Origin of the sequence: Granulicoccus phenolivorans DSM 17626 = NBRC 107789 = JCM 15570 (assembly GCF_000423085.1) — a bacterium.
Lineage (GTDB): Bacteria > Actinomycetota > Actinomycetes > Propionibacteriales > Propionibacteriaceae > Granulicoccus > Granulicoccus phenolivorans.
The window spans coordinates 1-49,735 of the sequence record NZ_AUHH01000031.1; the positions used below are offsets into that span (position 1 = coordinate 1).

The following is a 49,735-nucleotide window of genomic DNA, read 5'->3' on the forward strand; positions in this document are numbered from 1 at the left end:
TCGGCGCGGCTCCCATGAGTCCGGGCGACCCGTCGACGGGGGTCGCGCGATGGATCCCATCAGTCGGCGATAGCAACCGGCTCGCGCACTTGCTGCACCACCCGCGGGTTTCCGGAGGCGTCGCCGAGTCGCCTCTTCTGTCGCGGGAGCGGCTCGGGGGGAATATTCTGTCGCGGGAGCGGCTCGGGGGGAATATTCTGTCGCGGGAGCGGCTCGGGGGGAATATTCCGTCGCGGGAGCGGCTCGGGGGGAATATTCCGTCGCGGGAGCGGCTCGGGGGGAATATTCCGTCGCGGGAGCGGCCCGGTGGAGATATTCCGTCGCGGGAAGCTCGGTGCCGGTTTTGCTGTCGCGCGAAGGCTGCCGGGGCACGATGTTGTCGCTGGTTGTCGCTGGTTGTCGCCGGCCGGAGCAGCCCACCCGCGTGTCATCCCTGGCCGGCGCGGCCCGCCCGTGTGTCATCCACCCGCCCGCGTGTCATCCCGGCCGGCGCGGCCCGACCAACGCCCCACCGCCCGTGTGCCATCCACCCGCCCGTGGTCATCCACCCGACCGGCGCAGCACCCTGAACTTGCCCGCCCGCGGGTCGGCGTACGCCCGGGCGCGGAAGAGTTCGGCGCGGTCGCCGGGATCGCGTAGGCTCGAAGGAGTACACCGGGATGAGTTCTGAGGGCAGATTGATGAGCAACCAAGAGTTGAGCGGCGACAAGGTGAAGACGCGGAGCCTCGACCTGTTCTCCGCGATCCTGACGGTGATTTCGCTGCTGTGCCTGCTGTTCTGGGTGGCGGTGCTGGCCCAGCAGGTGGGCAGTCCGATCACTTCGGGCTTCGCCTACTTCCTGACCGGCGCGATGCTGCTGCTGTTCGGGTTCCTCACGGTGAGCTGCGCCACGATGGCGTACGCCCGGCTGACCCTGGACGAGAACGGCGTGACCCGCAAGGGCATCCGCGGGTGGAGCGTGCCGTGGGAGGACGTGCTGGCGATGCGGGTCATCGGGGCCGACGGCAAGCGGCCGGCGCTGCACCTGAACCGGCTGCTGCAGCGCAAGCTCAGCGGTCCCGACCAGACGATGCCGACCCGGATCGGGCGCGACGACGTCGCCAGGGTCCAGGCCTTCCTGACCCAGCACCGGATCCCGGCCGAGGTGGGCGAACCGCTGCACGAGTCCACCCCGCACTGAGGTCCGCCCCGGTAACCCCCGGGATCCGGCTCAGGCCTCGGTCGAGATCTGCCGGAAGCGCTGCTGCCAGTTCGCCTCTTCGCGGACCCACAGCGCCGAATGCAGCGCCGAGGTCTCGGAGTCACTCACCCGGCACAGCAACAGGACCTGATCGGGGCTCAGCCGCTCCACCCGGAGCACGTCCAAGTCCGCCGGGCGCGGCAGCGCCCCCACCTCGGCCAGGGCCTTGGACCGGGGCAGTACGCCGGTCCCGCTGAACTGCAGCCAGCGCGGATGCAGCAGCGCGGCGGTCGCCGCCGGGTCATTGCGCACCACATCGGCGATCAACGAGCGCTCCAGCGAGATCACCAGTTCCTCATCGGCCAGTTCGCCCTCGATCGGCAGCATCTCGATCTCCGGCTCCGGCTGCGGGTCCCGCGGCTCATCGGCGGCCAGGGCGATGTCGTCGGGTTCGAACAGGTCGGCGTACGGATCCGCGGCACCCTGCGCCCCCGCATCCTCCGCACCGGCGCCCTCCGCCCCGACACCCGCCGCACCGACACCCTGCGCCCCGGCGAAACCGGGCCCGGTCTCGGGTCGCTTCCCCTGCTGGTACGCCGTCGCAGCGGCCCGGGCCCGCACATCGGCGGCCTCGTTCAGGTCATGACCGGCGTGGCCCTTCACCCACTCGAAGCGAACCGTACGCCCGGCCAGCGCCGCATCGAGTTCCTTGAGCAGCTCCACGTTGAGCACCGGCTTGCCGTCGGACTTCTTCCAGCCCTTGCGCTTCCAGCCGGGCAGCCACTTGGTCAGCGAGTTGATCACATACTGCGAATCGCACAGCACCCGCAGCTCCTCGGGACTGCCCGCGGTCTGCTGCAGCAGGTCGAGCACGGCCTTGAGCTCGCCCATGTTGTTCGTCCCGTGGGGCCAACCGCCGGCGGCCCAGTGGTCGTCGTCGATGTACCAGGCCCACCCCGCCGGGCCGGGATTGCCCAGGGCGGAACCGTCTGCTGCTGCGATGATCGTCACCGCGCGATTCTCACACATCCCGGGTGAGGGAGGCCGGGGCAACCACGTCGCCGTCGGCCCGGAGCGAGTCGTCGCTCAGGATTCACACTCGTCGCAGATACCGGTCGCGGGCAGGGCCACGAAGCAGGTCGGGCAGAACTTGAGCGGGCGCGCGTTCTCCTCCGGCTTGGGCGGCCGGGCGGCGCGTTGGGCCGCGCGGGCGGCCTTCTCGGTGTAGATGGTCGAGTAGCCGGGCGTACCGCCATCGGCCGGCATCGAGTGGCAGAACTTGCGGTAGCACTCCAACCGGGCCCGGGCGGCGTGCTCCTCGCGCTCCTGCGGATCGGTGAGGGCCGGGAGAGCGGCGACCTTGAGGACCAGGTCGTAGCCCGCGCCCACCATCCCGTCGGTTTTGTGCACCACCAGGGCCGACAGGGCCGGGTCACTGTTGTGGTGGCAGACCCGGACGACCAGGCCCAGGACCTTGCCGATCCATTGCCGCGAGGGGCCCTTGGCGACGATTCCCGAGTGCTTCTGGACGCGTTCGGCGAGGTCACTGTAGGTGATGGTCGCGTGATACCGGGTGGCGACGTCATCGCGCAGAATCAGGTATGCCGACTTGGCCCAGCGTTCCAGATTGGCCTCGAAAGTTGTCGCCATCTCGCCTCCGCGTCGTCCGACACACCGACTCTACTGCGTCGGAGAACGGCTGGGGAAACACGAGCTGAACGGTGGATAGCCACTGGGCCTATTCATAGGCATGATTCGCATGTACGCTCGGGCGAACGCGAAAGGAGCGACATGGGTCGCCTGGGAATCGATGACATCGAGAATCTGCGCAGCGTCCGGCTCGGCCTGGCCGAACGCGACGAACTGCTGGCGGCGCAGACCGAATGCACCTTCTGCTTCCGCGGGCCCGACGGCTGGCCCAGTGGAGTCATCATGAGCTTCCTGCTCGCCGAGGGGCACTTCTGGTTCACCTCGGTGGCCGGGCGTCCGCAGGTCGATCGACTGGCCGAGGACGCGCGGGTCTCGTTGGTGGTGACCAACGCCGGCACCGACCTGCCCGGGCGGCAGATGCTCACCCTGCGCGGGACCGCCGTGGTACATCGCGACGCCGCCCGGAAGGACTGGTTCTTCGGGGAGTTCACCCGGCGGCATCAACCGGCCGATCCGGCCGCGTTCCGCCGGCTGCTGGACAGCCCCAACCGGGTCGTCATCGAGGTCACCCCGACCGGGATCGCGGCCAGTCATGATTCCCGCCGGATGCCCGGCAATGGTCGCGGTGGCGTGACCGGCAGTTGAGCCGGAGCTCAGCCCTGCTCGCGTACCGGCTCCGGAACCTGATCGGCGGCCGGCAGCGTCCGCGCGAAGCCGTGTCGGAAGAAGTCCGGCCCGACCCGGCGCTGCCACAGCATCAGCGGAATCCCGACCAGCATCCCGACCGCGCCGAGGACGAACACCGCACCGATCTCCCAGGGCCCGATCCGCACTACGGTCTCACCGAAGTCCGGGGCCAGTGAGGTGATCGTCAGCCACAGCGCGGCGGCCAGCATCATCAGCCCGCCGAGGCCGGGCAGGATCCGCCGGGACAGCACCTGCCCCGGCCCCACCGCCCGATCGCGGTACAGCTTCGCGCAGGCCAGCCCGGTCATCCCGTAATAGAATCCGATCGCAATCCCGCAGGCGGTGACCGCATCGGCGATCATTCCGCCGCCGGCGGTGAAGTTCAGCACGATGTACAGCGCCACCGACACCAGGCCCATCGCCCAGGTGGACACACTCGGGGTCAGCCGGCGCGGGTGGACCCGGCCGAAGACCGCCGGCAGCGCCCGGTGGAAGGCCATCGAGAAGGTGGTCCGCGCCGTCGGCAGCAGGGTGGTCTGGGTCGAGGCCGCCGCGGAGGTGAGCACCATCAGCACCAGCAGGTGCACCAGCACCTGGCCCAGCGCTGAATCGCCGAAGACCGCGGTCCCCAGGGCGGCGATCACGTCGTCGAAGTGGTCCGGGTTGGCCAGCCCGAGTCCGGTCGTCCCGACCCCGGCGTACGCCAGGGCGGCGACGGTGGTCAGCAGATAGATCCCCAGCAGCACCACCGTGGCGGTCAGCGCGGCCCGGCCCGGGGCCCGATGCCGATCGCGGGTCTCCTCGTTGACCGACAGCACCGAGTCCCAGCCCCAATAGATGAACACCATCAGCAGCACGGTGTTGGCGAAGGTCGACAGGTCCATGTTGATCGGGACGAACCACTCCCAGCTCGGCAGGCTGGAGCCCGGGATCGGCGTCCCCGCGGCGAATCCGGCCCCGACCCGGACCAGTGCCACCACCGCGAACAGCAGCAGCATCACCGCCTCGATCCCGACCAGGGCGGTCTGCAGCTTCGCCGACACCCGGATCCCACGGACGCACAGCCAGGTCATCCCGAGGATGAAGGCCACCCCGACCGCGAGTACGGCCGGGTGGGTCGGATCGGCGCCGATCTCCGCGGCCCCGACCAGCAGGAAGGTGTACTGCCCGGTGACCTGGGCCAGCGACGCCATCACCAGCACATCGCAGACCACGATCGCCCACCCCGACAGCCAGCCCCAGACCGGCCCGAAGGCCCGGGAGACCCAGACGAAGGAGGTGCCGCAGTCGGGCTCGGCCCGGTTCAGGTGGTAGTAGCCCAGCGCACAGCAGAACGTCGGGAGGAACGCCAGCAGCACGATCGCCGGCGCCTGCAGCCCGACCCCGGCGGCGACCAGCCCGAGGGTGGCCGCGATCGAGTACGCCGGGCCGGTCGAGGCGACCCCGATCACCAGGGAGTCGACGGTGCTCAGCGCCGAGGAGCGCAAACCTTTGGCCACCGCAGCAGTGTAGAGGCGCCCGACTAGGCCCGATACCGCCAGAAGGCCGGGACGATCAGGGCCGCCAGGATCACCCCGACGATCACCAGCACGCCACCCCCCGTGGTGGTGATCGCCGTGCCCACCACTGCGGCAGCGGCCCCGTGCAGGGTGTCGGCCAGCCGCGGCCCGCCCGCCACCACCACGATGAACACGCCCTGCAGCCGGCCGCGGACCGACTCGTCGGCCGCCGATTGCAGCATGGTCTGCCGGAATGCCGCCGAGGCCATGTCGGCGGCCCCCGCGATGGCCAGCAGGAGCGTCGCGACGCCCAGCCACGGCCACGGTTCCCCGACCGCCAGCCACAGCGTGATGCCGAAGCCGACGATCCCCAGGCCCCACACGATGATGCACAGGATCACCGCCCGACCGTGCCGCCGCACCTGGGAGACCCAGCCGGAGAAGACCCCACCCAGCGCCGCCCCGGCGGGAATCGCAACCATCAGCACGGCGTACTGCCAGCCGCCCTCCAGCGGGCCGCCGAAGGACTCGTGCGCGATCTGCGGGAACAGCGCCCGCGGCATGCCGAACACCATCGCGATCAGGTCGACCACGAAGCTCATCATCAGGATCGGCTGGGTCCGCAGGTACGCCAGCCCGTCCAGCACCGAGGCGACGTTGGGTTTGCTCAGCCCACCCGGCGGGGGCAGCGACGGCAGGTGCAGCACCGCCCAGAGGGTGGCGACCAGGCACAGGGTGTCGATCAGGTACAGCACGGTGTACCCGAGCACCGGGATCAGCGCGCCGCCCAGCAGCGGCCCCGCGATGGCGCCGAACTGCATCACGGTCATGTTGAGCGAGTTCGCCGCCGGCAGCAGATGTTTGGGCAGCAACTGCGGCAGCACCGCGGTCCGGGTGGGCTGGTTGATCGCGAAGAAGGCCTGCTGGATCGCGAACAGGCCGAGAATGAGCCAGGGATTGTTCAGTCCCAGCGCCGCCTGCACGGTGAACAGGGCCGCGGTGCCGATCAGCCCGAGCGTACTGATCAGCATCAGCGTACGCCGGTTGAACGCGTCGGCCATCGCTCCGCCCCACAGCCCGAACACCACCAGGGGAACCAGACCGAACAGGCCGGTCAGGCCGACCATGCCGGAGGACTGGGTGATCTGGTACAGCTGTGCCGGTACCGCCGCCACGGTCACCTGGGCGCCGATCACGGTGATGATGTTCGCGGTCCACAGGCGCTTGAAATCGGGGTTGCGCAGAGGTCGGGTATCGGCGAGGAGGCGGGGCACCGGCCGATCCTACGTCCGGCGGAGCGTCCGGCCGAAAATGCGAGGCTGTCCCCACCCTCGCCTAGGCTGGACACCATGAGTGAGGTCCGGTTCAATTCGCCCCCCGGGTGGCCCGCCCAGCCGCCCGCGTCCGGTTGGGTACCGCCGGCGAATTATCCGACCCCGCCGCCGCAGTGGCCGTTCTGGACCCACCCCGACGGTTCGCCGGCCGAGGCGCCCGAGGGGCAGTGGGTGCCCACCGTCTCCGCCCCCGATCCCGGCTGGGCCCCGCCGACCGGCCCCGCGGTCGGGAAGGGCGCCGCCCCGAAGCAACCCACCGAGCCGACGGCGACCGGGGCCGGGCCGGCCAAGTCCCGGATCAGGCCGTCGCGGCCGCTGATCGTCGCCCTGGTGGCCCTGGTCGTGGTGCTGATCGGGGTCGGTGCCGTGGTGGCCGCGACCCAGTATGCCCAGCGCGGCCCGGCCCTGGAGCCGGGCCGGCTGGGGGAATTGCGTGTGGGTGACCCGGTCGAGAAAGGGGTCCAGCTCGGGATGCTGCGCCCGAGTACCCAGGACTTCTGCTCCCCGTACGTCGCGACCGAGGGCTATCACCAGGTGTATTTCAGCGTCGGGCAGCAGACCGCCCACGGCGAGCAGGTCGTCCTGGAGATCCTGGTCAACACCGGCGCGCTGGTGCGTACCGGCAAGGACATCCGGATCGGCAGCACCGGCGACGAGGTCGCCCGGGCGTACGGCCGGCAGTTGCAGCACGACACCTTCGAGACCAACACCGGGGCCGTCGACCTGCCCTACGTGGAGAACGGCGACGGCGCCCTGGTGTTCCTCACCGACTCGGTCAGCGGGGTCGTCAACGGGATGATGGCGGTCACCACCGAGCGGCTGCAGAGCCGCGAACTGTACGCCGGCTGTTGACCCCGCTCAGCGGGCCAGATCCCGGCTGATCACCAGCCGCTGGATCTGGTTGGTGCCCTCGAAGATCTGCATCACCTTGGTCTCGCGCATGTAGCGCTCGACCGGGAAGTCCTTGGTGTAGCCCGCCCCACCGAAGACCTGCACGGCGTCGGTGGTGACCTTCATCGCATTGTCGGTGGCGATCAGCTTCGCGATCGAGGCCTGCCGGGAGTACGGCCGGCCGGCATCGGCCAGCCGCGCCGCGTGCAGGTAGGTGGCCCGGGCCGACTCCACCGCCGCGGCCATGTCGGCGAGCAGGAAGCCGAGTCCCTGGTGGTCGATGATTTTCTTGCCGAAGGCCTCACGCTCCTTGGCGTACGCGATCGCCGCGTCCAGGGCTCCCTGGGCGACCCCGACGGCGGCCGCGGCGATGCCGAGGCGACCGGCGTCCAGGGCGCTGAACGCGATCGGCAGCCCCTGTCCTTCCGCACCGATCCGACGCTCGGCAGGGACCCGGGCGTTGTCGAACAGCATCGTGGCGGTCGGGGAACTCATCAGGCCCATCTTGTCCTCGGGGCGATCGGCGGTCATCCCCTCGGTCTTCCCGTCGACGTGGAAGGCGGAAATGCCCTTGGCGCCGTCGTCGCTGGTACGAGCCATCACCAGGTAGAAGTCGGCGACCCCACCGTGGGTGGTCCAGGCCTTGGCCCCCTTGATCAGGTAGTCCTCGCCGTCGCGGACCGCCCGGGTCTTCATCGCGCCGGCGTCGGAACCGGCGTGCGCCTCGGACAGGCAGTAGCCGCCGAGCTGCTCGCCGCTGAGCATGCCCGCCAGCCACCGGTCCTTCTGCTCCGGGCTGCCGAACCGGGTCATCGCGTAGCACGACAGCGTGTGCAGGCTCACCCCGACACCGACCGCGGCCCACGCCGAGGCGATCTCCTCCACGACCTGGAGGTAGACCTCGTTGGGCTGGCCGAGGCCGCCGTACTCCTCGGGGAAGGGCAGGGTCAACAGTCCGGCGCGGCCGAGGGTGCGAAACACTTCCCGGGGGAAGGTGTGCTCGCGTTCGTACTGATCGACGATGGGTCGCATCTCCTTGTCGACGATCTCCCGCGTCAGCTGGATCAGATCATCGGATTCCTCGGTGGGCATCATGCGCTCGGCGGGCATCGTGGCTCCTTGGGTCGACGTTGGCCTGCCACCAGTATCAGATCAAAAGGCTGAAAAGTCGACCCTTGAGAGGAAAAATCGACCGAAGGGTTGAAAAATGAGTCGAACCCGCATAGCGTCGGCATCATCCAGAACCGGACAAACACAAGGAAGTGGCATGCCCCTCACGAACAAGATCGCCCTCGTCACCGGTGCTGCGTCCGGAATCGGCCGCGCCATCGCCCGCAATCTCGCCGACGCCGGCGCCACCGTTGCCGTGGTCGACCGCAACGCCGAGGGGGCCGCCGACGCCGTGCAGGCCATCGAGGCCGCCGGCGGCAAGGCCGTCGCCTTCGCCGCCGACCTCGGTGATGCCGCCGCGATCCTGCAGCTGCGCGATGACGTGGTCGAGCAGTTGGCGCTGCCCGATGTGATCGTCAACGCCGCCGGGTTCGACCGGGTCGAGCCCTTCCTGAACAACGACGACGCCCTGTGGACCGCCCTGGTCACGGTGAACTACCTCGGCCCGGTCCGGCTGTGCCACGCCTTCCTCACCCCGATCGTCGCGGCCGAGAAGACCGTCAAGATCATCAACATCGCCTCCGATGCCGGCCGCGTCGGCAGCATGGGCGAGACCGTGTACGCCGGCACCAAGGGCGCGCTGATCGCGTTCACCAAGTCGCTGGCCCGGGAGATGGCCCGCTACAAGATCAACGTCAACTGCGTGTGCCCCGGCCCGACCGACACCCCGCTGTTCGACACCCTGCCGGAGAAGATCCGCGCCGGCCTGGAGAAGGCGATCCCGTTCCGCCGGCTGGGTACCCCGGAGGAGGTTGCCTCCGGCGTGCGCTTCTTCGCCACCGCCGATTCCGACTTCGTCACCGGCCAGGTGCTCAGCGTCTCCGGCGGCCTCACGATGGCCGGCTGAACAAGCGGGGCCGGCTGATCGGCTGACCGCACGGCTGCACACCCGGGTGCGCCTCCCTGTCGCCACGGACGGGAGGCGCATTCGCCATGTCCGGGGGCGGCCGGAGGGTCAGCCGAACATCCGCAGCGCGCTCTCCACGATTCGCGCCCGGGCCTCGGCCTGGTCGCCGTGATAGGCGCCCGGGCGCAACCAGACCGAGGACTGGTTCAGAATCCCGTGCAGGCACTGCAGGGTCACATTGATGTCGCTCAGGTGGAACTCGCCCTCGGCGACGCCGCGCTCGACCACGCGGCGGAAGACCGCGTCGTGGCGCCGGCGCATGTCCTTCATCGGTGCCTCGAAGCTTTCCGGCCAGGACCGGGGCCAGGAGAAGGCGGCCGCCACCTCCGGCGCGGTCTCGGTCAGGATCAGCACCTGCTCATCGATCAGTGCGGCCAGCAGGTCACGGGCCGAGCTCTGCCCGACCGCCTCCTCGCGCTCCTGCAGTCGACGCAGCACCTCCTGGGTGAGCGACTCCAGGGCAGCGGCCACCAGGTCGTCCTTGGAGGAGAAGTAGTGATACAGGGTGGCCTTGGCGATGTCGGTCTTCTCGGCGACGTCCTCCAGGCTCATGCCCAGGTAGCCGGCCTCGGCGAGCACCAGCGTCGCGGTGCGCACGATCTCCGCCTTGCGCCGGTCGCGGCGCCGGGACACCCGGGTCGAGCCCTGTTCCTTGGCTGTCGTGCTCACGTCTCCTCCTGGCGCTACGGATCTCCCTCGAACCTTAATCAGCAGACCCTAAACCACGGCAACCCCGGGTCCCAGGGTCGTCCCATAGAGCAGAAAAGCAACTCTGTAGATCAATATTCGACTCAACGGTTGAACTTTCGGCCGTTGCGTCATAGCGTACTCGTAACACAACGAGGTGCCCCCGGGCCGAGTGTCTTCGAGGAGTCGAGATGAGCCCCAACGAATACGAATCCACCAGCCGGACCGTCAGCGTCCAGGTCGATCCCGATCTGGTGCGCCGCAACGTGGAGCGCGGCTGGTGGCGCGACCGCACGCTGATCGACGATCTGCTCGACCATGCCGCCACCCATCCCGACAAGCCCGCGGTCATCGCGCACCGCGCCGGGGTGGGCGTGGAGTCCCTCAGCTGGGCCGAGTTCCGCGCCAAGGTCGACCAGTACGCCGCGGCGCTGCTGGATCTCGGCGTCGGGCCGGGGGACGTGGTCTCCTTCCAGCTGCCCAACTGGTGGCAGATCAACGCACTGCACCTGGCCGCCGGCCGGATCGGGGCGGTCACCAACGCGATCCTGCCGATCCTGCGGCGCCGCGAGGTGTCCTTCATCGTGGAGCGGCTGGCCTCGAAGGTCTTCATCACCGCGCAGAGCTACCGGGGCTTCGATCACGCCGAACTGGCCGCCCAGGTGGTCGCCGAGGTGGCCACCCTGGAGCGCGTCTTCGCCGTCAACGCCGATCCGGCCACCCTGCCGGCCGGGGTCGAGGACTTCGCGGCGTACTTCGACGACCCGGCCCATGCCGCGGCGCATCCGGCCGAGACCCTGGACGCGCTGCGCCCGGACGCCAACCAGGTGGCGCAGATCCAGTTCACCTCCGGGACCACCGGGGAGCCCAAGGGCGTGGTGCACACCTGGAACACCGTGTACGCCGGGTTCATGCCGTCGGTGGTCGCGCTCGGGCTGACCGGGGAGGATGTGCCGATCGGGTTCTCGCCGATGTCGCACACCACCGGCTTCTACGGCGCGGTCTCGATGCCGGCCTGCCTGGGACAGACGGTGGTGATCCAGGACGTGTGGGACCCCAAGGTCGCCCTGGAGCTGTCCGACGAGTACGGCGCGACCTGGACCATGGCCGCCGCCCCGTTCGTGTTCGACCTGTGCGCGACCGCGCAGCACAGCGGCCTGCGCCCGCGGACGCTGCGCCGAATCAGTTCGGCCGGGGCACCGATCCCGCCGTCGCTGATCGCCCGGTCCCGCGACGAACTCGGGGCCCAACTGTTCTCGGTGTGGGGGATGACCGAGGTGGGGGCGATCTCCTCGACCCTGGCCTCCGATCCGCCCGAGCGGGCCGCCGAGAGCGACGGCAAGGTGATGGAGTGGAACGAACTGCGGGTCTTCGACGAGTACGACAACGAGGCGCCGCGGGGGCAGGTGGGTCGCCTCGGCGTACGCGGGGCGTCGCTGCTGGTGACCTATTTCAAGCGGCCCGACCTGTTCGAGAACTCCTTCATCGTCGACGACTGGTTCGACACCGGGGACCTGGCCCGGATGGACGACGAGGACTACATCCGGCTGGCCGGCCGCTCGAAGGATCTGGTGATCCGTGGTGGGGAGAACATCCCGGTGGTCGAGGTCGAGGGCGTCCTGCTGGAGCACCCGAAGGTCGGCGAGATCGCGATCATCGGCATCCCGGACGAACGGCTCGGGGAACGGGCGGCCGCGTTCGTGGTCCCGGTCGACCCGGACAACCCGCCGACGCTGCCGGAGCTGACCGAGTTCCTCGCCGGCCGGGAGATGGCCAAACAGTTCTGGCCGGAATTCCTTACCGTGGTCCCGCAACTGCCCCGGACCGCCACCGGCAAGATCCAGAAGTTCCGGGTCAAGGACCTCATCAAGGAGCAACAGTGACCTACGAGCACCTGCGCGCCCCGCTGCAACTGGGCAGTCTGCGCCTGCGCAACCGGATGGTGATGGGCGCCATGCACACCCGGCTGGAGACCCTGGACCGGCCGATCGAGCGGCTGACCGCGTTCTACCGGGTCCGCGCCGCCGGTGGGGTCGGGCTGATTCTGACCGGTGGCATGGCCCCGCACCCGGACGGCCGGATGGACCCCGAAAGTGCCGTTCTGGACACCCCCGAGGCGATCGCCGAGCACGGTCACCGCGAGATCTGTGCGGCCGTGCACGAGGAGGGGGCGGCCATCGTGCTGCAGATCCTGCACGCCGGCCGGTACGCCGAGGTGCCCGAATGTGTCGGGCCGTCGGCGGCGAAGGCGCCGATCAAGCGGTACGCCCCGCGGGTGCTGGCGACCGCGGAGATCTGGGAGATCATCGAGCAGTACGTCACCACCGCCCGGTTGGCCCAGCAGGCCGGCTACGACGGGGTGGAGATCATGGGCTCGGAGGGGTACCTGATCAACGAGTTCCTCTCGGTGCGCACCAATGACCGCACCGACGAGTTCGGCGGCGACCTCGACGGGCGATTCCGGTTGCCGGTGGAGATCGTGCGCCGGGTCCGCGACGCGGTCGGCCCCGACTTCGCGATCATCTACCGGATCTCGGCGATCGAACTGGTCGAGGGCGGGCTGACCGGCGAGGAGACCCTCGAGCTGGCCCGCCGGGTCGAAGCCGCCGGTGCGGATGCGCTGAACACCGGCATCGGCTGGCACGAGTCCCGCGTCCCCACGATCGCGGCCAGTGTGCCCCGGGCGGCCTGGGCGTTCGCGGCGCGGCGGATCAAGCAGGCGGTCGGCGTCCCGGTGATCGCGTCCAACCGGATCAACACCCCGCAGACCGGCGAGGACCTGCTCGCCGCCGGGGACGCCGATCTGGTGTCGATGGCCCGGCCGCTGCTGGCCGACCCGAACTTCCCGGAGAAGGTGCTGCAGGACCGGACCCAGGACATCATCCCCTGCATCGGCTGCAACCAGGCCTGCCTGGACCGCATCTTCACCGAGCGGACCGCCAGCTGCCTGATGAACCCGACCGCCGGCCGCGAACTCGACTTCCTGCTGCCCGAGCCCCGGGTCCGCCGCCGGGTCGCGGTGGTCGGGGCCGGCCCGGCCGGGCTGGCGTACGCGATCACCGCCGCCGAACGGGGCCATGAGGTGACGCTGTACGACGGCGCGGACCGGATCGGCGGACAGCTCAACCTGGCCCGGGTGGTCCCGGGCAAGTCGGAGTTCAATGAGGCGCTGCGCTACTTCGGCGTACGCCTGGGCGAACTCGGGGTGAAGACCGAACTCGGCCGGCCGGTGGATGCCGCCGAGCTGACCGACTTCGACCATGTGGTCGCGGCCACCGGGGTGCATGCCCGGATCCCGGCGATCGAGGGGATCGATCATCCGAGCGTGGCCAGCTACCTCGAGGTCCTCACCGGCCGGGTCACCCCGGGGCACCGGGTCGCGATCATCGGGGCCGGCGGAATCGGCTTCGATGTCGCGGAGTACCTGCTCGGGGATCCGAGCGAGACCACCGATCCGCAGGTCTTCCTGGCCGAGTGGAGCGTGGATCCCGCGATCGCCGAGCCCGGCGGGCTGCTCAGCCCCAAGCGGCGGCCCCGGACGCAGCCCCCGGCCCATGAGGTGACCATCCTGCAGCGCACCCCGGGCCGGTTCGGCCGCAGCCTGGGCAAGTCGACCGGCTGGACGCTGCGGGCGCGGCTGGCCCATGCCGGGCTGCAGGAGATCGCCGGAGTCAGCTACGACCGGATCGACGATCGGGGGCTGCACTACACCCTGGACGGGGCCCAGCACCTGCTCGAGGTCGACACCGTCATCGTGTGCGCCGGCCAGGAGAGCGACCGGACCCTGTACGACGAGTTGGTCGCCGCCGGGGGCGAAACCGAGCTGATCGGGGGCGCGCACACCGCTGCCGAACTGGATGCGGTGGCCGCCATCGACATGGCCACCCGGGCGGCGTACGCCCTGTAGCCACGCCTAGACTTGGTACTCACCCAGGTGGGTACCAAGTCGAGGGGGACTCATGTTCGATTTCAGCGGCCGGGTGGCTCTAGTGACCGGGGCGGCGTCGGGGATCGGGCGTGCGATCGCCCTGAACCTCGCCCGCCAGGGCGCGCAGGTGCTGGTGACCGACATTCATTCCGACGCGATCGATGTGGTCGTCAAGGAGATCACCGACGCCGGCGGCGCGGCGGCCGGGTTCGTCCAGGACACCTCGGTACGCGAGGACAACGAGCGGGCCGTGGCGTACGCGCTGGAGAAGTTCGGGGCCCTGCACCACGCGGTGAACAATGCCGGGATCGGGGGCCAGCCCACCCCCACCGGGGAGACCGATCTGGACGGCTGGGACCGCACGGTCAGCATCAACCTGGCCGGGGTGATGTACGGGATGCGCTATGAGATTCCGGCGATCGAGCAGTCCGGGGGCGGGTCGATCGTGAACATGGCCTCGATCCACGGGCTGGTGGCCACCGGGATCGGGAACAGTGCGTACACCACGGCCAAGCACGGCGTGATCGGGATGACCAAACAGGCCGGGGTCGATTACGGCCCGCGCGGGGTCCGGGTGAATGCGGTCATGCCGGGCTACATCAACACGCCGCTGCTGGCCCAGGTCGACAAGACCTTCTACGACTCGCTGGTGTCCAAACACCCGGCCGGGCGGCTCGGTGAGCCCGAGGAGGTCGCGACGCTGACCGCGTTTCTGCTCTCCGACGAGGCGTCTTTCATCACCGCCTCCGCGCACTTGGTCGACGGTGGGTACTGTGCCCTCTGACCCCTACCCCCAGGAGCACTCATGGCCGAGCAACTTGATTTCCTCAATGGCGTACGCAAACTGCACGCGATGTACACCGAGCAGGTCCGGATGCTCGCCCATGCGTACGGGATGACCAATGAGCAGGCGGCGATGATGCTGGATCAGTTCGGCTACTACAACGTGGCGCGACAGATCCTGGTGGAGCCGCAGCATGATGTGACCAAGGACGGGTTGGCCGAGATCGTTCGCGAGGACGTCGACCCGGATGAGGACGAACAGTAGGTCCAATGACGCACTTCGGCCCGGGCCTGAGGGCCCGGGCCGACGCATGTCCGTCCGGACGCGAGCGTCAGTTGGCGGGGGGAGCTTGCGTGCTCGTCGAAGCTGAACCCGAACTGCTTCCGGTCCAATTGGAGCCGGTGCCGGTGCCGGTGTTCGACCCGGTCCCGGTGTTCGAGCCGGTCCCGGTGTTCGAGCCGGTGCCGGAGTTCGAGCCGGTGCCGGAGTTGGTACCGGTCCCGGAGGTCGATCCACTGCTGTAGTTCGACCCCGAACCGGTGCCGGTCCCGGAGTTCGACCCGGTCCCGGAGTTGGTCCCCGAGCCAGTGGTGCTGCCCGTGGTGGCCTTGCTCCCGGTACCCGTACCGGTGGTCGAACTCTGGGTCGGGTTCGCACCGGTCGCGCCGGTGGTGGGCCGGCTCTGCGTGGTGGCCGCGCCGGTGGGCTGCGCGGTCGGGTTGTTGGTCGCCTGGCCCTGGGTCGGGCGAGCGGTCGGGTCGGTCGCCGGCTGCTGGTTCTGGGAGTCGGTACCGGTGGTGCCGGCCTGCTTCTCGGCCTGCTTCTGCTGGGAGTACGCGCTGTTCGGGTTCAGCGCGGCTCCGTTGCTGGACACGATCTGACTGACCGTGCTGCCCGATCCGCCGGACAGGGCATGGCCGGTGACCAGCTCGTAACCGGTCACCCCGGCGATGGCAATCACGAAGGTGGCCGCCGCGCCGACGAGCACCGTCTTCAGCCGGGGGCGACGCTTGGTCGCAGGCTGCGTCGTGTCCGGGACATCCTCGGCGATCGGCAGGACATGGGTCTCATCGGTCGAATCGGCGGTCCCGGTGGCCGGAGCCACGTTGGTCACCGTGTCGGCCGGCGCCGAGTCGACCTGCACCGTGGGCAGCGACTTGGTCTCCGCGGCTGCGTCGTGGTGCTCACGATGCGCCTGTACATTCCGCTTGAACGCCTTGGACATCTTCTGGTGCCCCTGATTCAGCGTCTTGGTGTAGACCGCGCTCGCCACGGCAAGCACAGCGCTGGACAGCGCAGCACCACCGATCGTGCCGGCGACACCCAACTGGGAGCCGATCGCGGCCGAGGTCATCGAGGCGAGGGCACCCCCCACGACCGCAGGCCCCGACAGGCCAAGGCCCTTCTTTTCTTCAGGTTCCTTGTCCTCGCGCTCTTCTTCGGTGTGATCGACCCAGGTCAGTTCGGCCTGGTCGACGGTCGGTTCGGCTGTGTGCTCGGCAGTGGTGGTTGCCTTGCGCATGGTCCTCCTCCGGCTGGTTGTCGCCTACACCTCAATGAACGAGATGTGCCCTAAAAACAATCCCATAGAACCTGTGAAGTTCACAGTTTGGCAACGATTCAGACCAGGGTCTGACAAACCGTCATTGGCCCCAGACTGAGGCGGCACCGGTGTCCCCGGTCATGAAGACCAGGAACAGCAGGACCGCGCTGACGGCCACGCTGAGCCCGCCGATCACCCATTTCACCACCGGGTGGCGCAGCCGCTCCGGTCCGATCTTTGTCGAGGCGACAAGCCAGAATGCCACCACCAGGACCAGGAACACCAGGACCCAGGCGGTCAGGGTCTCACCCCAGCCGGCATGCGTGAGGGCCGCCTGGTGATCCTGGTCGGCGTGGCCGAGGTGGGTGCTCAGGAGTTCATCTCCGGCGCGGGCGGTCAGCAGCACCGTGAGCGATGTCACGGCTGAGAATGCGGGTTGCACCCAGCCGAGCCAGTGGCGTACGCGGGGGACCAGGACGGCGCCGATCTGGCCGAGGGCCGCCAGGATCACGAAGACGACGGCGAAGTGAACGAGCAGCGGGTGCAGGGGCATGGGCGCTCCGGGAAGGTCGGGAACAGAACGAGTTGAACCGTCAACATGAATGAGTGTGACAGGAGGTCCGCTCCCGAGCAACTGATCCGGTCACCCCGGCGCTCAGGCGAACAGGGCGAGCGCCATCGCCCCCGACATGCTCAGGAACGCGGTCGCGCAGAACACCAGTGCGCTCAGCGTGGACGGCTTTCCGCCCGAGCGGCCGGCCAGCGTCAGCATCATCACCAAAGCCCCGCCACAGGCCACCCACAGCACGGTTCGCAGCAGCCACTGCGGCCCCGGCGCGTTGTAGAGCAACAAGAAGATGACCGCACTGGCCACCGACACCGCCATGGTGATTCCCACGCGGCGATTGAGGGTCCCGCTCGCCGATAGCATGCCCCCAGTTTAGTCCGCCTGCCCCGGCCCGGACGGTGCCGAAGGGCCCTCAGCCGATCCCGTAGCGGTCGTAGAAATGCCCGATGGTGAGCGCCGTTGAGTCGCCCAGGTCGACGAGTTCGGCGACGAAAAACTCCTTGCCCTGGGTGATCCCGGAAACACCCTGAACGAGGTTGCCGCGAGCACCCTCGAACACCTGGTGGAGCACCTGTACGCCATGGCGCCAGGCCTCGTCCACGCCTTCGCGCAACCGGTCGGCGGGGACATCGAAAGAGATGCTCCCCATGATGCTGCTGCCGAGCCCGCCACCGGGGCCGACGCTGATCTCGGAGCCGGTGACCCCGGGAGCCGCCGCGATCGCCTCGTTCACCTCAGCCACGCCGGGCCGCGAATTGCAGCCCAGGAGCGGTGCGAACAGTCCCAGTGGGGCCGCCAGGAGCAGGTGCCGGCGGGTCGGTTTCAATCGTGGCTGGGCTCGGGGATCCATGGCCCGGCAGCGTAGTGCGGCGGGGGTGCACCCGGCCCCGGGCCGAGCGTCGCCCCCGGACCGCACGCCGTCGGTGCCTCAGAACAGCTGGCGCAGGTTCGTCCGGGCCAGGTCGATCAGCTCGTCACCACGCCCCGACATCACCGTCCGCAGGGTGTACAACGCGAAGCCCTTGGCCTGTTCGAGCTGGATCGTCGGCGGGATGGTCAGCTCCTGCGGATCGGTGACCACGTCCACCAGGGCCGGTCCGTCGTACGCGAAGGCCTCGCTCAGGGCGGCATCCACGTCCTCGGAGCTCTCCACCCGAATGCCCTTGATCCCCATCGCGCGGGCGACGGCGGCGAAGTCGGGGTTGTCCAGATCGGTGGCAAAGGGGACGATCCCGGCGGCCTTCATCTCCAGTTCCACGAAGTTCAACGAGGAGTTGTTGAACACCACCACCTTCGCCGGCAGACGCATCTGCACCAGCGTCAGCAACTCACCCAGCAGCATGGTCAGGCCGCCGTCCCCGGAGAGGGTGACGGTTTGCCGGTCCCGCTCCCGGGCCAGTACGCCGATCGCCTGCGGGACGGCATTGGCCATCGACCCGTGCGAGAAGGAGCCGAGCAGCCGGCGCCGCCCGTTCATTTTCAGGTAGCGCGCGGCGTACACCACGGGGGAACCGACATCGGGAATGAAGACCGCATCGTCGGCGGCGAGCGCACTGATCCGCTGGGCGAGGTACTGGGGATGGACCGCGGCTCCGCGACGAGCGGGGGTGGCCAGGTCGTCCAGCTTCTCCCGGGTCTTGGCGTAGTGCTTCAGCGCGGTCTGCAGGTGGTGGTCTTTCTTCGGTTCCAGCAGCGGCAGCAGGGCCGTCGCGGTCTCGGCTACCCCGCCGACCAGGGCGACCTCGACCGGGTGCCGCTTGCCGATCTGCTCACCGCGCAGATCCACCTGGATCACTTGCGCGCTGTCGGGGAAGAACTGGGGATAGGGGAAGTCGGTTCCCAGCATCAGGATGGCCTCGGCCTCCCACATGGCCTTGTAGCCGCTGGAGAAGCCGAGCAGTCCCGTCATGCCGACGTCGTAGGGGTTGTCGTACTCCAGGTGGTCCTTGCCGCGCATCGCGTGCACGATCGGCGCCTGCAACCGCTCCGCCAGGGCGAGCACCTCGCGGTGGGCGCCGGCGGTCCCGGCGCCGCCGAGGATGGTCACCGACCCGGCCGCGTTCAGCACCGCCGCGGCCCGGCCGAGGTCCGCGGCCACCGGGACAACGGTGGAGCGGGCCCGGGTCACCCGGACCTCGCGGGTGTCCTGGGCCTCCGCGGAGGCCACGTCCCCGGGGATGACCAGGACGGCCACGCCGCGGCGTTCGATCGCGGCGCGCATGGCCACTTCGAGCAGCCGTGGCAGCTGCTTTGGGTCGGCGACGTACTCGACGTACACCGAACATTCCCGGAACAGTTCCTGGGGATGGGTCTCCTGGAAGTAGCCGGTGCCGATCTCGGAGGTCGGGATGTGCGCGGCCAGGGCCAGTACCGGCACCCGGCTGCGTTGGGCGTCGTAGAGCCCGTTGATCAGATGCAGGTTGCCCGGGCCGCAACTGCCGGCACACACCGCCAACTCGCCCGACATCTCCGCCTCCGCCCCGGCGGCGAAGGCGGCAGTCTCCTCGTGGCGGACGTGGACCCATTCGATTTCGTGGTGCGTACGCAGCGACTCGGTGATGGCGTTCAACGAGTCGCCGGGTACGCCGTAGACCCGCCGAACGCCATTGAGCGAAAGCATCCGGATGAGATTTTCGGCAACGCTGACCATGACCCCCACCGTAGAGCAGGGGTCCCGGGCCCCGGTCGGCGAACCCGCCGAAGCTCAGTCGCCGACGGCTTCCCGGCCCCGGCGGACCAGCTTCGGATCCGGCTCGGCGACGATCGCGTGATCCTTGTCGTCGTAGTCGAACTGGCTCAGGAAGGCCCGCATCGCGTTGATCCGGGCCCGCTTCTTGTCGTTGGACTTGATCGTGATCCACGGCGCGTAGTCGGTATCGGTGCGCAGGAACATCGCTTCCTTCGCCGTGGTGTACGCCTCCCACTTGTCCAGCGACTCCAGGTCCATCGGCGACAGCTTCCAGCGCCGGACCGGGTCGATCTGGCGGATCGCGAACCGGGTGCGTTGCTCGTGCTGGGTCACCGAGAACCAGAACTTGGTCAGGTGGATGCCGGAATCGACCAGCATCTTCTCGAACAGCGGCGCCTGCTCCATGAAAGTCTCGTACTGCTCATCGGTGCAGAACCCCATCACCCGTTCCACGCCGGAGCGGTTGTACCAGGAGCGGTCGAACATGACGATCTCGCCGTGGGTGGGCAGGTGCTGGATGTAGCGCTGGAAGTACCACTGGCCGCCCTCGCGGTCCGACGGCTTGGCCAGCGCGACCACCCGCGCGTACCGCGGATTGAGGTGCTCGGTGAAGCGCTTGATCGTGCCACCCTTGCCGGCCGCGTCGCGGCCCTCGAACACGATCACGAAGCGCCGGTCGTTGTCCTGGGCCCAGTACTGCAGCTTGAGCAACTCGATCTGGAGCTGGTACTTGATCTCGTCGTACTCGTCCTGCTTCATCCGGGTGGGATACGGGTAGTCCTCTTCCCAGGTCTCCACCGCCGAACCGCCCGGATCGATCAGGTCGGGGTCTTCGCCCTTGCCGCCGCGTACTGAGTAGCCCATTTGTCGGAGATGATCGATGTATTCGCGCAGGTTCTGCTGAGCCATGGGGCAGAGCCTAGCGCCCCTTCGCACGGCTGCAACGCGTGGTTAAGTAGGGCCCGTGAATGAGCTGCGCATCATCGCCGAAACCGTCGCCGCGGCCGCTGCTGAGCAGGCGGCCCGGCTGCGAGTGGCCGGGGTCGAGGTGGCCGGAGTGAAGTCCAGCCAGACCGATGTGGTCACCCTCGCCGACCAGCAGACCGAAACCTGGATCCGGGACGAACTCGCCCGACTGCGGCCCCGGGACGGGATCCTCGGGGAGGAGGGCAACAGCGTCACCGGCACCTCCGGAATCACCTGGATCGTCGACCCGATCGACGGCACCGTGAACTACCTGTACGCCATCCCGCAGTGGGCGGTCTCCATCGCCGCGGTCGAGGGCGACCCCGACCCCGCCACCTGGACCGCGCTGGCCGGGGCGGTCGCCAACCCCGGCCCCGGCGAGGTGTACGCCGCGGTGCGCGGGGAGGGGGCGTACCTGGGGGAGCACCGGCTGGAACTGGAACCCAAGCACGACCTCGGCCGGGCCCTGGTCGCCACCGGTTTCGGGTACGCCGCCAAGCGGCGCGCCGCCCAGGCCCGGATGCTCACCGCGGTCCTGCCGCGGGTCCGCGACATCCGCCGGATGGGAGCGGCCAGCCTGGATCTGTGCGCGGTCGCGACCGGACGGGTCGATGCGTACTACGAAGTGGGTCTGAAGCCCTGGGACCACGCCGCCGGGGTATTGGTCGCCCGTGAGGCGGGCGCGATCCTGGGCGGGCCCGGGGGAGCGGGTACGCCCCCGCTGGAGGCCTTCGCCTGGGCCTGCAATCCCGGCCTGGCCGAACCGTTCGCCGACCTGCTGACCGCGGCCCGGGCCGACATTCCGGAGGCGGACTGGTGACCCGCCTCGACCCGGCGTACGCCTCCACCCCGCTGGCGCCGCGGACCTGGCGGCGCTACGTCGCGATCGGCGACTCCACCTCCGAGGGCCTGGTCGACCCCGATGGGAACGGGTCCTGGATCGGCTGGGCCGACCGGTTCGCCGCCCGGCTGGCGATGGCCCAGACCGAGCCGCTGGAGTACGCCAACCTCGCCGTGGCCGGCTACCGCGCCGAACAGGTCCGCGCCACCCAACTCGACCGGGCGCTGGCGATGCACCCGGACCTGATGACCGTCGTCGCCGGGGTCAACGACGTGATCGCGCCGCGCCCGGACTTCGACACGGTGGCGACGGCATTGGCGGAGATGTTCGCCGGGGCCCGCGGAATCGGAGCGACGGTGCTCACCTTCACCACCCCCGACACCTCGGCGTGGAGCCCCGCCAGTCGGGTGGTCCGGGATCGGGTGTTGACCCTGAACCGGATCACCCGCGAGCTGGCCGCCGAGCACGGCGTCCTGTTGCTCGATTTCGCGCACATCCCGATGGCCGCGGACCCCCGGATCTGGGCGGACCGGCTGCACATCAACGCCGTCGGGCACCTGCGGACCGGGGCGGCGCTGGCCTGGCTGGTGGGCGTGCCCGGCGTGGGACCGGAGTGGGCCGATCCGCTCGGTGACGGCGCCGGCGATGCGCACGAGCCCACCGACAACCCCGCCCGCGGGCCGGGCAGTCACCTCAGTTGGGCGATCCGGCACCTGGCGCCCTGGGTGGTCACCCGGGTGCGCGGTCACCACGGGCATCACCCGCCGGAGGGCAAGCGGCCCACGCCGGTCGCGGTGGAGGTGACCCCGGCCAGTTGACGGGGTACGCCGCACCGGCGGCGACGTGCCTGTCGGACGAAAAGGTGACGCGGCCGGCCCGGGGACCCGACCCATCGCCTTCCTAGGCTCGCGGCATGCGAAAGATCCTCACGGTGATCGGTCTGGTGCTGGGGAGCCTGGCCTGGGCGTTCCTGGTGTGTGTGCTCGGGTTGTTCACCGACCTGTCGTTCTCCGCAGCCGGGTGGGCGTTCTTGGGGATCGGCTGCTGGATCGTGCCGGCCGCGATCGTCGCCGGGATGCTGCGGGGACGGTTGCGGATCGCCCTGTTGGTCGGGGTGCTCGCGGTGAGTCTGTCCCTGTCGGTTGCCTGGTGGTGGGATGCGCCCCCCTCGCACGGCCGGATCCGGGCGGTTGCCGATCGGACCCAGCTGCCGGCGGACTGGCTGCTGGAGGAATCCAAGGAGGCGGGCAACACCTGGGGTCTGTGGGGCTACTATCCCGAGATCAACCGCACGTACGCCGCCGATCCCGCGGAGATCCCGGCGGCGGCCGCGGAGTTGGAGCGGGCGGGCTGGCACGCCGAGCCGTGGGGCGAGCCGCCGGGTACCCAGCTCAGCCGGGGTCGTTGGCGGATCTTTCTGAGCGAGCAGAGGCCGGCCGGCGATCACCCGCAGGTTCGGGTCAGCTGGCACCGGTATTGAGGCCCGGCGTCATCCGGCGTCGAAGTCGCGGATCCGGCCGACCTGCATCGCCTCGATCGCGGCCCGGTCGGCGATCAGGTCGATCCCGGTGATCCGGTCGGCCTCGATGGTGAAGGAGAACACCACCATGATCCGGCCCAGGTGGGACCAGACCACGGCCGCCTCCCGGTCCACGGTGACCAGCCGGGCCGCCTGCGCCCCGCCGGCAAAGAACTGGGCGATCGGATCGGCACCGGTCGCCTCGAAGGCGCCCATCTCGCGGCCGGCCGCATCGGCCCGGACGACCGCGTCCGGATGCAGCAGGGCGAGCAGGGTGGCGAAATCGTCGCCCTTGGCCGCGGCCAGGAACGCCTCGACAATTTCCCGGCGCCGCCGCCGATCGGGCCCGGTCCCGACGGCTTCGGGTTCGCCCCCGCGTACGCGTCGCCGCGCCCGACTGGCCAGCTGACGGGCCGAGGGAACCGACCGGTCGAGCACCTCCGCGATCCGGTCGAAGGGCAGCCCGAACAGGTCGTGCAGGACGAACGCGACCCGCTCGTCGGGGGTCAGCGTCTCCAGCACGACCACCAGGGCCGCCCCGACCGAATCGGCCAACTCGGTGCTCTCCTCCGGCCCCGGCGTGGGCACCGGCGGCACCTCGGCGACCCGGTCGGCCAACTCCTCCCGGCCGGCCCGGCTGCGCAGGTGATCCAGACACAGCCGGGAGGTGACCGTGGTCAGCCAGCCGGGAAGATTCTCGATCTCCGCGGCCCCGGTCTCCCCGCGATGGCGCTGATACCGCAGCCACGCCTCCTGGACCACGTCCTCGGCCTCGGCGTCCGACCCGAGCATCCGGGTCGCCAGTGCGGTCAGGCGAGGCCGTTCGGCCTCGAAGTCCTCGGTGCTCATCGTTTCCTCCGCTGATCCGGTGGTGGTGCTGTCACACTCGGTGCAGCCGATCCGTCACTTGATTGACGGGCCGCACCACCGGCTTGTGACACCACCCAAGGAATTCCGCCGAATCGGGATTCCCCGAAGGAGAACACATCATGTCCACTCTCGGCAGCATCATCTACCCGGTCTCCGACCTCGACGCCGCGAAGAAGCTGTTCGGCACCCTGCTCGGGGCCGAGCCGCACACCGACACCCCGTACTACGTCGGCTACAACATCAACGGTCTGGAGATCGCCCTCAACCCGAACGGCCACGCGCAGGGGCTGAAGGGGTCGGTGCCGTTCTGGACCGTTCCCGACGTCGCCGCCGCGGTCGCCGAACTGGTCGCGGCCGGTGCCACCCTCACCCAGGACACCAAGGATGTCGGCGGGGGCGCCATCACCGCCGCCCTGGTCGACGGCGACGGGAATGCGATCGGCCTGATCCAGGGCTGAGTCCGCCGGCGTCGAGCGAGCCGGCCTCAGCCCTGGCCGACCGCGTCGAGCAGGCCCTGGTCGTTGAACCGGACGGTCATGTCCCCGTCGGGGCAGCCGACCCGCATGGTGTGGAAGCCCTGGTCCCAGCCGTACTTGAGCTGACGGGCCTGGACGTAGCCCTGCACCGCGCGGCGATGGTCATGCACCAGGTCCTGCTCGATCGGCGCCCGCACCGCCTCGGCGAAGGTGTGAACACTTGCCCGGGGCGGGGTGAAACCGGCCGGATCGACCAGCAGGACCAGGTCGGTGCCACCCGAGGACACCACCTGGCCGACCGCGAAGGCGGTGATTCGGCAACACACCGCGGCCATCCGCAGCACCGTCCGGGTGACCTGGGACTCCTCCAGATCGATCACCGGGGTGGTCAGCTCGGACAGTTCCCGGGCCTGCCCGAACGCGCGGACCCGTTCGACGAGCTTGGTGATCGGCTGATCGGCGAAGTTGGGATCGGACCAGGCCCAGGTCAGCCGCGCCGGATCGTGGGTGACCCAGCCGGCCACATGGGCGACCGCGACGACCTCGTTGCGCTTGTGCAGCTTCGGTTCGTAGGTGATCTGGCGCCGGGCGAAATCGATCTTGTGCTCGCCGACGCCCCCGCCGGTCTGTTCGTCCAGCCAGCGTGCGTACGCGGCCTGGTCCTCGACGTACACCAGGATCGAGTCGTCCACGACGTTGGCGAAGGTCAGCGTGCTCATGGCGCCCATTCAACCAGCGCCGCGGCCGCGGGAGCGCAACCGGGCGAACCGGGCCGGCACCCGAGCCCGGGAATCCGGGCCGGATTCAGGCGGTACGCCGGCTCGGCAGGTTCTTGCGGGCGTACCGGCTCACCCGATGCGTGTCGTAGGAGTCGACCGCGGCGCCGATCCCGCCCCCGAGCACCGGGATCCGCTTGCTCATCGCGACCGCGACACCCTTGCCGGTCATCCGGGCGACCAGTTCGGCAGCCACCCGGTCGGAGATCTTCTGATCCAGCATCGGGTCATAGACCGGCGCGGTCGCAATCACCAACGGGCTGGACGGCAGGCCCTGCTCCTCCAGCGCCTCGGCCAGGTCGTCCCCGACCATGCACATGGCGATCGCGGTACGCACCCGCTGGTCGTTCAGGTCGTAACCGCGCAGATGCGCGATGCTGGCGACCAGCCGGGCCTGCAGGATCGTGACCCCGGCGAGGTTGGCCGGGACCCCGACGATCATCGTGATCAGGCCGCCGATGTTGGTGACGAAGCCCTGGGCGCCGGCCAGGCCGACGTGCTGCTTGACCATCGAGTCGATAGCCGGCTCGGCCGCGCCGTGCTTCTGCATCGCCTGGGCGGCCGCCACGCGGGCGCCGGGCAACTGCTTCCACCCCTCGATCGCCACCTGCAGGATCGTCCGCAGCGCGCGGGAGGAGGCGTTGGGAGCCAGATGGGCGACCGGGACCAGCGAGTCGGCGATCATCTTGTTCACGTTGTTGGCCATCTGCAATCTCCTTCGCGCGGCGGCCCCTCCAGCCTACGCAGTGCGGCGAAGACGGCGACCAGTATCTCCCCGGAGCCGACCCTGATTCCCCGGTTACCCGGTGGGGCTTGACGGCCGGGGTCAGAATTGCCTCGTGATCAACCCCACCGACCCCGACACCTGGCCGGATCAGGATCTGGTGTTCGGCAGCGAACAGATGGATCCGCCGGCCGTGCTGGAGGCGTACCGGCTGGGGCTGTTCCCGATGCCGCTGGACGAATACGGTTTCGTCGGCTGGTTCTCCCCGATGGAGCGCGGCATTCTTCCGCTGGACGGCCTGCGGGTGACCCGGTCGCTGCGCAAGATGATCAAGCGGTACCGGGTCAGCGTGGACCAGGATTTCCGCGGTGTGGTGCAGGGCTGTGCCGATCCGCACCGGGAGGGCCGGTGGATCGACACCGAGGTCACCGAGGTCTACACCGCGCTGCACGAGGCCGGGTACGCCCACTCGGTCGAGGTCTGGAACGCCGATGACGTGCTGGTCGGCGGGCTGTACGGGATCTCGGTCGGCGGTCTGTTCGCCGGGGAATCGATGTTCCACCATCCCGAACTCGGCCGCGACGCCTCCAAGGTCGCCCTGGTCACGCTGGTGGAGTTGCTGCGCGCGTCCGGGCCCGAGGGGCGGCTGCTCGACGTGCAGTGGCAGACCGACCACCTGGCCAGCCTCGGGGTGATCGAGGTGACCCGGGCCGACTATCTCGATCTGCTCGAGGAGGCCCTGACCGTGCCGCCGCCCTGCTGGGACCTGCCCGGGAGAGGATGAACCATGCCCGAGATGCCCGAGGTGGAGTCCCTGCGTACCTTCCTCATCGAGCGTGCCCGCGGCCGGGTGGTCGCACAGACCTACCTGACCGCGTTCTCCGCGCTCAAGACGTACGCCCCGCCGCTGGACGCGCTGCACGGACTGGAGGTCGAGCAGATCGACCGGCACGGCAAGTTCCTCGATCTGACCGTCGGTGGGCTGCACCTGATCACCCATCTGGCCCGGGCCGGCTGGCTGCGCTGGCGCGAGGAGATGCCGGTGAAGCCGCCGCGGCCGAGCAAGAATCCGCTGGCGCTGCGGGTGGTCCTGGACGACGGGTCCGGGTTCGATCTCACCGAGGCCGGGACCCAGCGCAAGCTCGCGGTGTACGTGGTGCACGATCCCGCCGAGGTGCCCGGGATCGCCACGCTCGGGCCGGATCCGCTGGCCGAGGACTTCGACCGCACCGCCTTCGCCGCGATCCTGAAGCAGGCCGGTCGGGCGCAGCTCAAGGGGGTGCTGCGGGACCAGAAGATCCTCGCCGGGATCGGGAACGCCTACTCCGATGAGATCCTGCACGCCGCGAAACTGTCCCCGTTCAAGGGCGCCGACCGGCTCACCGAGGAGGAGACCGATCGCCTGTACGCCGCCCTGCGCGCCGAACTCGGCGATGCGGTGGCGCGCAGTTCCGGGCTGGCCGCCCAGGATCTGAAGGCGGAGAAGAAGTCCGGGATGCGGGTGCACGGGCGTACCGGCGAGCCGTGCCCGGTCTGCGGCGACACCGTCGCGGAGGTGTCGTTCGCCGACTCCTCGCTGCAGTACTGCCCGACCTGCCAGACCGGCGGGAAGCCGTTGGCCGACCGGCGGATGTCCCGGCTGCTCAAATAGTCCGCTGCTCGAGCCGGCGGCGGCGCTGGGGTCAGCGGCCGCCGGGACCGCCGCCGTTGCCACCGGGGGCGCTGCCGGCGCTCGGGGTGGTCCGGGTATCGACCGGGACGGTGAGCGCGGCGGTGTACCCGGAGCTGACGTCGCCGCTCATCGTGGCCAGCTGGTGAGCGGCGGAATCGTCTCCGAAGACGTTGTCGCTGGACAGGGTGATCCGGGCCAGGTTGGTCACCGACTGCTCGTAGCCGCTGGTGGCGTAGACCGTGTCGCACACGTTCTGCGGCAAGGCGAGCTGGGAGGTCGCGATCTTGTTCGCGGCGTCGGTGATCTTGGACTGATCCGGGTAGACCTCGAAGTGGATGTGCGGCCAGCGGCCGGAGTAGCAGGCGGGGAAGATGCTGGTGAACTCCACCACCCCGGCGGCATCGGTGACCTGGACGCCGCGCAGGTAGTTCTCGTTCTTGACCGCCGCGGAGTACATCGAGTAGTTGCCCGCCCGGTCGCAGTGCCAGACGTAGACCGCGACGCCGGCGAAGGGCGCGCCACCGCTGGCCAGATCCAGGACGGTCAGCTTGATGGTCAGCGGGATGCCCTCGGCGGTGGTCGTGGAGGTGCCGAAGCTGGACCGGATGTCGCTGCGGACCACGCCGGACTGCTCCAGCACATCGGCGCCGTTGGAGCCGTCGCCGGGATAGGGGCCGGCGGTCTCCTCGGGGATCTCGGTCAGGTCGGCGGCGGCCGCTGCCGCGGTGGTGGCGGCAGCGCCGGCGGTGGTGGCGGCTGCGCTGGGGGTGGTCGCGGCGCTCGGCGTGGTGCCGGTGCTGCCGCCGGGCGTACAGGCACTGATCGCGAGGGCGGCGGCCCCGGCGCCGAACAGGCCGAGCAGGCCGCGCCGGGTCCGCAGCGTCCCCAGATCGAACTGCAGGCCCTGATCCTGCGGCGGCTCGGTCGGATTCGGCAGGATGCGGCCCTCGAAGGTAGGGCGATTCGGGTCAGTCATGATGCTCTCCTCTGATCGGGTGTTCGGGACTGCAACTACCGTCCCGGGTGGGGCTGTGCGGTTGCTGTGCGATCGCTGTGTCGGGCGTACGAGTCGGCTCAGGTCAGGATCGCCAGCCGGCCGGTGGCCCGGGTCATCGCCACGTACCGGTCGACCGCGCCCTCGATTCCGTCCCCGAAGGCGCTCTCGATCCGATCGCCGACGGCGGGCGGATCGACCAGGACGACCAGGTCGAACTCCAGGCCCTTGGCCTGTTCGGGGGTGAGGGAGGAGATCCGGTCGGCGCCGGGGTAGGTCGGGTCGCCGATGACGCAGGCGATCCCGGCGGGATGGTCGGTGGCCCAGTCCGCCAGCAGCCGGTCCCGGTCGGCGCGGGCGGCGTACTGCACCGGCTCGCCGGTCTCGCGGATCGAGGTGGGCACGTTCGCGTCCGGCAGCGCGGCCCGGATCACCGGCTCGGCGGCGGCCATGATCGCGGCCGGGGTGCGGTAGTTCACCGACAGCGTCGACACGGTGATGTGGTCCAGGCCGATCCGTTCAAGCCGTTCGGTCCAGGACTCGGTGAACCCGTGCCGCGCCTGGGCCCGGTCCCCGACGATGGTCAGGCTGCGGGAGGGACAGCGGGCCAGCACCATCTGCCACTGCGCGTCGGTCAGTTCCTGGGCCTCGTCGACGACCACATGGGCGAACGGGCCGAGCAGCCGATCGGGTTCGGCCTCGGCGACCACATCCGGGTCGTCCAGGGCGCCGCGCAGGTCCTCCCCGCGCAGCATCGACATCACCTGCATCTCGGTGGCGTCGCTGGCGATGAGTTGGTCGATCAGCAGGTCCATCTCGCGTCGGTTGTCGGCCAGCGCCCGGGCCCGTTCCCGCGCCCGACGGCCGGCGGTCGGGTCGCCCACCCGGCGTCGGGCGGCGTCCAGCAGCGGCAGGTCCGCGTCGGTCCAGGCGTACGCCTCGGCGCGTTGCAGCGTGGCGACCTCGCCGGGGGTGAGCCACGGCGCGCACCGCTGCAGAGACGCCGGCTTCGACCACCACTCGGCGACCAGATCGGTCGGCTGCAGCATCGGCCAGGCCTCGGCCAGGGCGGCGACCAGTTCCTCGTCCTCCTGCAGCGCGGCGACCACCTCCGCCGGCTCGACCTCGGGTTCGCCCCATTCATCGAGCAGATCCTCGCCGAGCTGATCGGCGGCGATCTCGCCGAGGACTTCCCAGATCTCGGGGTGGGCCTCGTTGTGCGGAGTGCCCGATTCGACCGCGCCGAACGCGTCGGCCCAGTCGCTGGGGGTGAAGCGGACCTCGCCCCAGTCGGTGTCCACGTCGACGGCGGCCCGCGGCGGCCGCTCGTAGTGGGCGACCGCGGCCTCGATCGCGTGGACCAGCGGCGCCTGCGCCTTGAGTGAGCGCACCTGCGGATCGGGCTCGCGGGAGGCCGTGGCGCCCTCGGGGACCAGGTCGCGCAGGGTGGCGGTCAGCACGCCCTCCTCGCCGAGGCTGGGCAGTACGTCGGAGACGTAGTCGAGATATTGGGGTGACGGGCCCAGGAACAGGACGCCGCCGTGTCGGTGTCCCAGGCGCGGGTCGGCGTACAACTGGAACGCGGTGCGGTGCAGCGCCACGACGGTCTTCCCGGTGCCCGGGCCGCCGTCGACCACCAGGGCGCCGCGGGAGTCGGCCCGGATGATGGCGTCCTGGTCGGACTGGATCGTGGCCAGCACATCGCGCATCCGCGGCGTGCGGGCCCCGCCGAGACTGGCGATGAAGGCGGACTGGTCGTCCAGCGGGGCGCCGTCGACCAGAGCGTCGGGGTCGAAGACCTCGTCCCAGTAGTCGACCACCCGGTCGTGGGACCAGCGATACCGGCGCCGACTGCGCAGGCCCAGGGGCTGCGCGTGGGTCGCGGCGAAGAAGGGCTCGGCGGCCGGCGCGCGCCAGTCCACCAGCAGCGGGTCGTCGCCGTCGCGCAGGCCCAGCCGGCCCACATAGGTGATCGACCCGTCGGTGCCGACCATTCGGCCCAGGCACAGGTCGAGGCCGTAGCGGCTCATCAGCCGGAGCTGGGAGGTCAGCCGGTGCACCTCCTGATCTCGCTCCAGGGCCGCGGTCCCGCCGGTCCCCGGTGCGCGCCGGGCGGTGGCGAGGCGCTGGGTGAGGTCGGTGACAGTCGTGTCCAGCGTGGCCGCGACGCGGGCGAAGAACTGCTCGTCGGCGGCGATCAGGGTCGCGGTGGCCTTGGCGGACAGAGCCTCGGGCAGGGCGAAGGCGGATCCGGAGCGGGGTTCGGTGGTGGCGGAGGAAGTACTCACGGCGCCGATTGTGCGCCCGGACCCGGGTCTTGCCACAAGCCCCCATCTGTGGCATAGATTGAAAGTGGCGGGACAGGATTGTGGTTCTTGGATCGGCGCCTCCGCGTCGGCCTTCTCTGGCGCACCGAGCAAATTGTCACCACCCACCGATAGCGTCTTCTCAGTGTCGAGGACGAGGGAGGCTGTCGATGACCTCGAGCGCGGGGGACGCGTCGGGAAGTGGGGCTGGTCCGGTCGGCGCCTCTCCGCTGAGTCGGCGGCACTCGGTCGATCTCTATCCGTGGCAGCAGGCCGCACTCGAGGCTTGGCGGGCCGCTGATCGGCGCGGTGTGGTCCAAGCGGTCACCGGGGCCGGGAAGACGCGCGTCGGCGTCGGGGCCATTGCCGAGGCACTCGCGGCCGGGCGGCGCAGTGTGGTCATCGTGCCCTCACGTGTCTTGGTGGAACAATGGCTCAGCACTCTTCGGGAACTACTTCCGAGGGTCAAGGCTGTGGCTGGAATCCGACCGGATGCCCAATGGCAAGTCTGCGTTACGACGGTCCAGGCGGCGATGAATCGACCCGTACTGAAGCGCGGCGAACAAGGGCTTCTGGTCGCGGATGAATGCCATCGCTACGGTGCAGAGCAGTTTTCAAGGGCACTGCGCCCCCACTATGAGTGGCGGCTCGGCCTGACGGCCACGTTGGAACGCGGGGATTCCGGGGACAAGGTCCTCGCTTCCTATTTCGGGTCCACCGTCTATGAGGTCGGCTACGGCGAGGCGTTGGCCGGGGAGCTCATCGCACCTTTTCGATTCGCCCACGTGAGCGTGCCGCTCACCCCGGAAGAGCGGGCCCAATACGACGAACTCTCCGAGGGCCTGCGAAAGGACCGGGACACGCTGGTCGTCCGATATGGAATCCCGCTCGACCCCATTGGCGAGTTTCTACAGGCCGTGAGCACGATGGCGGATGACCGCACCGCCTCCAGCGGCGGGGGGTTGGCTCGAAGATACTTGGCGCGCTTCGCGCGACGTAAGAAGCTCCTGGCCGAGACGCGAGTGAAGCAGTTCGCCCTGGCCGCTTTGGCGCCTGCGGTCAGGGCCTCTGCGGGCACGATCGTTTTCACCCAGACTCAGGAGTCCAGTGAGCGTTCCGCAGAGATGCTGCAACAGATGGGGTACACAGCTGCTGCGGTCCATGCTGGCCTGGACCAAGATGAGCGGGAAGAACGGATCGACTTCTTCCGGGATCGGACGGTGAGCGCACTGACAGCGCCACGGATCCTCGATGAGGGGGTCGATGTGCCTGAGGCAGATCTCGGCATCATCCTCGCCTCCAACCGGAGTCGCCGCCAACTGGTACAGCGGCTCGGCCGTGTGCTTCGCAAACGCCCGGGAAAGGTTGCTCGCTTCGTGGTGCTGTACGCCGCCAAAACTGTTGAGGATCCTTTCGCAGGTGCTTACGTGCCCGACTTCTACGACCTGTGCCTTCCCTATGCCCAAGAAGTTCGACGCTTCGATCTGGCCCGGCCGGAATTGGATGACCTTCTGGCCTTCTTGGGCGAACACGCGGATCCTGGCGCCGGCACGACATTGGCCGGACACCTCGGTACCCTGCCCGCGCAGGCCGCTGGAAGGGATCAGCCCTCCAATCCTGCGTCGGACGAAACGCATGATTCGCGAGGTGGCGACAGCCCCACCTCGGTCGTCGCAGGCTCGTCGGAAGCCCGCGATGCTCCGGGCGGAGCCACCGATTGCGGTCAGGAGATCACGGAGGAAGGGGAGCTTGAGCCGATCCTGACCACGGCGACTTTGCCTGACCTCACGAAGCTCTATCTGCAGGAGGCCGGCAGAATGCCGCTGCTGACCTCGGCCCAGGAGCAGGAATTGGCCAAGACCATCGAGGCTGGCCTCTACGCCGAGTATCTGCTGCATTTGGGCGATGAGCACTTCCCCTCGGCGGAGTTGAAGAACCTCGTGAGATTGGGTGCGGCAGCCAAGGAAAGAATCATTTCGGCCAACCTGCGGCTGGTGGTCAAGCTCGCCAAGCGATACGCCGGACGTGGTGTCGAGTTCCTGGATCTGGTTCAGGACGGCAATATCGGGCTGATGCATGCGGTTGACAAGTTCGATTACACCCTGGGAGGCAAATTCTCGACATATGCGACCTGGTGGATCAAGCAGGCGATCGCTCGTGGGATGGCGGACACGGGACGTGCCATTCGGCTTCCGGTTCACGTCGGTGACCTGATGCGCAAGGTCGATCGCGCCCGAAAATCGGCGCAGTTGACCTGGCGCCAGCTACTGAAGGCGCACCCTCACGGAATCGCAGAGCTTGACGTCGATCGGCCGACGCTTGAACAGCTGGCGCGATTCTCCCAGGCAATAGTGAGTGTCGAGGATATCCAAGACTTCGACGACTCGATGCTGACCGAGCTGAGCGCTGATGCGCCGGAGTCGACTGTCGAGGCTGTGGTCGACCGGCTGGCTCTCCAGCAGCGGTATACGGAGGTCATGGACTGGGTGGAATTCGAGGACCCCCGCGGGGCATTTGTGTTGCGAGCTCGCTACGGAGTGCTCACTTCTGAACCCGAGACTCTGGAAGTAATCGGGGCTCGGCTGGGAGTGACTCGGGAGCGGGCCCGGCAGTTGGAGAAGGCGGCGCTTGAGCTGGCGCGCGAGATCAGCGTTGAGATGGCCGGGATCCCCGTGGTGAAGCCGCGCCGGGCAGCCGGGATCGTTTCGGCACGCGCACCGGAGGCCGTGCCCCGCCGGGCCATCGGCTGACCCCGCCGCGCAGAGGCGGGGAGTCGGCCTCGAGTGGGCGGATCCTGCCACCAGACGGCTTGATCGGGCCGAAATCGGGGGTCTTCTGTGGTCTGGCGGCAGGATCGGCCCACTTTCTCGAGTAGACCGGCACCTGGGGGCTGCCCAGGTCTGCGCCGAGGGTGTCCGGGAGGGCAACGGCCATCGCGCGACCGATCTGGCGCCGGGCGGCTTCCTGTACTGGGCCTTTGCTCTGCTATCTCGTCCCGCCGTTGTCGATCACCTGTCTGCCGCCGCGGGCGAAGCCTGCCCCTGGCGCAGCCGTCGAGTGGGCGAATCCTGCCACCAGACGGCTTGATCGGGCCGAAATCGGGGGTTTTCGGTGGTCTGGCGGCAGAATCGGCCCACTTTCTCGAGTAGACCGGCGCGTGGGGGCCGGACTGGGGGCTGACGCGACGCCGGAGAGGTCTGGGAAGGGCGCCGGGGGAGGTCTGGGGACGCGAGGCCGGGGAGGTCTGGGGACGCGAGGCCGGGGAGGTCCGGGAGGGCGCCGGGGGAGTGGGCCGCGACCGGCGGGGCGGCCTCGCAGCTTCCCGCGATGGATACTTCGCCCAGGGCCGTTGCCGCGACGGACTTGTTCATCGCGCGGGTCGACTTGCTTCCCGCTGCTGCTGCAGCAGTCGCGGGAGCATTGGTGAATCGCGGGGTCGGGGATCGCATCGCGGGAGGGTGCCGGCCCGAGTTATCCATCGCGGGAAGGGGCCGGCCCGAGCGATCCATCGCAGGAAGGTCCCCGCCCGAGCGATCCATCGCGGGAAGGTGCCCGCCCGAGCGATCCATCGCGGGAAGCCTCTCGATGGGACGGACCTGTCGCGGAAGCGCTCGACCCGTCGCTGGCACCGCGCGAGGCGGCCAGGGGCCACCTGAGGCGCGCGGACGCCCTCAGCCCACGAAGCGAACCGAGCGAACGCTCAACTGCTTGTCCGCGGCGTTCGCGCAGGCCTGCAGCCCGGGCAGGGCGTACGCGGTCAGCCACCGGGTATTCGGCGGAATCACCTGGATCCCGTACGCCGGCACCGCCTGGCATCCCGACACCGCCGAGGTTCGCTTGATCCGGATCTCACTGGCGGCCCGCTCACCCGGACTCAGGGTGATCTGGTTGCCCTGATAGGTCCGATCCCGGGCCCCGTCGGCCCCGATCTGGCGACCGTCGGCGGCGACGAAATCGACCCCCGGGAAGCCCTTCATCGTGCACGCCGCCGAGCCGAGGTTCTGCAGCCACAACAGGTACGCATCGAAGTCGGCGCCACTGGCCGCCGGGTCGGCGACCACCCACAGGGACAACTGCGCCTGCCCACACTCGCCCGCCGCGGCCGTGCCACTGCCCCCGGCAGCGTTGCCGCCAGCGCCACCCCCAGCACTCCCACCGCCGGTGGCCCGGCCGCCCGTCGCCGGCGGCTGCGTCGTGGGCCCGGGCGGCCCGGACGGTGCCGGTGCCTGCGGTTCCAGCTCGACATCCTGGCGCGGGGCCGGCGTACTCGGCTCGGCGGCCGGGGCGGTCGGTCGGTCCGCCGGTGTGACCGGGGCGATCGAAGCGGGCCCGGCGGGGTGCTCGCCGGCAGCCTGCGACGGGACCGCCCGGCCGGCATCGGTGCGTGAGCGGAGCACATCGAAGGGCGTGGTGCACGCCCCGAGTCCCAGGGACAGCACGAGTGCTCCGATCACGCAACCACCGCGACTGACCACCATGCGAGTCCCCCAACTTCATGGCTTAGCGCGGTATAACCCCCCGCTGCAGCATCCTTGCACCGACTCTAGCGATCGGGCAAGGGAACCGGCTGTCCGACAATGCAAGGACTTGCGGCGCTAGGGTTTCTCGTATGGCCGACTCCGCTGAAATCTTTGCCGCCGTCGAGCGGGAACTCCCGGGGGTCCGCGAGACCCTGGCCGAGCTGATCCGGATCCCGTCGATCAGTTCCGATCCCGACCATGTCGCCGATGTGCGGGCCAGCGCGGAGTTCGTCGCCCGGCAACTGCGCGAGGTCGGCTGCCCGGAGGTGGAGATCATCAGCGAAGGTGGCGGCAAGCCGGCCGTGCTCGGCCGCTTCCCGGCCCCGGCGGGCCAGCCGACGATCACGCTCTACTCCCACCACGACGTCCAGCCCACCGGACTCGAGGAGTCCTGGACCAGCGCCCCGTTCGATCCGACCCAGCGCGGGGAACGCCTGTTCGCCCGCGGTGCCGCCGACGACAAGGGCGGCATCGGTGTCCACCTGGCCGCGCTGCGCGCCTGGGCCGGCAAACCCCCGATCGGCGTCACGGTCTTCATCGAGGGGGAGGAGGAGATCGGCTCCCCGACCCTCGACCAGATTCTCGACAAGCACGGCGACAAGCTCGCCTGTGACGTCTTCCTGATCTGCGATTCCGGCAACTGGCAGGTGGGTACGCCCGCCTTCACCACCAGCCTGCGCGGCATGGGCGACATCACCGTCGAGGTCGCCACCCTCGACCACGCGGTGCACTCCGGCCAGTACGGCGGGGTTGCCCCCGACGCGCTGATGACCCTGGTCCGCCTGCTGGCCACCCTGCACGACGACCGGGGCCGGGTCGCGGTCGCGGGGCTGACCAGTTCCGCCGGGCCCGAGCTCGACTACTCCGAGGAACGCGTCCGCGAGGAGATCGGCGTACTGGACGGGGTCGAGCTGATCGGCGACGGCTCGCTGACCGATCGGATGTGGATGAAGCCTTCACTGAGCATCATCGGCATCGACACCACCTCGGTCGCCAAGGCCTCCAACACCCTCATCCCGTCCGCGCGGGCCAAGATGAGCCTGCGGATCGCCCCCGGGCAGAGCGCCCCCGAGGCGATGCAACTGGTCGCCGATCACCTGCGGGCGCACGCCCCCTGGGGCGCTCGGGTCACGGTCACCCTGGGCGACTACGGCAACCCCTTCGTCACCCCGCTCACCGGCCCGTACGCCGGTACCGCCCGCCAGGTCTGGGCCGAGGCCTGGGGAGTGGAGCCGGTCGAAATGGGGCTCGGCGGCTCGATCCCGCTGGCCCAGGATTTCGCGGACCGCTTCCCGGCGGCTACCGTTCTTCTGACCGCCGTGGTGGACCCCGATTCGCGGATGCACGGCATCGACGAATCCCTGCATCTGGGCGACTTCGCGCGCGCGTGCCGGGCCGAAGCGCTGCTGCTGGGACGCCTGGCCCGCTGACCGAAGCCCTGGAGGAGCCCATGCCCAAAACGCACGAGATCACGATCGTCGGGGGCGGCGTCGCAGGGTTGGCTCTGGCGGCGGCGCTGGACCCCGAACTGTGGCGGGTCACCATCTTCGAACAGCGCGAGAAGCTGCCGACCGTCGAATCCGCGATGGGCATGTGGCCGATCGCGCAGAAGGCGCTGGCGTACCTCGGCCTGCACGACCTGCTGAACGCGGCCGTCCCGTGCAAGAAGGTCGTCATCTCCACCGCCGACGGGCGCCCGCTGCTCGCCCTGCGGACCAACATCAAACTGCTCACCCGACCCGCCCTGGCCCAGGCCCTGACCGACCGCCTGCCCGAGACCGTCAAGGTCGAGCATCTGCGGATCGTCGACATCGGCGACCTGCCCGGCGACCTGGTGATCGGCGCCGACGGCGTCCACAGCCGGGTCCGGAAGTGGCACTGGGGCACCAACGCGCACGGCCTGGACACCTGGGTGGTCCGGGGCACCGCCGCGATCCCGCCGATGGTCGGCCGGCTCACCGAATGGTGGGGCGAGGGAATGCTGTTCGGGATGAGCCCGAACATGGGCGACTCCACCAACTGGTACGCCACCGTCCGACAGAATCCCGGTCTGCCCGCCGAGGCGCTGGAGGAGATCCGATTCACCCATCGGGACTACCCCCGCGCGGTCCAGCGGGTGCTGGCGGCGACCGATCCGGAGCAGGCGGTCGTCCATCGCGTCTTCACCGCCCCGCTCACCACCTCCCTGGTCCGCGGTCGGGCGGTGCTCATCGGGGACGCCGCGCACGGGATGACCCCGAACGTGGCCCGCGGCGCCTGCGAATCGCTGGTCGACGCGGTCACCCTGGCCCACGAACTGAACAATCGCGGGATCCACGACGGGCCGAAGGCGTACCAGCGCCAGCGCCTGGTCCGGGGCCAGGGGGTCCGGGTCGGTGCCTCGCTGATGACCGCGGTGCAGCAGTCGCCCACCCTGCACAAGATCGCGGGGGTCTTCGGCCCGAGCTGAGCCGACCCGGGCCCCCCGGATGTGGGACTGCCGACCTCTGGCCCTGAAAGCAGAGGGCTGCGTAGCGTTGTGCTATGGGGGAAGGCGTGGTAGGGGCGCGGGTCCGCCCGGCGGTGTCGCCGGATGCGGTGGTGATTGTTCCCGGCATCATGGGGAGCAAGCTGGAAGACGATCACGGCACTATCTGGGGTGCCGATGACCTGCCCTGGTACGCCCGGGTGTGGACCAGGAAGACGACCGAACTGCCCCGGCTGGGGCTGGACGCGGCCGAACAGCGCGGCGAGTACGGCCGGGTCCGGGCGACCGGGCTGCTGAAGCTTCCGGCCTGGGCGCCGATCCTGCGCGGTTTCGAGCCGTACACCGATCTGCGCCGGGGGATCGATCAGGTCGTCGTCGACCCCGCGGCGGTGCTGGAGTTCGCCTACGACTGGCGGCTGCCGGTGGCGTACAACGGGGTCGCGCTGCAGCAGGCGGCTGCCGCGCACCTGGCCCGGTGGCGGCAGCACCCGGCGTACCAACGCTTCCGCGCCGAACTGCCCGAGGCCCGCGAGCCCCGGCTGGTCCTGGTCGCGCACTCGATGGGCGGCATGGTGGTCCGCGCCATGCCGGACCCGGCCGAGGTTCGCGCCACCATCACCCTCGGTACGCCGCTGGACGGCGCCGCACAGGCGGCCCTGATCATGAACACCGGCAAAGGGGCGCCGTTCCCGTTGCCCCAGCAACAACTCAAGCAGGTCGGCGTGACGATGCCCGGGCTGTACGACCTGCTGCCGATGTACCGCTGCCTGGAGTCCGCGGACCCGACCCAGGACCCGGTCCGGCTGACCCCCGAGGTCGTGGCGACACTGGGCGGGAGCGCCGACCTGGCCGCGACCGCGATCGCCGCGCACGACCGGGTTCGGGGGCGTGTGCTGCCGGGCGTCCACCACGCCCTGGTGGGGATCCAGCAGCCGACCCCGTCCACGCTGACTCTGTCCGGCGGGCAGGTGACGGGTCGGGCGTACAGCTTCGAGGTGACCGCGGACGGCACCCTGGCCCGCGACAACCACGGCGACCTGGTCCGGGTCGAGCGGCACGGGGACGGCACGGTCCCGTACAATTCGGCCCAGCCGGTCGGTGCCACGGCGGCCACGCTGGCCCAGCAGCACGGTCCGATCGCGAAATCCGACGAGTCGATCCGGATGGTGCAGACCATCCTGCGGGAGACCGACCAGGGGCCGCGGCTGGGGGAGAGCCGGTTCGGGTTCGAGCTGCCCGATGTGGTCGCGGTCGGCACCCCGGTCCCGGTCGCGCTGACCGGGGTCACCGGGCCCGGCGATGTGTCGGTGGTGCTGTTCGACCAGGACAACCGGGTGATCGACGAACCCGGAGTGCGCTACGACCGGGCGCAGGACTGCTTCCAGGTGACGCTGAATCTGCCCACGCCCGGCATCCACCAGCTCAAGGTGGACGGCGGCGGCCAGTCCGCGATCACCCAGCGCTGCCTGGCGTACCGGCCCGAGGAGGAGTCATGACCACCGACGAACTGACCCCCGCGGCCGCGGCCGCGGACGCAGCGGCCCCCGGGGCCGGGCACGAGATCGAGCTGTACGCCTTCGACTTCGACACCTTCGACCACTTCCCGGCGATCGACGCGGCGGCCGAGGTCACGGCAGTGGCGGACCTGCTGGCCGACTTCGGGGTCTGCACCAAGCGCCCCTGGGCCGAGCCGATGCCGAGCCGCGGCGGTGATGCGGTCAACCAACGCTTCGCCGACTGGGGGATCGCGAACGGTCCGACCATCCTCTACTGGGTCGGGCACGGTTGGGCCCGCGGCCGGCAGGCCGCCGCCCTGGCCCACGCCCGCAGCCCGGAGTCGGTGGAGGAAATGGGCGTCACCCCGGCCGCGATGGGTGCGGCCATCGCCAACTGGGAGGCCCGGGCGCCGGAGGACGCGTGGTTGCTGGTGATCATCGAGGCCTGCAAGTCCGGCACCTTCATCAGCAACCTGGTCAGCGTGATGGAGGAGAAGGAGGGACCCAACCAGATCGCCTTCCTGGCCGCCGCGAACGACTCCTCGGCCAACCTCGGCGAACTGCGCCGCGCGCTGGAACAGGTGCTGCAGCACACCTTCGCCCGCGACGACGAGATCCCGGTCGACGATCTGGTCGACGAGCTGACCGGCACCATCCACAGCAAGCGCCGCTTCCTCGACATCGACAAGAACGCGCGCCTGGTCCGGATCCACCGCCTGACCGAGGCGACCCGGACCCCGGTGGAGGCGTCGCCGGTTGACCCGAACCAGGTCCTGGGCGCCGCCCGCGAGGCCGTTCTGGACCGGCTGGACCGGACCGGGTACGTCGTGGTGTCCGGCCCGCCCGGCGGTGGAAAGTCCTCACTGCTGCGCGATGTGGCCGCCACCGAGGACCGGGTGGACGCCGGCTTCAGCGTGGCCGGGCTGAACGCCGAGGAGACCCAGCGGCTGGTCGATCGACACACCAGCGGCCCCGGCCACACCCGGCTGATCGTCGACGGGGTGGATCGGGCCGCCGACCCGCCGGCGGTCGCCCGGGTGCTGCGCCAGGTGGGCCACCGCGCCGATGTCGACCTGGCCGTCGGCACCCGTCCCGAGCTGTACGCCGAACTGGGCGTCGCACCGGGCGAGGTGATCCGGGTGCAGTGCGACACCGACCTGATCCGCACCTCGATCACCGACGGCCTCGCCCCGCTGGTCGCCGCGGGGGAGCTCACCGCCGCGCAGGTGGCCGCGGTCACCACGGACGTGCTGGGCGCCGAGCAGGAGATCCTGTATGCCCGCCTCGTCGTCCACGAGATCCTCGCCCGGCCGCGGCTGGCCCGCGAGGGAGCCGTGACCCAGGCGCTCGGGCGTACCCCCACCGCGGTCTTCGCCAAGGCGGTCGCCCGGCTGCGCAGCAACAACCGGGCGGTCCGGCCGCTGTTCACCGCGCTGGCGCTGTCCCGCGGCGGCGGACTGCCGATCCGGGACGGGGTCTGGGCCGCGGTCGGCTCGGCGATCGCCCGCCGCACCATCTCCCCCACCGCGGTACATCGCTTCGTGGCCGAGGCCGGCCCGTACCTGGCCAGTGCCTCCCGTGACCGGCAGACGGTCTACCGGCTCGACCAGCGCACCTACGTCGACTATCTGGCCCGCGACCCCGCCCAGGTTCGGGAGTACCAGCTGCGGATCGCGCACCGGGGCGAGGCGGAGCTGGCGCGGGCCCAGGGGCATCGGGTCAACCCGTACTGGATTCATCACCTGGCCGACCACTGGGCGGCCGCCGAAGGGTGGTAGTCACCCGGAGGAGCAGCAGGGACCGGCCCAGCAGGACCGGCAGGAGTGGACGAATCGGCCGGCGACGCACGGCGCGAGTAGGGTGGTCGTTGTGCTACGCCCTGACGGTCAGCCCGACCAGCTCGACTCCGACGCGCTCGCGATCACCGAAAATCTCGCCCGGGACGACAAGGGGCAGGACGAATGCGGTGTCTTCGGCGTCTGGGCCCCCGGGGAGGAAGTCGCCAAACTGACCTTCTTCGGCCTGTTCGCGCTGCAGCACCGGGGGCAGGAATCGGCCGGCATCTCGGTGTCCAACGGCAAACAGATCATGGTCTTCAAGGACATGGGTCTGGTCTCCCAGATCTTCGACGAAGCGACCCTGAACTCGCTCAACGGGCACCTGGCGGTCGGCCACACCCGCTACTCGACCACCGGCGCCTCGGTCTGGCACAACGCGCAGCCGACCTTCCGGTCCACCGCGCACGGCGGCCTGGCGCTGGCCCACAACGGCAACCTGACCAACACCGGCGAGCTCGAGGCCTGGCTGCACGAACGCAACGCCACCGTCGAGGTGCCACACAAGAACCGGATGGACTCCTCCTCCGACACCGCGATCCTGGCCACACTGCTGTCCACCTTCACCGATCGCAGCCTGGAGGAAGCGGCCGCCACGGTGCTGCCCCGGCTGGTCGGCGCGTTCTGCCTCACCTTCATGGACGAACACACGCTGTACGCCGCCCGCGACCCCTGGGGGGTTCGGCCGTTGGTGCTCGGGCGGCTCAGCAACGGCTGGGTGGTGGCCTCGGAGACCGCCGCGCTGGACATCGTCGGCGCCAGCTTCATCCGGGAGGTCGAGCCGGGTGAGTTGATCATGATCGACGCCGACGGGTTGCGCTCGCGGCGCTTCGCCGAGGCCGAACCCAAGGGCTGCATCTTCGAGTACGTCTATCTGGCCCGCCCCGACACCACCATCGCCGGGCGCCGGGTGCACGCGGTGCGGATGGAGATCGGCCGCCGGCTGGCCCGGGAGTTCCCGGTGGATGCCGATCTGGTGATTCCGGTGCCCGAATCCGGCATCCCGGCCTCTCTGGGGTACGCCGAGGAGTCGAAGATCCCCTACGGCATCGGGCTGGTCAAGAACGCCTACGTCGGACGGACCTTCATCCAACCCTCGCAAACCATCCGGCAACTCGGCATCCGGCTCAAGCTGAACCCGCTGCAGCACGTGATCGCCGGCAAGCGGCTGGTCGTGGTCGACGACTCGATCGTGCGCGGCAACACCCAGCGCGCGCTGATCCGGATGCTGCGGGAGGCCGGCGCCGCCGAGGTGCATGTGCGGATCTCCTCGCCGCCGGTGGAGTGGCCCTGCTTCTACGGCATCGACTTCGCCACCCGGGCCGAGCTGATCGCGCCCGGGCTGGAACTCGATGAGATCTGCCGTTCGATCGGTGCCGACTCGCTGGGCTACGTCAGCCTGCCCGGCATGGTCGAGGCCACCGGCGTACCCGGTAACCAGCTGTGCACCGCCTGTTTCTCCGGCGAGTATCCGATCGCTCCGCCCGACGAATCCTTCCTGGAAGAGGCCATCAGTGACTGACCTGAACCAAGACAAGCAGCACACCGGGGACCAGCGCAGCGCGTACGCCGCGGCCGGGGTCGACATCGAGGCCGGTGACCGAGCCGTGGCGCTGATGAAGGAGTCGGTCGCCCGGACCCGGCGCCCCGAGGTGATCGGCGGGCTGGGCGGGTTCGCCGGATTCTTCGACGCCTCCGCGCTGGCGGCGTACCAGCAGCCGGTGCTGGCCACCTCCACCGACGGGGTCGGCACCAAGGTGGCGATCGCCCAGGCGATGGACGTGCACGACACCATCGGCTTCGACCTGGTCGGGATGCTCGTCGACGACCTGGTGGTCTGTGGCGCCGAGCCGCTGTTCCTGACCGACTACATCGCCTGCGGGAAGCTGGTGCCCGAGCGGATCGCCGCGATCGTCAAGGGTATCGCCGACGCCTGCGTGGTCGCCGGCTGCGCCCTGCTCGGCGGGGAGACCGCGGAACATCCCGGGCTGCTGGGGGCCGATGAGTACGACGTCGCCGGGGCCACCACCGGCGTGGTCGAGCGATCCCGGATCATCGGGGCCGATCGGGTCCGCGAGGGCGATGCGATCGTGGCGATGGAATCTTCGGGGCTGCATTCCAACGGCTACTCCCTGGTCCGGCACGTGCTCTTCGAGCGCGCCGGCTGGGCCCTGGACCGCGAGGTGCCCGAACTGGGCGGCCCGCTCGGCCCGGTCCTGCTCACCCCGACCAAGGTGTACGCCCAGGACTGCCTGGCGCTGCTCGACGCCGTCGAGGTGCACGCGATGAGCCACATCACCGGGGGCGGCCTGGCCAACAACCTGGCCCGGGTGCTGCCGGCGACGCTGTCCGGCCGGATCGATCGCGGCACCTGGACGCCGGCACCGATCTTCGACCTGATCCGCACCCTCGGGGAGATCTCGGTCCCCGACATCGAGGCCACCCTCAACATGGGCGTCGGGATGGTCGCGATCACCGCCCCGCAGGCCGCTGCGGAGGCCGTACGCACGCTGGCCGGGCGCGGGATCAAGGCCTGGGTGGCCGGTGAGATCGTGGCCGGTGACGGCACCGTCGAACTCTCCGGGGGGCATGCCGGCTGACCTTCCCTGCGACCCCTCACCCCGCGTACCGCGACCGCACCGAATCACCGACCTGCGGCGATGGCACGCTGGGCGGACCGTGGTTGGCCCAGCGCATTTCATTGGGTAGCCTAGGCGGCACGACATTAACCATCATTGACCGCGGCTAGCCCGCAGGCAGACGAGTGCGAGGGGGTCGACCCAATGGGGCGCGGCCGTGCAAAGGCGAAGCAGACCAAGGTTGCCCGCGAGTTGAAGTACCGCTCGATCGAGACGGACTTTTCCTCGCTGGAACGAGAGTTGCGTGGTGACTCGATTCACCACGAGGAGGACACCACGGAGGTCCCCGACGCGTACTCGGATCTGGCGGCAGAATACGAGGACTACCCCGATGATGAGGACTACCCCGAGCAGGGGTACGGACATCTTCGTCACTCCGGGTAATCGCCGGCCGCGATGAATCAGCACACATCCCCCAGCAGGTGGTCGCCCGATCGCCTGCTGGCGGATTTCGAGTGCCTGGAACTGCCCCTGCCCACGGCGACGGCGGCTCCGGGCGAACCCGAGACTGAGATCACCGCGACCCTGGTCCGGCCGGTCGCCCCGCGCGCGGGAGAACCGGCCGGGGACCCCGGCCCGGCGCCGACGGAACAGGTTCGAGATCGGGCGGTGCTCTACGTCCACGGCTGGAACGACTACTTCTTCCAGGCGCACCTGGCCCGGTTCTGGACCGAGCAGGGGTACGCGTTCCATGCGTTGGACCTGCGGCGGTACGGGCGCTCCTGGCGGCCGGGGCAGTTCCTGGGATACACCACGGACCTGACCGAGTACTTCGACGAGATCGACGCCGCGATCGATCTGATCGCGGCCGATCATCCCGAGATCGTGCTGATGGGGCATTCCACCGGCGGGCTGATCTCGGCGTTGTGGGCGGCCCAGCGGCCCGGGGAACTGGCTGCGCTGGTGCTCAACTCGCCGTGGCTGGATCTGCAGGGCACCCCGCTGCTGCGTGCGGTGGGGCCGCTGGTGGTCAATGCGATCGCCGCGCAGACCCCGACCCGGGTCTTCTCGCTGAACGACAACGGCTTCTATCAGCGGATGATCAACGCCGACGAGGGCGAGGGGGAGTGGCACTACGACCTGACCCTGAAGTCGACGCCGCTGGCCCAGATCCGGGCCGGGTGGTTGAAGGCGGTCCTGGCCGGGCATCAGCAGGTCGCCCGCGGGCTGCACATCGGGGTTCCGGTCCTGGTGCTGTCCTCGACCCGGACGGATTTCCGGCGGACCTGGGACGCGTCGCTGGCCGAGGCCGACATCGTGCTGGATGTGGATCAGATCGCCGAGCGCAGCGTACGGCTGGGGGATCTGGTCACGCTCGCCCGGGTCGAGGGAGCGATGCATGATGTCGTGCTCTCGCATCCCCCGGTGCGCAAACAGGCCTTCGCGTTGCTGGCGCAGTGGCTCGGGGCGTACGTGCCCTCGGCGAGTTCCGCAGCCAAGCAGACCTGAAAGGGGTCTCCCACAACGGGGATCTTTCCTCCTAGGATGGGGCCCGTGACTGTTCCTCATGTAGTCGTTGTGGGTGCCGGCTTCGCCGGCCTGGATGCGGTACGCCGCCTGGTGAAGCAGGGCTGTCAGGTCACTTTGATCGACAAGCGGCCCTATACGACCTTCCAGCCGCTGCTGTACCAGGTAGCGACCGGAGGTCTGAACCCCGGAGATGTCACCTATTCGCTGCGCTCGCTCGCGGCGAAGTACAAGAAGCAGGTGCGCTTCCGGCGGGCGACGGTGTTCGGGATCGACTACGACAAGAAGGAAGTGATCACCGGCCTCGGTGATCCGGTGCCCTACGACTACCTGATTCTCGCGGTGGGCGTGGAGCCGGGCTTCTTCGGCGTCCCCGGTACCGACGAACTGGCGAACACCACCTACACCCGCCCGGACTCCCTGGTCACCCGCGACCTGGTCTTCACCGGCCTGGAGGGCATCACCGTCGACCCGGAGCACGACCTGTCCATCGTCGTGGTCGGTGGCGGCGCAACCGGCGTGGAAATGGCCGGCGCGCTGGCCGAGATGAAGATCCTGGGCATCCCCTCGGCGTACCCGGAGCTGGATCCCTCCCGGTTCAATGTGCACCTGGTCGAGGGCACCTCCAGCCTGCTCGGCCCGTTCGCGCCGAAGCTGCGGGACTACGCGCATCTTGCGCTGGTCAAACAGGGCGTGCAGGTCCACCTGGGCCACAACGTGGACCGGATCGAGCAGGACCAGGTCGTACTGAAGAACGACAAGGTGATTCCGGCCCATCTGGTCATCTGGTGCGCCGGTGTGTCGGGTCACAAGGAGGTCGCCGACTGGGGCGTTCCGCAGGGGCGCGGCGGCCGGATCGAGATCGACGAGTTCTGCCGGGTGCGGGGCCGGGAGAACGTGTACGCGATCGGCGACTGCGCGGTCAACCCGGACAACCCGCTGCCGCAGTTGGCCCAGCCGGCCAAGCAGATGGGCAAGTACGTGCCCAAGCACATTGAGGCCACCATTGCCGGGCAAACGATCGAGCCGTTCTCCTACCTCGACCTGGGCACCATGGCCACCATCAGTCGCAACGCCGCGGTGGTGGAGGTCGGCAAGATCCAGCTCACCGGTTTCGTGGCCTGGCTCACCTGGGTGGTGCTGCACCTCGCCCTGTTGCTGGGTGGGCGCAACCGGCTGCAGGCGATGATCAACCTTGGCGTGCGGTACATCGTCTACCCGCACAATGCCCAGTCGATCGTCGGTGAGGTCAGCGACCAGCCGCGGTGGCGGCGCTACCTGCGCAAGCGGGTCCTGGGCAAGGGGATCCCTGATCCCGACGCAGAGGCAGACGCCGATCCGAACGGCGTGCAGGGCGTCCAGCTCTCCGAGGGGTCCAAGGAAGTCAAGGAGGCCTGAGTCCGCAGCGCCCACAGGCCCGAGCCGATGGCTCGGGCCTGTGGTGTGTTCGGGGTCGGGCGCTCGGGTGGGCGGCGCGGTGGCGGCCACCCGGCCGGCTCAGGCGGCGTCGTCGCCCGCGGCCAGGGTCAGATCGACCATGAGCTCGGTGGCCAGCCGCTCCAGATCGGCCCGCACCAGCGGGAATGCCGTCTCATCCCCGCGCAGGACGGCCCGGCAGGAGAAGAGGGTTCCCGCACCCATCGGGGCGTCGGTGACCTCGGACTCGAAACGGTCGATGCTGAGTCCCCGGGCCTGCACCGCCGAGGTGATCTCGTGGACGATCCCGGGCCGATCGTTGCCGACCAGGTCGAGGGTGACGGTGATCGTGTCCGCGGCGGGCTGCGCCGGCGTACCGGCTTCGTGCAGGTGGACCTCGAGCATGCCGTCCAGGGCCCGCAGCCCGGCTGCGAGATCCTCGCTGCGCTCATCGGGAACGGTCACCACGACCAGGCCGGCGAATTTCCCGACCAACTCGGCCAGCTCGCTGCGTTCCCAGTTGCCGCCGGCGGCCGCGACCGCATCGGCGAGGGACTGGACCAGCCCGACCCGGTCGTCGCCGATGACGGTGATCACATAGGTAGCCATAGGCGCAGCCTAGAGCAGGGACGCGATGGCGGCCGAGGCGGCCGTCTGCCCGGCGGCGAGGGCGTTGATGACCGAGGGCATCGGCATCGGCAGCTCCGGATGGTGCGCCAGGTCACCGGCGGCGAACACACCCTCCTGGCTGGTGCGGCCGAAGATGTTGATCCGGATGCAGCCGGACTCGTTGAGGGCGAGTCCGAGTTGCTCGGCGAAGGGAGCCGACTGGTGGAAGCGGGCCGCGGTGAAGACGACGGCGACGCGGGCGGTGCCGCCGTCGGTGAAGGTGACCTCGACGCCGTCGGGGACCTCGGTGAGCCGGGCGACCGGCGCTGCGGCCTGCGGGGTACCGGTCGGGGCGGGCAGGCCTTCTTCGCCGGGCAGGGGCAGGATGAGCAGTTCTCCGGCGACCGGCCGGAGCAGGGCCACATAGTGCTCGGCCCGAGTCGCGCCGAGAATCCCGGATCGGGTGCCACTGAACTCGTGGGCGTGGCAGAACGGGCACTGGGCCGCTCGGTCGCCCCACAGGTCGGCCAGGCCGGGAACGTCGGGCAGTTCGTCGCGTACGCCGGTGGCCAGGATCACCCGGCGGGCGTGGACCTCGCGGCCGTCGGTGAGGGCGGCCACGAAACCGGTCGTCACGTCCCCGGCGAGAACCTCCGCGCGGGCGTCGAGCACCTGCACGGTGGGATAGGCGGCCAATTCCTCCCGGCCCTGTTTACGGAAATCGGCCGGCGGGGTGCCGTCCTGGCCGAGGACGTTGTGCATGTGGGCGACCGGCGCGTTGCGGTAGCGCCCGTCATCGAGCAGGACCGCGTTGCGGTGTACCCGGCCGATGGTGAGGGCGGCCTGAAGACCCGCCGGGCCGCCACCGATGATCAGGATGTCAGTGTTGAGATTCATGTTCATCAGGATGTACCTTCAAGTGAACTTGAAGGCAAGGGCTGAGGGGGATCCGGATGAAGATCGGGGAAGTGGCGGGGCGCTTCGGGGTCGAAACGTCGGTGCTGCGGTTCTGGGAGGAGGCGGGCCTGCTGTATCCCGAGCGGGATGGCAGTGGGTATCGCAGCTATACCGAGGCGGATCTGGTTCGCGTCGCGGTGATCATCCGGAACCGGTGGGCGGGGATGTCGGTGGAGCGGATCGGGGCCCTGCTGGATGCTGACACTCCCGGTCGGCACCGGATCCTCGAGGGGCACCTGGCCGACCTCGCCGCCCGGGAGCGCGAAATCGTCAAGTCGCGCGAGATGACCGAGCATGCGCTGCGGTGTGAGTCGCATGACATCGTGCACTGTGGCCGGTTCGCGTCGATGGTGGCGGACCTGATCGATGGGACCGCGCCGGAGTTCGCCTGGGACGGGTACCCGATCGGTGGGGAGCCGGTTGGTGGGGAGCCGGTCGGCGGGGAGCCGGTCGGCGGGGAGTCGGTCGGTGGGGAGCCGAAGGCCTGATCTCCGGGTCTGGCCGGGACTCGGGGTCTGGCCGGGACTCAGGGTCTGGCCGGGACTCAGGGGTCCGGCCGAGGCTCCGGGTCCGGCCGGGGCTCCGGGTCCGGCCCCGGGAAAAGATTCAGCCCGCACCGGGATGCGGTGCGGGCTGGAGGTGGTGGCCAGGGCCGGGTTCGAACCGGCGACCTTTCACTTTTCAGGCGAACGCTGCTACCAACTGAGCTACCTGGCCGTGCCAACTGTTGCCAGTAAGCACAAAAGCGGTAAACCACAAGGGTTTTACCGCTTTCGCGACCCCGACGGGACTCGAACCCGCGACCTCCGCCGTGACAGGGCGGCGCGCTAACCAACTGCGCCACGGGGCCATGCGACTCGCGCCGCAGACCTTGTTGCCGTTTCGGCAACCAGAGAACCATAGCGCGGCGTGATCCTGTGACGCAAATCGGCCCGGGGCTGCGGAGGGGGTGGCTCGATGGGAGGGCTGGATGTCTCGGTCGGGTGGGTGGGGCCGGGGGTGTTGTGGCCGACGGCCGGGGCTTCCCGCGATGGGAGGTACCGCGGGTGGGCTTCCCGTGATGGGAGGTTTCGGGGGTGGGCTTCCTGCGACAGCAAGTTCCGGGGGTGGGCTTCCCGCGATAGCAGGTTCCGGGGGTGGGCTTCCCGCGATAGCAAGTTCCGGGGGTGGGCTTCCCGCGGCAGATAAATCCGTCCCGCACCAGAATCCGTGATCCCGCACGTGTCGCAGCAGGCGCGGGAACTCGGTAGCGTCGCTGTTCGGGGTCAGCCAATGCGGGAACGGGCGTACCGCAGGCTCTGGTGGGTGCGCCCGCAGGTACGCCGCCCGGAACTCGGAGTCGTCCGGCCAACACCCGTCGCCCTGGATACTTTCCGGCCCCTCGCCCCCGACGGACTCCACTGCACTCATGTCGCGTTCCTTCCGGTGCTGCAGCCGGGCTTCCGGTGGGGCGGCGATACGTCCGCTGGGGAGGCGATACATCCGATGGAGCAGCGATGCACGTTGCTTCGTGCACCTGGTGCAGCGCCCGCGGGGTCCGCTGAACAGGCGCGGAGTGGAGCTTGCCGTCGTGGGACGGGGTCCGGGTGAGTTTGCTGTCGCGGGACGGGGTCCGGGTGAGTTTGCTGTCGCGGGACGGGGTCCGGGTGAGTTTGCTGTCGCGGGAC

Annotated in this window: 45 protein-coding genes and 2 tRNA genes; 25 read left to right on the top strand and 22 right to left on the bottom strand. The window is 69.7% G+C overall.

The annotated features are described in order from the left end of the window. The first annotated feature begins 680 nt into the window (after positions 1-680). Positions 681-1,181, top strand: coding sequence for a hypothetical protein (locus G531_RS0112720; RefSeq protein WP_026927545.1), 501 nt, complete (start codon positions 681-683; stop codon positions 1,179-1,181). 30 nt (positions 1,182-1,211) lie between these two features. Here G531_RS0112720 and G531_RS0112725 read toward each other — a convergent pair whose 3' ends face one another. Both G531_RS0112725 and G531_RS0112730 read right to left on the bottom strand, forming a co-directional pair. Beyond that, complete coding sequence (locus G531_RS0112725; RefSeq protein WP_026927546.1) at positions 1,212-2,192, bottom strand: RNase H family protein; 981 nt, start codon at positions 2,190-2,192, stop codon at positions 1,212-1,214. A 75-nt stretch (positions 2,193-2,267) separates the two neighbouring features. Continuing rightward, positions 2,268-2,831, bottom strand: a complete 564-nt coding sequence (locus G531_RS0112730) for a hypothetical protein (RefSeq protein WP_026927547.1) — start codon at positions 2,829-2,831, stop codon at positions 2,268-2,270. 141 nt (positions 2,832-2,972) lie between these two features. Between G531_RS0112730 and G531_RS0112735 the strand changes: the two genes are divergently transcribed. After that, the gene (locus G531_RS0112735) at positions 2,973-3,476 is read left to right on the top strand and encodes a pyridoxamine 5'-phosphate oxidase family protein (protein WP_026927548.1); all 504 of its coding nucleotides are present in this window, start codon (positions 2,973-2,975) and stop codon (positions 3,474-3,476) included. An 8-nt stretch (positions 3,477-3,484) separates the two neighbouring features. Here G531_RS0112735 and G531_RS22395 read toward each other — a convergent pair whose 3' ends face one another. Both G531_RS22395 and G531_RS0112745 read right to left on the bottom strand, forming a co-directional pair. Further along, the gene (locus G531_RS22395) at positions 3,485-5,017 is read right to left on the bottom strand and encodes an APC family permease (protein WP_211221846.1); all 1,533 of its coding nucleotides are present in this window, start codon (positions 5,015-5,017) and stop codon (positions 3,485-3,487) included. 23 nt (positions 5,018-5,040) lie between these two features. Continuing rightward, positions 5,041-6,291: an MFS transporter gene (locus G531_RS0112745; RefSeq protein WP_026927549.1), complete on the bottom strand. Its 1,251-nt coding sequence runs from the start codon at positions 6,289-6,291 to the stop codon at positions 5,041-5,043. 75 nt (positions 6,292-6,366) lie between these two features. On the opposite strand from G531_RS0112745, the gene G531_RS0112750 reads away from it, so the two are divergent. Further along, a complete protein-coding gene (locus tag G531_RS0112750; RefSeq protein WP_026927550.1) occupies positions 6,367-7,203 on the top strand; it encodes a hypothetical protein in 837 nt (278 codons plus the stop codon). A gap of 6 nt (positions 7,204-7,209) precedes the next feature. Here G531_RS0112750 and G531_RS0112755 read toward each other — a convergent pair whose 3' ends face one another. Beyond that, complete coding sequence (locus G531_RS0112755; protein WP_026927551.1) at positions 7,210-8,352, bottom strand: acyl-CoA dehydrogenase family protein; 1,143 nt, start codon at positions 8,350-8,352, stop codon at positions 7,210-7,212. 157 nt (positions 8,353-8,509) lie between these two features. Here G531_RS0112755 and G531_RS0112760 point away from each other — a divergent pair, with 157 nt between their 5' ends. Then, positions 8,510-9,259, top strand: coding sequence for an SDR family NAD(P)-dependent oxidoreductase (locus tag G531_RS0112760; protein WP_026927552.1), 750 nt, complete (start codon positions 8,510-8,512; stop codon positions 9,257-9,259). A 108-nt stretch (positions 9,260-9,367) separates the two neighbouring features. On the opposite strand, the gene G531_RS0112765 is transcribed toward G531_RS0112760, so the two are convergent. Continuing rightward, positions 9,368-9,988: a TetR/AcrR family transcriptional regulator gene (locus G531_RS0112765; RefSeq protein ID WP_026927553.1), complete on the bottom strand. Its 621-nt coding sequence runs from the start codon at positions 9,986-9,988 to the stop codon at positions 9,368-9,370. A gap of 209 nt (positions 9,989-10,197) precedes the next feature. On the opposite strand from G531_RS0112765, the gene G531_RS0112770 reads away from it, so the two are divergent. From G531_RS0112770 to G531_RS0112785, 4 genes are read left to right on the top strand one after another with little or no spacing between them, the layout of a single operon-like run. After that, positions 10,198-11,889 (top strand): AMP-binding protein, encoded by a 1,692-nt coding sequence (locus G531_RS0112770; RefSeq protein ID WP_026927554.1) that lies wholly within the window; start codon positions 10,198-10,200, stop codon positions 11,887-11,889. Next, positions 11,886-13,913, top strand: a complete 2,028-nt coding sequence (locus G531_RS0112775) for an oxidoreductase (RefSeq protein WP_026927555.1) — start codon at positions 11,886-11,888, stop codon at positions 13,911-13,913. Before G531_RS0112770 ends, G531_RS0112775 begins: the two co-directional genes overlap by 4 nt. Positions 13,914-13,965: 52 nt before the next feature. After that, on the top strand, positions 13,966-14,718 hold the full coding sequence (locus G531_RS0112780) for an SDR family NAD(P)-dependent oxidoreductase (RefSeq protein WP_026927556.1): 753 nt from the start codon (positions 13,966-13,968) through the stop codon (positions 14,716-14,718). Positions 14,719-14,739: 21 nt separating this feature from the next. Then, positions 14,740-14,982: a hypothetical protein gene (locus G531_RS0112785; protein ID WP_026927557.1), complete on the top strand. Its 243-nt coding sequence runs from the start codon at positions 14,740-14,742 to the stop codon at positions 14,980-14,982. Between the two features lie 67 nt (positions 14,983-15,049). Here G531_RS0112785 and G531_RS0112790 read toward each other — a convergent pair whose 3' ends face one another. From G531_RS0112790 to ppk2, 6 genes are all read right to left on the bottom strand, one after another. Continuing rightward, the gene (locus G531_RS0112790) at positions 15,050-16,240 is read right to left on the bottom strand and encodes a hypothetical protein (protein ID WP_026927558.1); all 1,191 of its coding nucleotides are present in this window, start codon (positions 16,238-16,240) and stop codon (positions 15,050-15,052) included. 121 nt (positions 16,241-16,361) lie between these two features. Beyond that, positions 16,362-16,814, bottom strand: coding sequence for a DUF2231 domain-containing protein (locus tag G531_RS0112795; RefSeq protein WP_026927559.1), 453 nt, complete (start codon positions 16,812-16,814; stop codon positions 16,362-16,364). 102 nt (positions 16,815-16,916) lie between these two features. Then, positions 16,917-17,192: a hypothetical protein gene (locus G531_RS0112800; RefSeq protein ID WP_145978618.1), complete on the bottom strand. Its 276-nt coding sequence runs from the start codon at positions 17,190-17,192 to the stop codon at positions 16,917-16,919. A 49-nt stretch (positions 17,193-17,241) separates the two neighbouring features. Then, positions 17,242-17,679, bottom strand: a complete 438-nt coding sequence (locus G531_RS0112805) for a hypothetical protein (protein ID WP_211221847.1) — start codon at positions 17,677-17,679, stop codon at positions 17,242-17,244. Positions 17,680-17,757: 78 nt separating this feature from the next. Beyond that, positions 17,758-19,479 (bottom strand): ubiquinone-dependent pyruvate dehydrogenase, encoded by a 1,722-nt coding sequence (gene poxB / locus G531_RS0112810; protein WP_026927562.1) that lies wholly within the window; start codon positions 19,477-19,479, stop codon positions 17,758-17,760. A 54-nt stretch (positions 19,480-19,533) separates the two neighbouring features. Next, entirely contained in the window at positions 19,534-20,427 is an 894-nt protein-coding gene (ppk2, locus tag G531_RS0112815) for a polyphosphate kinase 2 (protein WP_035758826.1), read from the bottom strand. A gap of 55 nt (positions 20,428-20,482) precedes the next feature. Between ppk2 and G531_RS22400 the strand changes: the two genes are divergently transcribed. From G531_RS22400 to G531_RS0112830, 3 genes are all read left to right on the top strand, one after another. Beyond that, a complete protein-coding gene (locus G531_RS22400; protein WP_035758827.1) occupies positions 20,483-21,304 on the top strand; it encodes an inositol monophosphatase family protein in 822 nt (273 codons plus the stop codon). Continuing rightward, entirely contained in the window at positions 21,301-22,143 is an 843-nt protein-coding gene (locus tag G531_RS0112825; protein ID WP_051215450.1) for an SGNH/GDSL hydrolase family protein, read from the top strand. The genes G531_RS22400 and G531_RS0112825 overlap by 4 nt, the downstream gene beginning before the upstream one ends. Before the next feature lie 95 nt (positions 22,144-22,238). Then, positions 22,239-22,805, top strand: a complete 567-nt coding sequence (locus G531_RS0112830; protein WP_026927565.1) for a hypothetical protein — start codon at positions 22,239-22,241, stop codon at positions 22,803-22,805. A gap of 9 nt (positions 22,806-22,814) precedes the next feature. Here the strand turns inward: G531_RS0112830 and G531_RS0112835 are convergent, their stop codons facing one another. Further along, positions 22,815-23,693: a sigma-70 family RNA polymerase sigma factor gene (locus G531_RS0112835; RefSeq protein WP_026927566.1), complete on the bottom strand. Its 879-nt coding sequence runs from the start codon at positions 23,691-23,693 to the stop codon at positions 22,815-22,817. Positions 23,694-23,833: 140 nt separating this feature from the next. Between G531_RS0112835 and G531_RS0112840 the strand changes: the two genes are divergently transcribed. Next, positions 23,834-24,172 (top strand): VOC family protein, encoded by a 339-nt coding sequence (locus G531_RS0112840; protein WP_211221848.1) that lies wholly within the window; start codon positions 23,834-23,836, stop codon positions 24,170-24,172. Between the two features lie 26 nt (positions 24,173-24,198). On the opposite strand, the gene G531_RS0112845 is transcribed toward G531_RS0112840, so the two are convergent. Together G531_RS0112845 and G531_RS0112850 are read right to left on the bottom strand one after the other, a co-directional pair. Continuing rightward, positions 24,199-24,909 carry a DUF6882 domain-containing protein gene (locus G531_RS0112845; RefSeq protein ID WP_026927568.1) on the bottom strand — a complete coding sequence of 237 codons (711 nt, stop codon included), beginning with the start codon at positions 24,907-24,909 and terminating at the stop codon, positions 24,199-24,201. Between the two features lie 85 nt (positions 24,910-24,994). Next, positions 24,995-25,672, bottom strand: a complete 678-nt coding sequence (locus G531_RS0112850) for an EcsC family protein (protein WP_245630443.1) — start codon at positions 25,670-25,672, stop codon at positions 24,995-24,997. Between the two features lie 196 nt (positions 25,673-25,868). Between G531_RS0112850 and aat the strand changes: the two genes are divergently transcribed. Both aat and G531_RS0112860 read left to right on the top strand, forming a co-directional pair. Next, positions 25,869-26,474: a leucyl/phenylalanyl-tRNA--protein transferase gene (gene aat / locus G531_RS22405; RefSeq protein WP_081684106.1), complete on the top strand. Its 606-nt coding sequence runs from the start codon at positions 25,869-25,871 to the stop codon at positions 26,472-26,474. Between the two features lie 3 nt (positions 26,475-26,477). Then, positions 26,478-27,341, top strand: a complete 864-nt coding sequence (locus G531_RS0112860; RefSeq protein ID WP_026927570.1) for an Fpg/Nei family DNA glycosylase — start codon at positions 26,478-26,480, stop codon at positions 27,339-27,341. A 31-nt stretch (positions 27,342-27,372) separates the two neighbouring features. Here the strand turns inward: G531_RS0112860 and G531_RS0112865 are convergent, their stop codons facing one another. Then, a complete protein-coding gene (locus G531_RS0112865; protein ID WP_026927571.1) occupies positions 27,373-28,338 on the bottom strand; it encodes an intradiol ring-cleavage dioxygenase in 966 nt (321 codons plus the stop codon). 98 nt (positions 28,339-28,436) lie between these two features. Further along, positions 28,437-30,644, bottom strand: coding sequence for an RNA polymerase recycling motor ATPase HelR (gene helR, locus G531_RS0112870; RefSeq protein WP_051215451.1), 2,208 nt, complete (start codon positions 30,642-30,644; stop codon positions 28,437-28,439). A 188-nt stretch (positions 30,645-30,832) separates the two neighbouring features. Between helR and G531_RS24705 the strand changes: the two genes are divergently transcribed. Further along, positions 30,833-33,412 (top strand): sigma-70 family RNA polymerase sigma factor, encoded by a 2,580-nt coding sequence (locus G531_RS24705; protein ID WP_081684099.1) that lies wholly within the window; start codon positions 30,833-30,835, stop codon positions 33,410-33,412. Between the two features lie 921 nt (positions 33,413-34,333). Here G531_RS24705 and G531_RS24710 read toward each other — a convergent pair. Continuing rightward, complete coding sequence (locus tag G531_RS24710) at positions 34,334-35,116, bottom strand: DUF4232 domain-containing protein (protein ID WP_145978615.1); 783 nt, start codon at positions 35,114-35,116, stop codon at positions 34,334-34,336. A gap of 155 nt (positions 35,117-35,271) precedes the next feature. On the opposite strand from G531_RS24710, the gene G531_RS0112890 reads away from it, so the two are divergent. From G531_RS0112890 to G531_RS22435, 9 genes are all read left to right on the top strand, one after another. Beyond that, complete coding sequence (locus G531_RS0112890) at positions 35,272-36,612, top strand: dipeptidase (RefSeq protein ID WP_051215453.1); 1,341 nt, start codon at positions 35,272-35,274, stop codon at positions 36,610-36,612. A 20-nt stretch (positions 36,613-36,632) separates the two neighbouring features. Next, positions 36,633-37,631: an FAD-dependent monooxygenase gene (locus tag G531_RS22425; protein WP_051215454.1), complete on the top strand. Its 999-nt coding sequence runs from the start codon at positions 36,633-36,635 to the stop codon at positions 37,629-37,631. Between the two features lie 74 nt (positions 37,632-37,705). Then, entirely contained in the window at positions 37,706-39,145 is a 1,440-nt protein-coding gene (locus G531_RS22430; RefSeq protein ID WP_145978614.1) for a lipase/acyltransferase domain-containing protein, read from the top strand. Then, positions 39,142-40,923, top strand: a complete 1,782-nt coding sequence (locus tag G531_RS0112905) for a hypothetical protein (protein WP_026927575.1) — start codon at positions 39,142-39,144, stop codon at positions 40,921-40,923. The genes G531_RS22430 and G531_RS0112905 overlap by 4 nt, the downstream gene beginning before the upstream one ends. Before the next feature lie 142 nt (positions 40,924-41,065). Beyond that, positions 41,066-42,502 carry an amidophosphoribosyltransferase gene (gene purF / locus G531_RS0112910; RefSeq protein ID WP_026927576.1) on the top strand — a complete coding sequence of 479 codons (1,437 nt, stop codon included), beginning with the start codon at positions 41,066-41,068 and terminating at the stop codon, positions 42,500-42,502. Then, positions 42,495-43,580, top strand: a complete 1,086-nt coding sequence (purM, locus tag G531_RS0112915; RefSeq protein WP_245630442.1) for a phosphoribosylformylglycinamidine cyclo-ligase — start codon at positions 42,495-42,497, stop codon at positions 43,578-43,580. The genes purF and purM overlap by 8 nt, the downstream gene beginning before the upstream one ends. 183 nt (positions 43,581-43,763) lie before the next feature. Next, positions 43,764-44,003: a DUF3073 domain-containing protein gene (locus tag G531_RS0112920; RefSeq protein WP_026927578.1), complete on the top strand. Its 240-nt coding sequence runs from the start codon at positions 43,764-43,766 to the stop codon at positions 44,001-44,003. A gap of 12 nt (positions 44,004-44,015) precedes the next feature. Continuing rightward, on the top strand, positions 44,016-45,068 hold the full coding sequence (locus G531_RS0112925) for an alpha/beta hydrolase (protein WP_026927579.1): 1,053 nt from the start codon (positions 44,016-44,018) through the stop codon (positions 45,066-45,068). Between the two features lie 45 nt (positions 45,069-45,113). After that, positions 45,114-46,484: an NAD(P)/FAD-dependent oxidoreductase gene (locus G531_RS22435; protein WP_211221849.1), complete on the top strand. Its 1,371-nt coding sequence runs from the start codon at positions 45,114-45,116 to the stop codon at positions 46,482-46,484. 99 nt (positions 46,485-46,583) lie between these two features. Here the strand turns inward: G531_RS22435 and G531_RS0112935 are convergent, their stop codons facing one another. Continuing rightward, complete coding sequence (locus tag G531_RS0112935; RefSeq protein ID WP_026927580.1) at positions 46,584-47,111, bottom strand: glycine cleavage system transcriptional repressor; 528 nt, start codon at positions 47,109-47,111, stop codon at positions 46,584-46,586. 9 nt (positions 47,112-47,120) lie between these two features. Continuing rightward, entirely contained in the window at positions 47,121-48,008 is an 888-nt protein-coding gene (locus G531_RS0112940) for an NAD(P)/FAD-dependent oxidoreductase (RefSeq protein ID WP_211221850.1), read from the bottom strand. A gap of 56 nt (positions 48,009-48,064) precedes the next feature. On the opposite strand from G531_RS0112940, the gene G531_RS22440 reads away from it, so the two are divergent. Further along, positions 48,065-48,556 (top strand): MerR family transcriptional regulator, encoded by a 492-nt coding sequence (locus G531_RS22440; protein ID WP_081684103.1) that lies wholly within the window; start codon positions 48,065-48,067, stop codon positions 48,554-48,556. A 152-nt stretch (positions 48,557-48,708) separates the two neighbouring features. Here G531_RS22440 and G531_RS0112950 read toward each other — a convergent pair. Beyond that, positions 48,709-48,785 (bottom strand) — tRNA-Phe (locus G531_RS0112950). A gap of 59 nt (positions 48,786-48,844) precedes the next feature. Further along, positions 48,845-48,918, bottom strand: a tRNA-Asp gene (locus G531_RS0112955). Between the last annotated feature and the right edge of the window lie 817 nt (positions 48,919-49,735).

Bases quoted from the DNA above. Each gene is read 5' to 3' on its own strand.
- G531_RS0112720 (WP_026927545.1), top strand. From the start codon at position 681: ATGAGCAACCAAGAGTTGAGCGGCGACAAGGTGAAGACGCGGAGCCTC.
- G531_RS0112730 (WP_026927547.1), bottom strand. From the start codon at position 2,831: ATGGCGACAACTTTCGAGGCCAATCTGGAACGCTGGGCCAAGTCGGCA.
- G531_RS0112735 (WP_026927548.1), top strand. From the start codon at position 2,973: ATGGGTCGCCTGGGAATCGATGACATCGAGAATCTGCGCAGCGTCCGG.
- G531_RS0112750 (WP_026927550.1), top strand. From the start codon at position 6,367: ATGAGTGAGGTCCGGTTCAATTCGCCCCCCGGGTGGCCCGCCCAGCCG.
- G531_RS0112755 (WP_026927551.1), bottom strand. From the start codon at position 8,352: ATGCCCGCCGAGCGCATGATGCCCACCGAGGAATCCGATGATCTGATC.
- G531_RS0112760 (WP_026927552.1), top strand. From the start codon at position 8,510: ATGCCCCTCACGAACAAGATCGCCCTCGTCACCGGTGCTGCGTCCGGA.
- G531_RS0112770 (WP_026927554.1), top strand. From the start codon at position 10,198: ATGAGCCCCAACGAATACGAATCCACCAGCCGGACCGTCAGCGTCCAG.
- G531_RS0112780 (WP_026927556.1), top strand. From the start codon at position 13,966: ATGTTCGATTTCAGCGGCCGGGTGGCTCTAGTGACCGGGGCGGCGTCG.
- G531_RS0112785 (WP_026927557.1), top strand. From the start codon at position 14,740: ATGGCCGAGCAACTTGATTTCCTCAATGGCGTACGCAAACTGCACGCG.
- G531_RS0112790 (WP_026927558.1), bottom strand. From the start codon at position 16,240: ATGCGCAAGGCAACCACCACTGCCGAGCACACAGCCGAACCGACCGTC.
- G531_RS0112795 (WP_026927559.1), bottom strand. From the start codon at position 16,814: ATGCCCCTGCACCCGCTGCTCGTTCACTTCGCCGTCGTCTTCGTGATC.
- G531_RS0112800 (WP_145978618.1), bottom strand. From the start codon at position 17,192: ATGCTATCGGCGAGCGGGACCCTCAATCGCCGCGTGGGAATCACCATG.
- G531_RS0112805 (WP_211221847.1), bottom strand. From the start codon at position 17,679: ATGGATCCCCGAGCCCAGCCACGATTGAAACCGACCCGCCGGCACCTG.
- poxB (WP_026927562.1), bottom strand. From the start codon at position 19,479: ATGGTCAGCGTTGCCGAAAATCTCATCCGGATGCTTTCGCTCAATGGC.
- ppk2 (WP_035758826.1), bottom strand. From the start codon at position 20,427: ATGGCTCAGCAGAACCTGCGCGAATACATCGATCATCTCCGACAAATG.
- G531_RS0112830 (WP_026927565.1), top strand. From the start codon at position 22,239: ATGCGAAAGATCCTCACGGTGATCGGTCTGGTGCTGGGGAGCCTGGCC.
- G531_RS0112835 (WP_026927566.1), bottom strand. From the start codon at position 23,693: ATGAGCACCGAGGACTTCGAGGCCGAACGGCCTCGCCTGACCGCACTG.
- G531_RS0112840 (WP_211221848.1), top strand. From the start codon at position 23,834: ATGTCCACTCTCGGCAGCATCATCTACCCGGTCTCCGACCTCGACGCC.
- G531_RS0112845 (WP_026927568.1), bottom strand. From the start codon at position 24,909: ATGAGCACGCTGACCTTCGCCAACGTCGTGGACGACTCGATCCTGGTG.
- G531_RS0112850 (WP_245630443.1), bottom strand. From the start codon at position 25,672: ATGGCCAACAACGTGAACAAGATGATCGCCGACTCGCTGGTCCCGGTC.
- aat (WP_081684106.1), top strand. From the start codon at position 25,869: ATGGATCCGCCGGCCGTGCTGGAGGCGTACCGGCTGGGGCTGTTCCCG.
- G531_RS0112860 (WP_026927570.1), top strand. From the start codon at position 26,478: ATGCCCGAGATGCCCGAGGTGGAGTCCCTGCGTACCTTCCTCATCGAG.
- G531_RS0112865 (WP_026927571.1), bottom strand. From the start codon at position 28,338: ATGACTGACCCGAATCGCCCTACCTTCGAGGGCCGCATCCTGCCGAAT.
- G531_RS24705 (WP_081684099.1), top strand. From the start codon at position 30,833: ATGACCTCGAGCGCGGGGGACGCGTCGGGAAGTGGGGCTGGTCCGGTC.
- G531_RS0112890 (WP_051215453.1), top strand. From the start codon at position 35,272: ATGGCCGACTCCGCTGAAATCTTTGCCGCCGTCGAGCGGGAACTCCCG.
- G531_RS22425 (WP_051215454.1), top strand. From the start codon at position 36,633: ATGCCCAAAACGCACGAGATCACGATCGTCGGGGGCGGCGTCGCAGGG.
- G531_RS22430 (WP_145978614.1), top strand. From the start codon at position 37,706: ATGGGGGAAGGCGTGGTAGGGGCGCGGGTCCGCCCGGCGGTGTCGCCG.
- G531_RS0112905 (WP_026927575.1), top strand. From the start codon at position 39,142: ATGACCACCGACGAACTGACCCCCGCGGCCGCGGCCGCGGACGCAGCG.
- G531_RS0112920 (WP_026927578.1), top strand. From the start codon at position 43,764: ATGGGGCGCGGCCGTGCAAAGGCGAAGCAGACCAAGGTTGCCCGCGAG.
- G531_RS0112925 (WP_026927579.1), top strand. From the start codon at position 44,016: ATGAATCAGCACACATCCCCCAGCAGGTGGTCGCCCGATCGCCTGCTG.
- G531_RS0112935 (WP_026927580.1), bottom strand. From the start codon at position 47,111: ATGGCTACCTATGTGATCACCGTCATCGGCGACGACCGGGTCGGGCTG.
- G531_RS0112940 (WP_211221850.1), bottom strand. From the start codon at position 48,008: ATGAATCTCAACACTGACATCCTGATCATCGGTGGCGGCCCGGCGGGT.
- G531_RS22440 (WP_081684103.1), top strand. From the start codon at position 48,065: ATGAAGATCGGGGAAGTGGCGGGGCGCTTCGGGGTCGAAACGTCGGTG.